Origin of the sequence: Ureaplasma parvum serovar 3 str. ATCC 27815 (assembly GCF_000019345.1) — a bacterium.
Classification (GTDB): Bacteria; Bacillota_I; Bacilli_A; order Mycoplasmatales; family Mycoplasmoidaceae; genus Ureaplasma; species Ureaplasma parvum.
In genome coordinates this window covers 1-57,671 of the sequence record NC_010503.1, presented here as the reverse complement: position 1 = coordinate 57,671, position 57,671 = coordinate 1, and the positions used below count along the sequence as shown (strand labels likewise).

General features: G+C 26.1%; 47 protein-coding genes (1 of these 47 running past the window's edge). 24 read left to right on the top strand and 23 right to left on the bottom strand.

Going from position 1 to position 57,671, the window contains the following annotated elements; genetic code table 4:
- From mip (UPA3_RS00245) to UPA3_RS00200, 10 genes are all read right to left on the bottom strand, one after another.
- Positions 1-2,483, bottom strand: the 5' portion of a protein-coding gene (gene mip / locus UPA3_RS00245; RefSeq protein WP_006688541.1) for an Ig-specific serine endopeptidase MIP. The gene continues 121 nt to the left of window position 1, outside the view; the window shows 2,483 of its 2,604 coding nt (coding positions 1-2,483); the start codon lies at positions 2,481-2,483; its stop codon lies beyond the left edge, outside the window.
- A 14-nt stretch (positions 2,484-2,497) separates the two neighbouring features.
- Complete coding sequence (locus tag UPA3_RS00240) at positions 2,498-4,873, bottom strand: putative immunoglobulin-blocking virulence protein (protein WP_006688654.1); 2,376 nt, start codon at positions 4,871-4,873, stop codon at positions 2,498-2,500.
- Positions 4,874-4,909: 36 nt separating this feature from the next.
- A complete protein-coding gene (gene mip, locus UPA3_RS00235; protein ID WP_006688743.1) occupies positions 4,910-7,414 on the bottom strand; it encodes an Ig-specific serine endopeptidase MIP in 2,505 nt (834 codons plus the stop codon).
- 30 nt (positions 7,415-7,444) lie between these two features.
- Positions 7,445-9,793 carry a putative immunoglobulin-blocking virulence protein gene (locus tag UPA3_RS00230; RefSeq protein WP_006688509.1) on the bottom strand — a complete coding sequence of 783 codons (2,349 nt, stop codon included), beginning with the start codon at positions 9,791-9,793 and terminating at the stop codon, positions 7,445-7,447.
- 22 nt (positions 9,794-9,815) lie between these two features.
- Complete coding sequence (gene mip / locus UPA3_RS00225) at positions 9,816-12,332, bottom strand: Ig-specific serine endopeptidase MIP (RefSeq protein WP_010891665.1); 2,517 nt, start codon at positions 12,330-12,332, stop codon at positions 9,816-9,818.
- 166 nt (positions 12,333-12,498) lie between these two features.
- The gene (locus UPA3_RS00220; protein ID WP_010891664.1) at positions 12,499-12,915 is read right to left on the bottom strand and encodes a SemiSWEET family sugar transporter; all 417 of its coding nucleotides are present in this window, start codon (positions 12,913-12,915) and stop codon (positions 12,499-12,501) included.
- Complete coding sequence (locus UPA3_RS00215; protein ID WP_004025823.1) at positions 12,915-13,277, bottom strand: SemiSWEET family sugar transporter; 363 nt, start codon at positions 13,275-13,277, stop codon at positions 12,915-12,917. Before UPA3_RS00215 ends, UPA3_RS00220 begins: the two co-directional genes overlap by 1 nt.
- 22 nt (positions 13,278-13,299) lie before the next feature.
- Positions 13,300-14,010: a 16S rRNA (guanine(527)-N(7))-methyltransferase RsmG gene (rsmG, locus tag UPA3_RS00210; protein ID WP_006689024.1), complete on the bottom strand. Its 711-nt coding sequence runs from the start codon at positions 14,008-14,010 to the stop codon at positions 13,300-13,302.
- Positions 14,003-15,847, bottom strand: coding sequence for a tRNA uridine-5-carboxymethylaminomethyl(34) synthesis enzyme MnmG (mnmG, locus tag UPA3_RS00205; RefSeq protein WP_010891662.1), 1,845 nt, complete (start codon positions 15,845-15,847; stop codon positions 14,003-14,005). The genes rsmG and mnmG overlap by 8 nt, the downstream gene beginning before the upstream one ends.
- Positions 15,848-15,922: 75 nt before the next feature.
- Positions 15,923-17,311 carry an AlbA family DNA-binding domain-containing protein gene (locus UPA3_RS00200; RefSeq protein ID WP_012316999.1) on the bottom strand — a complete coding sequence of 463 codons (1,389 nt, stop codon included), beginning with the start codon at positions 17,309-17,311 and terminating at the stop codon, positions 15,923-15,925.
- A gap of 426 nt (positions 17,312-17,737) precedes the next feature.
- Between UPA3_RS00200 and UPA3_RS00195 the strand changes: the two genes are divergently transcribed.
- The 6 genes from UPA3_RS00195 (at position 17,738) to UPA3_RS00170 (ending at position 22,154) form a co-directional block, all read left to right on the top strand.
- Positions 17,738-18,004, top strand: coding sequence for a hypothetical protein (locus tag UPA3_RS00195; protein ID WP_010891660.1), 267 nt, complete (start codon positions 17,738-17,740; stop codon positions 18,002-18,004).
- Entirely contained in the window at positions 17,970-18,932 is a 963-nt protein-coding gene (locus tag UPA3_RS00190) for an Eco57I restriction-modification methylase domain-containing protein (RefSeq protein WP_334198791.1), read from the top strand. The genes UPA3_RS00195 and UPA3_RS00190 overlap by 35 nt, the downstream gene beginning before the upstream one ends.
- Positions 18,933-19,184: 252 nt before the next feature.
- Entirely contained in the window at positions 19,185-19,925 is a 741-nt protein-coding gene (locus tag UPA3_RS00185; RefSeq protein ID WP_012316989.1) for a hypothetical protein, read from the top strand.
- 103 nt (positions 19,926-20,028) lie between these two features.
- Entirely contained in the window at positions 20,029-21,096 is a 1,068-nt protein-coding gene (locus UPA3_RS00180) for an ATP-binding protein (protein WP_010891657.1), read from the top strand.
- Between the two features lie 49 nt (positions 21,097-21,145).
- Positions 21,146-21,619: a Panacea domain-containing protein gene (locus UPA3_RS00175; protein ID WP_010891656.1), complete on the top strand. Its 474-nt coding sequence runs from the start codon at positions 21,146-21,148 to the stop codon at positions 21,617-21,619.
- A gap of 7 nt (positions 21,620-21,626) precedes the next feature.
- On the top strand, positions 21,627-22,154 hold the full coding sequence (locus UPA3_RS00170; RefSeq protein ID WP_010891655.1) for a hypothetical protein: 528 nt from the start codon (positions 21,627-21,629) through the stop codon (positions 22,152-22,154).
- A gap of 91 nt (positions 22,155-22,245) precedes the next feature.
- Here UPA3_RS00170 and UPA3_RS00165 read toward each other — a convergent pair whose 3' ends face one another.
- Entirely contained in the window at positions 22,246-23,010 is a 765-nt protein-coding gene (locus tag UPA3_RS00165; RefSeq protein WP_010891654.1) for a hypothetical protein, read from the bottom strand.
- Positions 23,011-23,404: 394 nt separating this feature from the next.
- Positions 23,405-25,648 carry an MAG2960 family serine endopeptidase lipoprotein gene (locus UPA3_RS00160; RefSeq protein WP_010891653.1) on the bottom strand — a complete coding sequence of 748 codons (2,244 nt, stop codon included), beginning with the start codon at positions 25,646-25,648 and terminating at the stop codon, positions 23,405-23,407.
- Positions 25,649-25,757: 109 nt separating this feature from the next.
- Between UPA3_RS00160 and UPA3_RS00155 the strand changes: the two genes are divergently transcribed.
- The 18 genes from UPA3_RS00155 (at position 25,758) to UPA3_RS00070 (ending at position 48,577) form a co-directional block, all read left to right on the top strand.
- Positions 25,758-27,878: a Tex-like N-terminal domain-containing protein gene (locus UPA3_RS00155; RefSeq protein ID WP_010891652.1), complete on the top strand. Its 2,121-nt coding sequence runs from the start codon at positions 25,758-25,760 to the stop codon at positions 27,876-27,878.
- A 5-nt stretch (positions 27,879-27,883) separates the two neighbouring features.
- Positions 27,884-28,630, top strand: coding sequence for a hypothetical protein (locus tag UPA3_RS00150; RefSeq protein ID WP_006688534.1), 747 nt, complete (start codon positions 27,884-27,886; stop codon positions 28,628-28,630).
- A 14-nt stretch (positions 28,631-28,644) separates the two neighbouring features.
- Entirely contained in the window at positions 28,645-29,616 is a 972-nt protein-coding gene (locus UPA3_RS00145) for a hypothetical protein (RefSeq protein ID WP_006688581.1), read from the top strand.
- Between the two features lie 99 nt (positions 29,617-29,715).
- Complete coding sequence (gene rpsB, locus UPA3_RS00140) at positions 29,716-30,765, top strand: 30S ribosomal protein S2 (protein ID WP_010891651.1); 1,050 nt, start codon at positions 29,716-29,718, stop codon at positions 30,763-30,765.
- Positions 30,766-30,931: 166 nt separating this feature from the next.
- The gene (locus tag UPA3_RS00135; protein WP_006688689.1) at positions 30,932-32,035 is read left to right on the top strand and encodes an iron chelate uptake ABC transporter family permease subunit; all 1,104 of its coding nucleotides are present in this window, start codon (positions 30,932-30,934) and stop codon (positions 32,033-32,035) included.
- 35 nt (positions 32,036-32,070) lie between these two features.
- Complete coding sequence (locus tag UPA3_RS00130; protein WP_006688611.1) at positions 32,071-33,471, top strand: hypothetical protein; 1,401 nt, start codon at positions 32,071-32,073, stop codon at positions 33,469-33,471.
- Between the two features lie 100 nt (positions 33,472-33,571).
- On the top strand, positions 33,572-34,513 hold the full coding sequence (locus UPA3_RS00125; protein WP_038105939.1) for an iron ABC transporter permease: 942 nt from the start codon (positions 33,572-33,574) through the stop codon (positions 34,511-34,513).
- Positions 34,514-35,536 (top strand): iron ABC transporter permease, encoded by a 1,023-nt coding sequence (locus UPA3_RS00120; RefSeq protein WP_006688783.1) that lies wholly within the window; start codon positions 34,514-34,516, stop codon positions 35,534-35,536.
- Positions 35,537-35,641: 105 nt separating this feature from the next.
- Positions 35,642-36,505: an alpha/beta fold hydrolase gene (locus UPA3_RS00115; protein WP_006689027.1), complete on the top strand. Its 864-nt coding sequence runs from the start codon at positions 35,642-35,644 to the stop codon at positions 36,503-36,505.
- Positions 36,486-37,178, top strand: coding sequence for a dTMP kinase (tmk, locus tag UPA3_RS00110; RefSeq protein WP_006688582.1), 693 nt, complete (start codon positions 36,486-36,488; stop codon positions 37,176-37,178). Before UPA3_RS00115 ends, tmk begins: the two co-directional genes overlap by 20 nt.
- On the top strand, positions 37,179-37,973 hold the full coding sequence (locus tag UPA3_RS00105) for a DNA polymerase III subunit delta (protein WP_006688710.1): 795 nt from the start codon (positions 37,179-37,181) through the stop codon (positions 37,971-37,973). It abuts the gene before it with no gap.
- Positions 37,974-37,975: 2 nt separating this feature from the next.
- Positions 37,976-39,292, top strand: coding sequence for a tRNA uridine-5-carboxymethylaminomethyl(34) synthesis GTPase MnmE (mnmE, locus tag UPA3_RS00100; RefSeq protein WP_006688774.1), 1,317 nt, complete (start codon positions 37,976-37,978; stop codon positions 39,290-39,292).
- Position 39,293: 1 nt separating this feature from the next.
- A complete protein-coding gene (locus UPA3_RS00095; protein WP_006688502.1) occupies positions 39,294-40,091 on the top strand; it encodes a TatD family hydrolase in 798 nt (265 codons plus the stop codon).
- A gap of 170 nt (positions 40,092-40,261) precedes the next feature.
- Positions 40,262-41,836 (top strand): BMP family ABC transporter substrate-binding protein, encoded by a 1,575-nt coding sequence (locus tag UPA3_RS00090; RefSeq protein WP_006688556.1) that lies wholly within the window; start codon positions 40,262-40,264, stop codon positions 41,834-41,836.
- Between the two features lie 55 nt (positions 41,837-41,891).
- Complete coding sequence (locus UPA3_RS00085) at positions 41,892-43,499, top strand: ABC transporter ATP-binding protein (protein ID WP_006688670.1); 1,608 nt, start codon at positions 41,892-41,894, stop codon at positions 43,497-43,499.
- Positions 43,500-43,501: 2 nt separating this feature from the next.
- The gene (locus tag UPA3_RS00080) at positions 43,502-45,712 is read left to right on the top strand and encodes an ABC transporter permease subunit (protein ID WP_006688451.1); all 2,211 of its coding nucleotides are present in this window, start codon (positions 43,502-43,504) and stop codon (positions 45,710-45,712) included.
- Positions 45,712-46,641, top strand: coding sequence for an ABC transporter permease (locus UPA3_RS00075; protein ID WP_006688491.1), 930 nt, complete (start codon positions 45,712-45,714; stop codon positions 46,639-46,641). The genes UPA3_RS00080 and UPA3_RS00075 overlap by 1 nt, the downstream gene beginning before the upstream one ends.
- 385 nt (positions 46,642-47,026) lie before the next feature.
- Positions 47,027-48,577, top strand: a complete 1,551-nt coding sequence (locus UPA3_RS00070) for a BMP family ABC transporter substrate-binding protein (RefSeq protein WP_006688622.1) — start codon at positions 47,027-47,029, stop codon at positions 48,575-48,577.
- A gap of 224 nt (positions 48,578-48,801) precedes the next feature.
- Here the strand turns inward: UPA3_RS00070 and rplL are convergent, their stop codons facing one another.
- From rplL to dnaA, 11 genes are all read right to left on the bottom strand, one after another.
- Positions 48,802-49,167 (bottom strand): 50S ribosomal protein L7/L12, encoded by a 366-nt coding sequence (gene rplL, locus UPA3_RS00065; protein WP_006688489.1) that lies wholly within the window; start codon positions 49,165-49,167, stop codon positions 48,802-48,804.
- A gap of 24 nt (positions 49,168-49,191) precedes the next feature.
- The gene (rplJ, locus tag UPA3_RS00060; protein ID WP_006688636.1) at positions 49,192-49,692 is read right to left on the bottom strand and encodes a 50S ribosomal protein L10; all 501 of its coding nucleotides are present in this window, start codon (positions 49,690-49,692) and stop codon (positions 49,192-49,194) included.
- Between the two features lie 156 nt (positions 49,693-49,848).
- A complete protein-coding gene (mgtE, locus tag UPA3_RS00055) occupies positions 49,849-51,471 on the bottom strand; it encodes a magnesium transporter (protein ID WP_006688603.1) in 1,623 nt (540 codons plus the stop codon).
- A gap of 144 nt (positions 51,472-51,615) precedes the next feature.
- Positions 51,616-52,092 (bottom strand): hypothetical protein, encoded by a 477-nt coding sequence (locus tag UPA3_RS00050; RefSeq protein WP_006688510.1) that lies wholly within the window; start codon positions 52,090-52,092, stop codon positions 51,616-51,618.
- Positions 52,093-52,094: 2 nt separating this feature from the next.
- Positions 52,095-52,655: a PQ-loop domain-containing transporter gene (locus UPA3_RS00045; RefSeq protein WP_006688754.1), complete on the bottom strand. Its 561-nt coding sequence runs from the start codon at positions 52,653-52,655 to the stop codon at positions 52,095-52,097.
- A gap of 95 nt (positions 52,656-52,750) precedes the next feature.
- Positions 52,751-53,215, bottom strand: coding sequence for an RpiB/LacA/LacB family sugar-phosphate isomerase (locus tag UPA3_RS00040; protein ID WP_006688688.1), 465 nt, complete (start codon positions 53,213-53,215; stop codon positions 52,751-52,753).
- A 3-nt stretch (positions 53,216-53,218) separates the two neighbouring features.
- Positions 53,219-53,773 carry an L-threonylcarbamoyladenylate synthase gene (locus UPA3_RS00035; RefSeq protein ID WP_006688596.1) on the bottom strand — a complete coding sequence of 185 codons (555 nt, stop codon included), beginning with the start codon at positions 53,771-53,773 and terminating at the stop codon, positions 53,219-53,221.
- Positions 53,760-54,632, bottom strand: coding sequence for a HemK/PrmC family methyltransferase (locus UPA3_RS00030; RefSeq protein WP_006688499.1), 873 nt, complete (start codon positions 54,630-54,632; stop codon positions 53,760-53,762). The genes UPA3_RS00035 and UPA3_RS00030 overlap by 14 nt, the downstream gene beginning before the upstream one ends.
- A complete protein-coding gene (prfA, locus tag UPA3_RS00025; RefSeq protein ID WP_006688457.1) occupies positions 54,632-55,711 on the bottom strand; it encodes a peptide chain release factor 1 in 1,080 nt (359 codons plus the stop codon). The genes UPA3_RS00030 and prfA overlap by 1 nt, the downstream gene beginning before the upstream one ends.
- A 132-nt stretch (positions 55,712-55,843) precedes the next feature.
- A complete protein-coding gene (gene rpmE, locus UPA3_RS00020; protein ID WP_006688758.1) occupies positions 55,844-56,131 on the bottom strand; it encodes a 50S ribosomal protein L31 in 288 nt (95 codons plus the stop codon).
- A 140-nt stretch (positions 56,132-56,271) separates the two neighbouring features.
- Positions 56,272-57,645: a chromosomal replication initiator protein DnaA gene (gene dnaA, locus UPA3_RS00015; RefSeq protein WP_006688755.1), complete on the bottom strand. Its 1,374-nt coding sequence runs from the start codon at positions 57,643-57,645 to the stop codon at positions 56,272-56,274.
- Positions 57,646-57,671 lie beyond the last annotated feature (26 nt).

Below are 57,671 nucleotides of genomic sequence, written 5' to 3'. Positions count from 1 at the left end.
TGATCTTTTCCACCACCATAAATCAAATCATATTGTGGTAAGTTATAACTACCATATAATCCATGATAATCATAGCCTTCAGATCGAAAAGCAGCAGCCAAACCTGTTTGGGCAAAACCATTACCAACATGCCAAATTCCCACTAATTCATTTTTTTGATTACGTAGACTTGTCCCTGATGAACCCCCAATTGGAGAATAATGCATCGGTAAATAATTTAAACCAAACCCAATATAATTTTGATTATCAGTTGATTTATGTACAGTTTTACCAGTAATAGGACTAGCAATAAAAGCATCAAGCAATCCAGGTTTATTAGTAAAACTACGATAACCAATATTATATGACAAGAAATCACCACGATTTATTTGTGTAAGAGGAAACAAAGGAGGATTATGATTTAATTTATTATAAAATTGATAATTAGAATTAATTCATAAACTATAACTTTCACGTCTTGATTCAAATTGTTTCTGATCTTTAATTGGGTCTAAGAAATAATCAGAAGCAGAGCTTGGCCAACCTACAGCATATAATTCATCATATTTATTTGTGTCAAAAGCCTGATTGTATTTTGAATCCAAAGGTACATTAATACGTGCATAATCATTTAAATAAGATTTTGATAAAAATTTTATTTGTTCATTTGGTTTTTGTGCATAATCGTTTGTGATTAATTTAGCTAATTCACTTGGATCTAAATTATTATATTTATCAACACTTCAATCTGATCCACTATAAAAATTTTTCGTTATAGAGCCGAGTTTTATTTTTTCAAAATCAATTTCAAAAACAGCAAAATCAACAAATTCTTGTAGGTTATGGTATTTATTTTTTAATTTTGATGTTAATAAGTCACTAGGATTTAATTTTAAGAAGTCACGACCATCATAGATTGTTTTAATACCATTACTAATAGGTTTATCCATATTTGGTTGATTATCTTTACTAACTAAACTAAAACGATAAATATTATCATCAGCGTTCGCTAAACCCAAAGTAGTTTTAGTCTTAACTGTTGGCATTATCTTATTAATACCAAAAACTGTTGTTGTTGACTTTAATGCTTCTGCAACATGTAAATTTGTGCCAAAATACCATTTAGTAGGATATTTATTATCATTTCTTTTTTGATAATCCATAATTCACATTGTTCCAGCTACTACATCAGATTCGCGTGGTTTACCATTTGGCGTTTGAATTTGAATGCCAAATGTTTGTAAAGCAATTTGCTTATACATATCATTAGGCAAAGTTCTAGCCAAACCATTTATTTTCCATTGATCTTTTCCAATTGCATCAACTCACGAAACACTTTTTCCAATTTCAGTTTCGTTAAATGATAAACCTTGGTATTTACCATCTTCATCATATACTGGTAAAGTAAAACCTTTACGAGCAGCAGATTCATAACTATCTTGAAAAACTTGTGGTGCTTTTTGATCAAATTCATTAATTTTTTGTTTATTATTAATTAAATCTTGGCGTATTTGGTATCAATTTACATTTCTTTGATATGCTTTTAATGATTTTAAATAATTTTCATTATCATATAAATAACGTGTTTGTTGATCAGCATTATTGTATTGATTAATTTGAGCTAAGCTAGTTGGTGCAAATCCGTTATTAACTTGCGTTGGCAATAAATCATATTCATCAGCACCATAAGGATTAGTTTTAAATTTATCAACAGGAATAAGAATTTGGTAAGTTTTTTTACTTTTAAGATCTAAAACCTCTAATAATAAAGAAAAAGCCCCCAACTTATTAGCGTTAATTTGCCCACCCTCGTTAATGAATAAAACATCAAGTACACTTAGTTTAATTTTGTCTGTATACTCTTTTTGAATAACTTTTAAACCCATTAATAATTGATTTTTAATTTGTGAAGGTAAAACATTTTCATAATTTAATACTTGTTGATTATTAATTACGAGATCAAAAGTTTTTTTGAATTGAATAGTATCAATAATTTTTTTTAGCTCAGGCGTTAATTGATTTGAAAAAATGGTGTTATCTGGTTTTTTAAAACCATTTAATTCAAAATAATAACCTTTAATCTCCTTTGTTTTTTGGTTAGTTAACTTATAATAAATAATTAAATCCTGCAAGGAATTTTGTTTAGGATATAAACCTATAATTTCTAGTTTAAAATCTTGATTTTGAATAGGTGAATGTTTTAATTGATTAATAAGTATATTTTTTAAATAAGTATTAGCTTTATTTTCATAAGTAAAATTAATTAATTTGGCTATATTATCTAATTGGGAAGTACTTATTAAATTTGATTTAAATTCGTGGGTTGTTAAATTTTGATTTAAATCATTAGTAAAATTATTTTTTTTATTATTACCATGGTCACTACTATTATGCACAATATTTTTATCTTCATGTTTATTATTAACACAAGACGCTGCTAAAGCTGAAACAAACACAATTGGTGTGATTATACTAACGCTTGCAATAAGTTTTTTAATTTTCATAATAATTCCTTCTATTAAATATCAATATAGTTAGCGTCAGAAGCATCACTTACTTTATATCCTAAACCTTCTAATTGTGACTTTAATTCTGAATTATTAGAATCAACAACAACAGATTTAGAATCTAAACTTTCTGCTAGATTAAATAATGTAGCTAAATTTTGAATACCACTTGCAGTTAGACTACCATTGCCTTTAATGTAAATACGTTTTGTAGCATTACCATTACTAAAAGTAATTTTACTTTTAGGAGGCATTGGTTCATTAGTCACAATATGTTCACTAAAACCAGCTTCATTTAAATCATTAATTGACATTTCATAATTTTCTTTATCATTAAAGAAATTAACTCTTCTTAATTTACGTTCACGATTGTTTGAAGCTTTTTGTTCGTCTTTAAATATTAAACCCCGTAATGAGCGAATTTGAGGGACACGACTAAAGTCTAAACCTTGGGGATAACTATTTCCCACCTCTTTATGATCAGGATCTAATCCTGGACCAAATCCACCTTGAAAGAATGGTTCATTATTTCTTGTTCAATAAACCATTCGTAATCCATCATTAATACGTTTTAATTTTGTTCGAAGATCATTTGCATTATCATTGAAATCATTTTTATCAAAAGAAAGAGTATCAAAAGTAATTCGTGTAGCAATATCTGATCCTTGTTTATATTCTGACGAAACATTATAATCATTAGAATTAATTCATTCTACTTTTCGAAGCGCATTTGGATTAATTGATCATTCATCTAATAATGAATTACCTAATGTATACAACCCAAGTTCTTTAATATGTTTAGTTTCAAGAGCAGAAAGTGCTGACGTATTATGTGAACCAGCAGAAAAGAACAATTCAAGCAATGGCAATTCATTTGGTAAGGCTTTTAGAATATCAGAGAACTTTTGTCCTGAATCTGATTTCCCCATGTTACGAATTCGATATCCTGTAATTTTTTTGTTTTGATTATTTAATTTTTGAATTAATTCTTTTGTTTTTTGGTATCCATCAGGATTATCAGCATCAATATCAACAATATATCCAGTATTTAATTTACCTTCTTGTGGTTTTTGGCGCTCTAGTTTATAAACTTTAATACCATCACCATCTTTAATGCCATACTGTTTGAACTCAGCTGTTGCATCTGATTTATTTCAACCAGGATAATCACCATTAGCTAAACCATTTGGACTACGATTGTATCATTCGTTATACCCAAACACCCTTCGGTTAGCATTATCATTTGCTAAACGGCTTGTTACTGTATTATATTCTTTAGCAGGTGAATAAGCATATGAGTCTAATTCGCCGTTTTCATTAACATATGAATTATCTGGATCAGGCGTTAAACCTTCTTGTAAATACTTTTCAGAATTGGCTGAAAGTTTAGTGAATTTTGAAAAATCTAAATGAGCATATAATCAAGCATACTTGTGCGCATCAGAAACAAATTTTGTTTTCATATTAGGATATTCTTTTTTACCTTGTTCATTCAGAAAATTAACAACATTGTCTGTATCAAATAGTTTTTTAAATTTACTTCATAATTTAGCGTGATATCCACTTTTATCAACCATTGCGATATAACTATCAATTTCCTCTGGTTTTATATTTGGATCTAATAAATCTTTAACTAAACTTTGATAATCGCCACGCTTTAAATTCCCGCGCACTAAATCTGCTGATTTGTGCCGCAACTCATCTGTTACAAAAACTTTTTTAATTTTCCCAACACTTATATTTGTATAGGGATTAAGATTTGATAATCCATTATCCTGATCATATTTAAAAGTTTGACGAGGGGGTGGAACTTCAACTTCAGCGTCCACTAAAACACCATTCAATTCAATTTTTCTAACAGTACTTTGGTTAGGAATTTGTTGTGGTTGTGGTTGTGGATCTGGTTCTGGTTTTGGTTCTTCTTTTGGAGGTGGTGGGCTTGGTGGTAATAATTCTTCTTTTGGTTTAGTTTCAACAGGAGGTGTTGGTTGAGGAATAGGCTGAGGTTTTGGTTTAGGAATTGGTTCTGGTTTAATTTCAGGCTTTTTAGGCTCTTCTGGTTTAATCTCTGGTTTTTTTAACTCTTCTTTTTTTGGAGGTGTTGGGATGGGATCTGGAAATGGTGTTGGTTGTGGTTCTGGTTTTGGCTGAGGTTTTGGTTTGGGAATTTCTTTTAAGTTATTATCTTTAATTGATGGTCTTGCTTTTTGGTAATCTAAATTGTCTTTATTAATAAAATTTTCTTTTTGATCAATAGAAGCAATACCAAAACTTGAAGGACTTTTTTGACTTGTACCATAAAAAATTCCTCCTAATAAAATTGAACTCACAGCAACTGCACCAATTGTAATCGTTAATAATTTTGTTTTACGTTTAATAAATTTCATATACCAACAATCCTTTCAATTAAAGATAATTTATTTTTAATTATTATTAAATTTGAATTCATCAGGAATCTTATCGAATCCATCAGGAAATAATGCTGTTTTAATATTGTTATTTTGATATATATCCTTCATCGCTTCTCGGTATGATTTCTTTTCGGTTTGATCTTTTCCACCGCCATAAATTAAATCATATTGTGGTAAATTATAATTTCCATATAATCCTTGATAATCATAACCTTCAGATCGAAAAGCAGCAGCTAGACCTGTTTTTGATGAATCATATTTAGCATGATAGATAGCAACCAATTCATTTTTTTGATTGCGTACACTTGTTCCAGAAGCACCACCTGCTGGTGCAAAATGTTTGGGTAAATACTCTAGTCCCATATTAATATATTTTTTATTATCACTGGATGTGTATAAATTATTCCCAATTTGGGGAACTGCAATAAATGCGTCAACTATTCCAGGTTTTTGAATAAAACTACGGAATCCAATTGCATAAGATAAATAATTACCTCGTTCAGTACGTTCTGGCGGAAAAGCAGGCTGACCACCTTCTTGTTGAGTTAAATTATTAAAAAATCGGTAATCAGAATTTGTTCATAAACTAAAATTATCGCGAGTACGGTATTTTAATTGGTCATCATCAACATAAGCTTTAAAGAAGAAATCTTCTGTTGAATTAGGTCAACCTAATGCAAATAATTCATCGTATTTTTTAAATCATGTTTTAGCGTCTTCTTGTCTATATTTTAAAGGAACATCAATTTTAGAATAATCACTTAAATATGATTTAGATAAGAATTTAATCTGGTTATTTTTATTATTAGCATAATTACTTGTAATGACTTTAGCCAACTCTTGAGGATTGTAATTATTATATTTTGTTACTAACCCATTATTTTCACCTAAAAAATTTTTTCAAACATTAACTAATTCTAATTTTTCAAAATCTAATTCAAAAACAGCAAAATCTGTAAAATTACCAACATCTTTATATTTTTCTTTTTGTGAATTAATCAAATATTCAGCCGGTTTTGTTTTTAAAAAATCACGGCCATCAAAAATTTTTTTAAGTCCATGGTTTAAAAGATTTTTGCCATGTTCTTTACTTCGAAAACCAAAATTATAAATATTCTCATCTAAATTACTTAATCTAAAAGTAGTTTTAATTTGTGCAGAATCCATTAATCGCATTAAATTAATCGATAAAGTATTTTCATTTATCGCATCTGCAACATGTAAATTTGTAGCAAAATATCATTTTGTAGGATATTTATTATCACTTGTTTTTTGATAATCTAAAATTCATGTTGTACCTGCAGTTTTATTATAAGTATTGTTCTTGTGCGAATCGTTATTTAAAATTCCTAAACTAAATGTTTGCATTGCTTCTTGTCGATATTTTTCATTTGGCAATGTTCGTGGTAAACCACCAATTTGTCATTGGTTACGTCCAATTGCGTCAACTCATGACGGCCCTTTTGGTGTATCTTTACCTGCTAATGCTAAACCACTGATTTTGCCATCACTTTCATAAACAGGTAATGTAAAACCTTTATAAGCAGCAGATTCATAAGAATCTTGACCCACGTTTTTTGCTTTTTCATCAAAATGTTTAATATCACTAACAGTTGCATTTAAATCAGGGCGCAACTCTTTTCAATTTTTATCATTATTTTGGCGTTTTAAAATTTGAAGATATCCTTCATTATCAATTTCATAACGTTGCAATTGAGTTTTTGAAAAATAATCGTCTTGATTTTTAGGTTTTAAACGTTCTGTACCAATTCCAGGAATTGTTCCATTTTCATCAACACCATAGGGATTAGATTTAAAGCCAGAAACCTCTAAAAGTTTATAGTAAACTTGATTATTTTTTTTATCAGTTAACATTAATGATAATTTTAAAGTACCATTTTTATTTGCCGAACCAAAATCACCATCAGGATATAAAAAATTAATAATTTTAATATCTAATTCATTTTGATATTTGTGTTGTTGAATTTCAATACCTTGATAATAATTTTTATAAATTTGTGATGGTAATAATTGGTCATAATTTTGATTAGGAAAAGCTGCTAGTTTAAAATCAAATGTATCTTTTAACCTGATATTATTAACAATTTTTTTAAAATCTTCGTTTGCTTGACTTAAATCATTAACGATTTTATCTTTTTCATAAACAGATTTAAAACCTTTAATTTCATAAGTATACTCTTGAATTTCATTCCCTTTTTTTAAAGTGTATTTGACAATTAATACACTTTGATCTTTGTGACTAACAAAAACGTCTTTAACACTAAAAACAACATCATTTGGTAAATTTAGTGGTTTTTTAATTTCATCTTTTTGCACACTTGATGCTTTAGTATTAGCTTTGTTATTAAAATACTCTAATTTTAAATTTGAAGCAATCTTATCTAAAGATGATGATTTTTTAACTTTAGTTTTATTTGTACATGAGGCAATAACAATAGGAGTTAAAATTGTAATTGGTAATATTAAAGCGAGAGTAGTTAACTTATTTTTTTTCATACATTTTTGTCCAAAATTTTTAAATAAAGATTAAATATCTATTAGTCCAGCGTTAGTTGTTGATTCAACACTATATCCCGCATTTCTTAGTTGATTTGCAAGTGGTGAGTTGGTATTATTTACAACAATTGTCCGTTGTAAACTTTCAGCAAAATTAAACATTGCTGATAAGTTACTAATTCCATTTGCTGACAATTCTTGATCACCATCAATTTGGATTTTAGTTGTACCAGAACCATTGCTAAAAGTAATTTTACTTTTTTCACCAGGTTCACCACTTACAATATGTTCGTTAAATCCGGCTTCATTTAAGTCCTCAATAGACATTTTATAAGTTGTGCTGTTATTGTAAAAATTAATTCTTCGTAATTTACGATCTTTATTATTTGATGTTTTTTGTTCATCTTTAAATATTAAACCCCGTAATGAGCGAATTTGAGGGACACGACTAAAATCTAATCCTTGTGGATAACTGTTGCCTGATTCTTTGTGGTCAGGATCTAAACCAGGTCCAAAACTACCCTGAAAAATTGGTTCATTATTTCTTGTTCAATAAACCATTCGTAAACCATCATTAATTTGTTTTAATTTTGATTTAATGTCAGATGCATTGTCATTATAATCACTTTCATCAAAAGCTAAAGTATCAAAAGTAATACGAGTAGCGATATCTGCACCTTGTTTATAATTAAATGAAACATTATAATCGTTTGAATTAATTCATTCAACATTTCGTAAGGCATTAGGATTAATTGATCATTCATCTAATAATGAATTTCCTAGTGTGAACAAACCTAATTCTTTAATTTTTTTATCCTTCAGTGCGATTAATGAAGAGGTATTATGCGAACCAGCGGAGAAAAACAATTCTAATAAAGGCAATTGATTTGGTAATGTTTTTAGAATATCAACAAATTTTTGACTTGAATCTGATTTCCCCATATTATGAATTCTATACCCTGTGATATTGATATTTTTTTCTTTTAAAGTTTGAATTAATTTTTTTGTTTTTTCATAACCTTGTGGATTATCAGCATCAATATCAATAACATATCCTTCATTTAAACGACCATCTTCAGTTTTTTCACGAGTTAATTTATTAACTGTAATTCCATCACCATCGCTAACGCCATATTGATGGAATTCTTGGGTTACATTTGTTTTCTTTCAACCAGGATAATTACCTTCAACTAAATTTCCAGGAGTACGTCCATACCAACTTTTATAACCGAAAACACGCCGATTTCAATTATCATTTTCCATTCGACTTGTTACCGAATTATAACCTTTGGCAGGTGAATATGCGTGAGAACTAATTTTTCCATTTTCATCAACATATGCATTATCAGGATCAGGTGTATAGCCTTCTTTTAAATAAGATTCTGATTCATTTGATAATTGTGTAAACTTTGTTAAGTCTAAATGTTGATAAAGCCATGCATATTTATGGTCTTTTGAAACAAATTTAGACTTCATTTCAGGATATTCTTTTTTACCTTGTTCAGTTAAAAAATTAACAACATTTTCAGATTCAAATAATCTTGAAAAACGATATCAAACTTTTGCATAATAACCGCTTTTATCGTTTTTTACATATTTTTCTATTTCCTCTGGTTTAAGAGTTAATAAATCATTAATTAAATGTTTGTAATCTCAACGTCCTAAATTTCCTTGGACCAATTTACCTGTTGCTTTTCGCAATTCATCGGTAACCTTTACGTTTTTAATTTTACCAACACTATCATTAATGTATGGATTAGGGTTAACCAGATTATTTTGTTTATCATATTCAGCAATATCACGAGGGGGAGGGACTTCAACTTCAGCTTCCACTCTTACACCATTAATTTCTATAATTCGTGAATTACTATTGTTTGGAACCTGTTGTGGCTGTGGTTGCGGATTTGGTTCTGGTTTTGGTTCTTCTTTTGGAGGCGGAGGGTTGGGTGGTAATAATTCTTCTTTTGGTTTTGTTTCAATAGGAGGGGCTGGTTGAGGAATAGGCTCAGGTTTTGGTTCTGGTTTAATTTCAGGTTTTTTAGGTTCTTCTGGTTTAATATCTGGTTTTTTTAGCTCTTCTTTTTTTGGAGGTGTTGGGATGGGATCTGGAAATGGAGTTGGTTGAGGCTTAGGTTTTGGTTGAGGTTTAGGTTTGGGAATTTCTTTTAAGTTACTATCTTTAATTGATGGTCTTGCTTTTTGGTAATCTAAATTGTCTTTATTAATAAAATTTTCTTTTTGATCAATAGAAGCAATACCAAAACTTGAGGGACTTTTTTGACTTGTACCATAAAAAATTCCTCCTAATAAGATTGAACTAACAGCAACTGCACCAATTGTAATCGTTAATAATTTTGTTTTACGTTTAATAAATTTCATTTTTATTATTTAAACCTAACCTTTATTTACTTTGATTGTTATTAAATTTAAACTTTTCATCATATTGGTCAAAACCATTTGGAAATAATGCTGTTTTAATATTGTTATTATTTTTATATATTTCTTTCATTTTTTCACGATATGATTGACCTGTAGCTTGATCTTTTCCACCGCCATAAATTAAGTCATATTGTGGTAATTCTTTGTATTTATCACCATATAAGCCTTTATAATCATATCCTTCAGAACGAAAAGCAGTTGCTAAGCCGGTGCTAGCAAATTCATTACTTACATGATAAATTCCTACAATTTCATTGTTTTGATTTCGCACACTTGAACCAGATGCACCTCCTGCTGGAGCATAATGTCTAGGCATATATTCCAAACCCATATTAATATATTTTTTACCATCAAGAGATTTATATAAATCATTGCCAGTATGAGGAGCAGAAATAAAGGCATCTAGAACACCAGGTTTATCGATAAAACTACGGTAACCAATCGCATAAGACAAGTAATTACCACGTTCAGTTCGTTCTGTTGGGAAAGCGGGTTGCCCACCTTCTTGCTCTGTTAGTTTGCCAAAAAAACGATAATCAGAATTTGTTCATAAACTAAAATTATCTGTTGTACGATATTTAGTTTGATCATCATCCACATAACGTTCAAAAAAACCATCTCTAGTTGAATTAGGTCATCCAAGAGCAAATAATTCATCTTTTCCTTCGAATTTATATGATGTAGATCTTAGAGGAACATCAATTTTAGAATAATCATTTAAATATGATTTGGATAAGAATTTAATTTGTTTATCACTATGGTTTGCATAATCACTTGTAATAATTTTTGCAAGATCTTGTGCAGAAGAATGATCATATTTAGTAATTACACCGCCATTTGAGTTAAGTTGATTGTTTCAAACATTAAGTAATTTTAATTGTTCGAAATCTAATTCAAAAACTGCAAAATCAACAAAACTACCTGCATCTTTGTATTTTTCTTTTTGTTGTTCTGTTAAGTATTCTGTAGGTTTAGTTTTTAAGAAATTTCGACCATCATATATTTTTTTAAGACCATGATTTAATAAAAATTTGTTATTTTTACTTGCAAAACCAAAACGATAAATATTTTCATCTAAATTACTTAAACGTAAAGTTGTTTTAGTTTTAACACTATCCATTAATTTCATTAAATCAATAGAAGTTGTTTTATCTGTAATAGTATCTGCAACATGTAAATTAGTTGCAAAATATCATTTTGTAGGATATTTATTATCATTTGTTTTTTGATAATCTAAGATTCATGTTGTTCCTGAAGATTTATCTCAAGTATCTTTTTTTCCATCTTTTAAAGTTAAAGAACTAATCCCTAATGTTTGTAAAGCTTCATCACGATATTTTTCGTTTGGTAAAGTTCGTGGTAAACCAGTGGTTTTTCATTCGTCACGACCTCTTGTATCAACTCATGAACGAGCTTGGCCGTAACTACTTTCATTAATTGATAAACCTTTAAAATCACCATTTTTATCATACACTGGGAGTGTAAAACCTTTATAAGCAGCAGACGCATAAGCATCTTGACTTACACCTTTAGCTTTTTGATCAAATTCATTAATTTTTTGTTCATTATCACCAAGTTCAGGACGCACTTGTTGTCAAGTTTTACCCATATGTTGGCCTTTTAAACCATTTAAATAAGCTTGATTATCAATTTCATATCTTTCTAATTGAGTTTTATTAAAATAATTATTTTCATCAACTTTAGGTTTAACAAGATCAGCACCACCACCTGGAATTGAGCCATTCTCATCTAAACCCATTGCATTAGTTTTAAAACCATACGCAATTATTGATTTAATGAAAACTTGTTTTGTTTTTTTATCAGTTACTAATAGTGACATTTTTAAATTACCTTCACGATTAGCAGAACCAAAATTTTTATTTGGATAACTAACATCTATAACTTCAATACCTAAACGATCTTGGTTAGTATTAATTCTAGTTTCTACACCTTGTGCAAAATTGTTAATAATTTGTGATGGTAATAATTTATCGTATTCACCAAAATTTGAGTTAAAAAGACCTTTTAGTTTAAAATCGAACGTATCTTTTAATTTAATGTTATTAAAAATTGTTTTAAAATCATCATGCATGTCTTTTAGATTAGCGATATTTTGATCTTTACGAATTTTTTTAAATCCATTAATTTCTTTTTTAAATTCTTTAGTTATGTTTCCCTTTTTAAGGGTGTATTTAACTATTAATGTACTTTCATCATTTGCTTTAGGACTAATTTCTTTAATGCTAAAAACAACACCAGACGGCAAATTTAAAGGCTTTATTTCTTCCTTTATTGCTGCTGATGTTTCTATATCTTTGTTTTGTGGATATTCTAATTGTAAATTATTATTTATAGTAGTTAATTCATCTTGTTTATGATCTACTTCTTTTTCTTTTTTTGTTGTACTACATGCTGTAGCCATGATCGCGACGATAGGAATAGGCGATAAACTTAAAGTGATTAATTTTAACTTTTTCATAAATTTTTCCTAACTAATAATGCTTTTGCATCATTGAATATGAAGTGTAAATACTCAAATTTATAGTCAACTTGAATGTTTTTTAATTATAAAGCAAAAAAAAAAAAAAAAAAGAACAATTTTTTAAAAAAATAAAATAAATATTTATGTAAATTTATTGTGTAAATTATTTATTTTTTATCGATACTTTTTCCTTTAATTTTTGAGCATAAGCAAAAATAATATATTCATTCTCATTCATTTTATGGATTTTGGCTTTATAAACATTATTGATTTTTATAAAAGCAATAATTAAATTTAATAACATATTAATACCATGACATATTAAAACAGGAAGTGTAAGCGCATATAAAGATAAACCATAATTCTGATTATGAATATAGACGATAATTGTTAGAATAGCACTTAAACTAAAACATAAACGTGCAATAAAACAAATAATAAACATACTAATTGTTAATGCAGCAGTATTTTTAGTTTTAATAGTTAAAAGTGTTTGTGGTAAGAAAGCAAACAATAAAATTAGGCTAGCACTTAATCCAATACTTATTTGAATTATTAATTCAATACTAATTGGAGACATTATAAATTATTTAAGACATATTTTTCATAATATGTCTTTTCATCCATTAAATATAATTTAGCTTTTTTAATGTTTTTAACTTTATAAATTAAAATAACTAGACCTAAAATTCCTACTATGGTGTTTGCAAGACATAATGGTAAAGCAGTAGGAATACCATTATGTTTGTTAAAAATCATTACTAATATACTATATATTACAAATAGAAAACAAGCGATGTTTAAAGAAATTAAAAATGTTAATGAAATTCCATCTGTTCGTTTTGTTTTGATAACTTTAATTACTTGGGGAATATATCCTATTACTAGAAAAATAGACCCAAAAATGCCAATTACTAAAATAATAACTGGTAATGAACTCATAATATAACTCCTTTATAAATAATTAGAGTGGTTTTTTAAGAATTAGATTTCAAGGACGAGGAAATTGTAGTGGAGTGATTTGTTTTTTTAAATAAACACCAACTAAATGATGATAATCATTTTCTCAAAAATCTTTTAAAGCGATTCTTTCTAAATACAAAGTTTTTATAATATTTTTTGCTTTTAGTTCTTCTTCATAAAATTTTATTGATTTTGGTTGAATTAAATAACCATTAACTTTAACAAATGCGGCTGAAATTTCTAAAATTTTATCTAATGATGCAACAGCTCTTGAAGTTGCAATATCAAAAGATTCACGCATCGATTGTGTTAAATCTTCAGCACGCATATTTCAAATTAAGACATCATTTAAACCTAATTCTTGAGTTAATATTTTAAGAAATTCACATCGTTTTTGATTAGCTTCTAATAATGTTAAATTTAAATTTTTAAAAATAATCTTTAAAACAACCCCTGGAATTCCAGAACCAGAACCAATATCAATTAATTTAAGATTAGTATTTTGTGTAAAAAAATCTAGTTCTTTATAAGGTGCAAGTGAATCTAAAAAGAAATTTTGGTAAATCTTATCATCACTATCAAGTCTTGTCAAATTAAAAATTTGATTATATTTTTGAATAATTGTTTTATACTTTTCAAAACTCATAAAAGTTTGTTCATCAACTCAAGGAAAATATCTAGTTAAAACATTAAAAAAATCTTTTCTAGTCATTTTTAATTCTTTCTAAATAATATTTAATCATTGCAATGTCTGTTAAATTAACCCCACTAATCCGACTTGCTTGTTCAAGATCAAGAGGTTTAATCTTATTTAATTTATCAATTGTTTCTAAAGAAATATTTGGCACTTCTTTATAATCAACAATTGCATGAAGTTTAATATTATTTAAACGCTTTAATTGTTTTAAGTTTTCTTCTTGATTTTTAATATAACCTTCAAATTTAACTTGAATTTGTACCTTATTGATAATTTGTTCATCTTCAATTTTTATAGGACAATAAATTAATAAATCATTTAATTTAATTTCAGGACGTTTTAAATAATCGATTAAATAACTATTTGTTTTTAGAGTTGTAAATTTTAAGTCATCAATTTGGCCAACAGTTGTTGTTTTTAATCAGTTTAAGATTTCTTTAATTTGTTTTAAATTATTTAAGTATTGGTCATATACTTCTGGTTTTAATAAACCAATTTCAAAACCAATTTTCATTAATCGATCATCAGCATTATCATTTCTTAATGCTAATCGGTGTTCCGCACGGCTTGTTAGTAAACGATATGGTTCAACAACGCCTTTGGTAACAATATCATCAATCATAACGCCAATATATGCTTGATCACGACCTAAAATGACAGGTTCTTTATTTTGATATTTTTGATTAACATTAATTGCAGCCATTAATCCTTGGGCCGCTGCTTCTTCATAGCCACTAGTTCCATTGATTTGACCAGCAAAAAATAAATTATTAACTAATTTTGATTCTAAACTAGGATATAGTTGGGTTGGATCAATAGCATCATATTCAATAGCGTAAGCATATTTTAGTATTTCACAGTTTTCTAATCCTGGTAAACTACGAATCATTTTTTCTTGAACATCGATTGGCATTGAAGTAGAAAAACCACCTAAGTACATTGAATCTAATTCATAAGATTCTGGTTCAACAAAAATTTGGTGACGCGGTTTTTCACTAAATTTAACAATTTTATCTTCAATTGAAGGGCAATAACGTGGCCCAATTCCAGAAATCATACCCCCATACATTGCTGATTTATTTAAATTTTCTCGAATAATTTGGTGAGTTTGTTCGTTTGTATAAATAATATGACAAGGAAGTTGTTCGTCATAAGGTTTATAAACAGGGTGATAGTGACTAAAAGCAATTTTTTGATTTGTACCAGGTTCAAGAATCATATTTGTAAAATCAATCGAATCTTTTTTAATTCTTGCAGGAGTCCCTGTTTTTAAACGAATTAACTCAAATCCTAATTTCACTAATGCATCACTTAAAAATTTAGCATTTTTTGTACCATCTGCTCCTTCATCAACACAAACCGAACCACGATGAGTAATTGATTTTAAATAAGTTCCTGTTGTAATAATTACATAATCAGCTTGGATGATTTTTTGATCACTTAAAACAACACCTTTAACAATGTTATTTTCTACTAATAGATCACTAACCTCAGCAATGATTAAATCTAAATTTTTTTGTTGTTTAATTTGTTGCTTAAATCATCGTTGGTAAGCAATTTTATCAATTTGTGCACGAATCGCTCAAACACCTGGTCCTTTTGATGAATTTAAGATTTTCATTTGCATTGTTGTAGCATCAGCTGCCTTACCTTGAATACCACCAAGGGCATCAATTTCACGTGTAACAATTCCTTTAGCCGGCCCTCCTATTGAAGGATTGCATGGCATCATCCCAATCCCTTTTTCATCCAATGTAATTAATGCTGTTTGTAAATTAAGATTAGAAGTTGCAAAAGCTGCTTCTAATCCTGCGTGTCCAGCACCAATGACAATTACATCATATTTTTTCACGTTTAACCACCTAAACTATTACTAACTAAGAATTATAACAAGATTAAAGAAGAGAAAATTTTTTAACAACGTGATTTATTGATTAGTTTTAATTTTTCATTCACCATTTTTTGATGATCCCACAAATTCAACATATCCATCATGTACTAATTTAGCTAGATCGCGTTCAATGGTATTAATTGAAACAAAAAATATTTTTGTTAATTCATAAGCTGTTGTTTTTGGATTTTGTCCGATAAATTCTATGATTTTTTTACGTCTTTGGCTAGGGGATATTTTTTGATTTTCATTTTTTGATATATTTTGCTCTTGATAATTTAAATTTTTTAAAACAACAAAGAAAGCAGATTCAGTTGAACGAAACTCCGGTTTTAAATCTTCTCGATAATTTTCTTTAGATGCATAAATTTCTAAAATATTTTTTAAACCAGAACCTCTTCTTTCCATTAAATTCATTCGTGCAAATAAATCAGCTAAAATAGGATTACGGCGAATTGATCATACATTATAAAGGTCGATATTTTGGACAAAATTCCCATCAAACATACCACCAGGAGAATATACTTCTAATCTATCATCATACATGTCAATATGTACTTCACTACCAATAATTGAATAATCTCGATGAATCAAAGCATTAACTATTACTTCTTGCACTGCTTTTATAGGATATTCAGGATATTGAATACGATATAAAACTCCTTTTCTTCACATGTTTTTACTATTTCTTTTAATAAAGTTTATACTTGAATTTAAAAGAAATAGTAAATTCCCTTCAAATTCTGCATCATCTAATGCTTCAATTAAACCATTTGTTTTAGTCTTTCCATTTCAACGAGTACAAAAAACTCCTGATTGATAAACTTGATATCCATCAGCAAATAAAGCTCCAGCATTTGTTAAGTAATTATTGTTATCAATTAATTCAAAGGATTTTAAAAATTTATCCTCTCATAAATTTTCTGTATGTTTTTGATATTCATTTTTTAACATTAAAAAACTAACATCTTTTAGTAATTTATTAGAAACTAATGAATCATAGGTGCGATTTTGACTTCTTAAACATCAATTTAATAAATCATTAATTGAAGCAATTACACTTTGATTACCAACTCTTTTATATGGAGTTTTTGAACCATTATCAACTAGAAAATATGGTGGATTTCTTCCTGGAAAAATTGTTAGTATTAGAATAATTTTATTTTCGTATTCATTAATTTCAATATCAAATTCTGGAATATTATCAATTTTTGTTTTAATAGTTTCACTAATAAATTCAGAATCATTTAAATAATTTTCTAATCCTAAAACATTATTGTTTTCATTTACACCAAATATTAATTTGCCACCTTGACCATTAGCAAATGTACAAACACTTTTTAGTCATGATTTTATTTTTTTCTTTTCTAATTTTTCTTTCTTATCATAAAAATTAGTTTCACCTAAATATTGTTTTAAATTCAACACCAAAATCTCCTTGTATTATTTACAAGTCATTATACTACTAATATTGTTATTAAAATTTTGGATAAATACTAAATTATTGTGATTAATAAAGTTTAAACTATTAGTTTTTTAGTAATAATTGTTTTAAAAGCAATTGTTTAATTTTAACCCCATTTTGACTCCCATTTTGGATTTTGATAAAATTAATTATATTAGTATATTTATTTGATATTAAAAGAGAAAAGTGATTAATTTAGTAAATATATAATAAAAAAGCAAAACCCTTATATTGTCATTTCATCAAATATAAAAAATAATGAAATATTTAACTATATTAATTAAATTGTTGAAATTATTTTATGGTATCGATAACTCTTATCAATAAAATAAAAACGTTTTTATTAATTTTAATATAATGTCTAAAAGAGGTTTTTAAATTTAAAAATGAAAGAATTATTGAGATTGACTAAGGTTAAACGCTATGGAAAAGTTTATACACCTGATTATTTAGTAAATATAATACTTGATAAAGGGCATTATATTAATGGAAATATAAATAAAAAACATGTAATTGATAATAGTTGTGGAGATGGGCAATTTTTAACTTATATAGTTGATAGATATTGCAAAGATTATCTTATAAATAATAATGATTTAATTGAGTTAAAAAAAACAATTAGAAACATTTATACATGGTATAGAAATTGATAATGATGAATTAGAAATTTGTAGACATAGGTGTGATGATATTGTTAAAAAGTATGGTTTAAATAAAGTTTTATGAAACTTTGTAAATGATGATAGTATGAAAATAAATATATATGATTCTAAAATGGATTTTGTTATTGGAAATCCTCCATATGTTAGAATTCATAATTTGATTAAAGAACCCAATTTAATTAAAAATTATTTATTTAGTAATAAAGGAATGACTGATTTGTATATTATATTTTATGAAATTGGTATAAAAATGTTAAATAAAAATGGAATTTTATGCTACATCACACCATCTTCTTTTTTTACAAGTTTAGCAGGATTAAATATGCGCTTGTTTTTGAGTGAATATAAATTAATCGAAAGTGTTTGTGATTTAAAACATTTTCAAGCTTTTAATGCTACTGTTTATACAACTATTATTTGTTTAAATAAGAGTAAAAAAAATGAATGTGTTGAATATTATGAATTTGATGAGAAAAAATTAAAACCTTGTTTTATTGAAAAAATATCCCACAACGATTATTTTATAAAAAATAATTATTATTTTGGACCTAAACAAAAACTTATTTTTTTAAAAAAAGTTTTACTTTCAAATAAAACCACAAACATATTAGTAAAGAATGGTTATGCAACATTGTCAGATAAAATATTTATTAATGATTTTGACTTTGAATCAAAATTCATTATTCCTGTCATTAAAGCTTCGAAAGGAGAACTAAAAAAAATATTTTATCCATACGATAAAGAAAATTTTTTAATTGATGAATTAGTGTTAAAAAAAGATTTAAAAATGTACAATTATTTAAAATTTAATAAAAATAATTTACTAAAAAAAATCATGATATTAGTTCAAAAAATTGTTGATATGCATTTGGTAGAAGTCAAGGAATTAAAGATACTTATAAGGATAAAATTGCAATAAATTCTTTAATAAAAACTACGTCAGATTTAAAAATTGTTAATGCTCCAATTGGAACCGGTGTTTATAGTGGATTATATGTTGTAAGTGACAAAAAACATTTTCCCAAAATTAAGAAAGCATTGAATGACAACGAATTTGGCCTTTATATTTCTTTATTAGGAAAATATAAAAATGGTGGTTATTATACTTTTTCATCGAAAGATGTAAAAAAATACTTGGATTACAAATTAAAAAATGAGGAAATTTAATAAAATGTTGAGTAACAAAAAATTTTTAGATTTAGATATTATAAAGGAATCTTTTGATAATTATTTGAGTGTTGGAACGTCTAGAAGTACTAAAAAATTAAAAACATTACATGGGAGTATAGCAAAAGATTTAGAAGAATTGTTAGGCAAAGAATACAATATTAAATCCCAAGGTTATAGAGATGATAAAGAAGAATGTATTGATGGTAGATATTACAACAAAAAAGTTGATATAACAATTAAAAATAATGGAAAATCAATTGCTGGACTAGCAATTAAATTTGTTATGAGTAATTATTCTCAAAATAGTAATAATTATTTTGAGAATATGTTAGGCGAAACAGCTAATTTACGATCTAATTCAGTTCCTTATTTTCAAATTTTTATAATTTTTGATAAAGTTCCATACTATAAAAGTGATGGTGTATTACAAAAATATGATAATATTTCAAACCACAATTTGGAAAAATATTTAAAATTATCAGATGATGACCCTAAAGTTTATTTTCATACACCAGATAAAACGCTCTTCATTTTACTTAGTTTGAAAGAAATTAGTGAGGAAATTAAAAATAAAAAAGATTACATAAGATGTTATAAAGAAATTATGAATGATGAAGACTTACTAAGTTATTCAAACAAAATCGATGATTTATTTGGTAATTCTATAATATTAAATAATTATGAAGATTTTATCAAAAGAATGTGCGCTCTTATTATAGGCTATCAAAAAATAAAAACATAATCAATATAAATTCATACTTTTTTAAAACCTTAATGCAAAATTATATAAGTATTATAAAATAACATATTATTTTAAATTTTAATGGAGGTTAAAGTAAATTAAGATGCTTATATCAAAACATGAAGAAAGAGTAAAGAGTATATTATCTGCTCGTATGGAAAATGGAAATTTGCGTAGTAGGGAAAATACTCAAGTTGAATTTAAACAATCATTTAATAAAGGCAACATTGCAATATATGCTAAAACTATGGCAGCATTTTCTAATAACAGTGGTGGATATATTATTTTTGGTATTAAAGATTCACCTCGTTCCATAATTGGGTTACAAAATAGTAATTTTGAAAATATTCAACAAGAAGATTTGACAGATTCTATTAATAATCTATTTTCCCCTTCTATAAATTGAGAATTAGGCTCATTTATTTTAAAAGAAAAAGAAATTAATTCTAATGGGGATGTTATCATTGTTCAAAAAATTATTGGGTGAATTTATACCGAAGAATCAAATATAAAACCAGTGATAGCACAAAAGAATAATAGTTCAGAAAAAATTGTTAATGGTGATATATTTTATCGTTATAGAGCGAGAACTGAAAAAATAAAATATGCAGAAATGGAACAAATTATTAATTGTAGAATGAAGCAAGAACGAGATAGCTTATTTAAGGTTTTTGAATTTATTAGAAATAATGGTGCTACTAATTTAGGAATAGTTGATTATAATAACGGAAAATTGTCCACTCCTTATGGAGTTGATGTTGTTTTAGAAAAAAATCTTATAGCAAAATTACTAAAAAAAGCAAAATTTATAAAAGAAGGTAGTTTTAGTGAAAATGAAGGAATACCAGTAATCAAAGTTACTGGAAATATAAATTTGGCAGAAGAAGTTCCAGTTCCATTAGAAAATTTAGATGAAACTTATCCCTATATTCAAAAACAATTAGCCGAAAAACTTAATATAACACCTCAAAAATTATATGCACTTATTTGATATTTTAAAATGAAGGAATCGAAAAAATATCATTTAGAAATTACAACATCAAAAACCAATAAAACACATAAGTTTTCCAAGTTTGCACTTTTATTTTTAAAAGAAAAAATAATCGAATTAGATGAAAATAAAAATGAACTAAACAATATAATATCAAAATTTAATAATAGAAAAAAGTAAAACTATTAACTTTTTAAATATAATATTTATAAGGAAAGATGTGCATGAAATGAAAGAAATAACACCATTAATTGTTGCTAATTGATTTTTAACAAAAGAATCAATGACTCCCAAAAAAGTTCAAAAATTAGTGTATTATGCATATTCATGATACCTAACTTTAATGAATGAAAAAGTTGATGATTTAAAAAATAAATTATTTGATGAAAAAATCAAAGCTTGAGTTCATGAACCAGCTATTCCTATGCTTTATAATGAATTCAAAGAACATAAATATAATAGTATTCCTAAAATAAATGATTTTAATGAACTAGAATATTTTAATTTAGATACTATTGATATATTGAATCAAGTTTGAGATGAATATGGTCATTATAGTGCTAATCAATTAGAAAGTATTACACATCAAGAAGACCCATGAATTAAAGCTCGCAAAGGGTTTGGACCGCTAGATAGTTGTAATGCAGTAATAAGCGATAAAGAAATATTTAGTTATTATATAAAACAAATGAAGAATAATTAAATTATTAATGTCTAAGAAAATAAATAACAATAAAACTCCTCGCAATAAAGTTAAAAATAACAATGTTTCAAAAGATAATGATGACATTGTTATTTCTTTGCGTTATGAAAATTGAGTTAAAGAGGAACGAGTAAATAGTTTAACGACTTATACTAAGGATGAAAACCAATTTTTAAAAAATATTATTTATATTCTTAATACATTGTTTCCCTATGTTTATAAAAATTGAAAAAATAAAGGAATTAACGATCATTGCCATCCTATTAAACAAAATAATGTATTTAGTAAATATATTAAATTAATTAAAAAACTCCATCCTAATTTATTGAAAAATGATAATGAAGAATTAGAACTTTATCAACTAGGCCTTGGAAGATCAGTTAGAGTAATATGCTCAAAAATCGATAATATTTTATTTCCTTTACTTATTGATCATCATCATTTAGGATATGAAAGTCAATCTTATAATGATAAAGATACTAAAAAATATGATTATTGTCCTTTAAGAAAATATAATAAAAATCAAGATAACTAATTATTAATCTACTTTGTTTTGTAAAGTAGATTTTTAAATATTATCACTACTTTTAACTTAACTTAAAAAGATACTTAGACTCAAAATGATTTTAATAACTATTTGAACTAATAGTAATTGATTTTCAACTAACTTTTTTAATTAAGATTATTAAAACGATAAATGAGCAAAAATAAGGTAAATAAGCAATAAAGTTATTTTCATAAATAGTATTTTTTAGATTGTAATTAAAACTACTTATTCACTGAAAATTATCATTAATAATTTCTGGATATAATAATCCACAACTAAAAGTTGTTCAATAAGTTAACATACCATTATAAAAGTTTGTATGTTCTAAAAAAGTAAATGAAGTTCCAATAATCATTAATATAAAATTAACGAATAAATATAATGATAAAACCTTTATCATACTTCTTTTATCATGAATAAATTTTGCTATAAATACTGTTAATAAAATATAAAATCCACAACGTAATAAATAAATGTAACTATATTCTAAAATTTTAATTTCATCAATTCTTATTGGTATAAGTAAATTATGAATACGTTTAATGTAATAGTAATTTTGATTAATAAAAACAATCATTAAATTAATAAATAGTGTTAATGAAAGTATTGCAACAACACTAAAAATTACAGTAAGAATCGCATTATTTTTAATTGATTTTATTTCATTAAAATTTTCATATTGTACTAATTTTTTACGAAAACGATAAATGCTTACGCAAAAAATACAAGATAGTATAATTGCAAAAATTTTATTAATTAATGAAAACCGTAAGAAGAAAGCTAAAGCGATTGGTGCGTGATATCATTCTGATGCATTTCCGTTTATTTTAGCAACAATGGCCATGATAATCAAATATAAACAAAACAAGTTATTAAAATAAAAGCAAACAAAAAAGTTTTAATTAATTGTCATAAAACATTATTATGGGTAAATGTTTCCCTTTTGTAATGAATTGTAGATTTCTGTCATTTCATTTCCATCGTAGTATTGTCCTTTATAATTAAAAACTTTTTTAAATTTGGTTTAATATTTTAGTTCGGTTTTAAGGTATAAAATAATTTTAATATAAAGAAGATTAGGTAATACTATGTATTCGCATAAACCTACTACTTCAGAACCACTATCTGCGTAACTCACTTTTATAATTATTTCTAGAAGCTCAACATATGATTCTTTTAATAAATTACTAATATTTGGTATAGATGAAAGAACATTCTCTTTTACAAATTATTTTAAATTAAGAACTAACTTTAGGGTTTAGTTTATAAGTGTAAATATTTTCAGCTTTTAGTTTTTTTATCACCGCAGCTCTTACATCAATATCACCACTTAAGTCTTGGGATTGAGCAACAAATAAATTACCAATCATTGAATCATTTGGCGCACCATAAGCACGCGAATTTAAAGAAGCAAAATGAATACCTACTAAATTAAAGTTAGAATCAATAATCATTGAACCAGATGAACCAGAACCCAAATCACCTATTTCATCAGAGGTAATAACTCGTGTTCCAACATTAAATAATTTATTTAAATAACCTTCGCCAACCTTTTGATAACCATCAATATTATTAATTTGCTTTGGACCATAATAATCTAAAATTGATTCATTTTTAATTTCACGATCAAATGCTTGAATTAGTGAACCATAAGATTTAGAACCGCGCCATGAAACAATCGCTGAACTATTAGGATTAACATCACCAGGATATCCTCCACTAAATAGTTGTAATTGTGGCAAGTATTTTTTTGAATTGCCTAATCCAATATATCAATTTGCTTCATCTTTTGTATTTAATACTTTATAATAATTTGGTAATTTTTCTTTAATATCTTCAATATCAAAAACCATTGGGACCAAAACAAAGTCTAAAGTTCCATTTTTAATTGATTTAATATCTTCTTGATTAATTTGATATCATGTTCTTAAATTTTCATTGATTTTTATACCATTAGCACTTAATTGTGGTATATATCATGCTCGATTAATGAAATTTTGATTTGTAATATTATAAACCTTTGCTAAATTTGAAAAACTAATACCACTTAATGAATTATATTTATTACTTACTGGAGATTTTAGAGGCGCAGTCCCCCATAGTAAATATTGATAACGGTCTTTATCTTCATAAATGTTTGAGGATATGAAACCAGCGTTATTTTCTAAATAATTTATATATTCTTGTTTATTAAACCAGCGTGATTTCATTCTGTTATCTTTTGAGATTGCTAAATTCGATCAGCCCATAACATGATTATTAGTTGCAATAAGTAATTTAATTTTATTTTTAGGTAAGCTATCGTCAATAATACGATCAACAATTCAACCAGTTCCAGAATTTAATTCAACATTTTTTCCATCTTTTGTTGTTAGTAAATCAAGTGAGATGGTACGATCAAAAATATATTGAAAATAATCTTCATTTTTTAATAATCCTGAATTCTTTTGATTAAAATTAGCACTTAAATATACGGTTTGTTTTGTTTTTTTGTTATAAATTTCTAAAATAAATTCTAATTTTGCATAACGATCAATAATCCGATAATAAATATCTTTAACAACAATATTGTCAACAGATTCGTTTTTAGTAATTGTCAAGAATTTAGGATATTCTTCTTTTTTAATTAAATTAATTAGTTGAGCGAAATTTTTGGGGAGTTTACCAAAAGGATTAATTTGGATTAATTTTTTGATTAATTCTATATTAATACTATAATTGTTGTTTGTTTTTTTATCAATATAAGATGTAAGCGTTTTTGTTTCTTTAGCTAAAATTTGCGGAGAATTAATTTGATAAATATTTTGCTCATCATAACGAATTTTAAAGGCGTTTTCTAATCTTTTTTGGACATCACTACCAAATTCAGAATAACCGATTTTGTTCATATAAAGTTTAGAATCATCAACATTAGCTTCATTTTGATTAAAATAAATTTTTGCACGCAATAATTGTTCTCTATAGTATGGATTATTGTGAATTAAATTATAAGGGTTGTTTGAGAATTTTAAGATTTCATCAATACTATAAACAGCAGGTGTTTTATATTTTAATTCTTGTAGATAATTGTTTTGTTTATCTGTTAAAAAAACAGGCTTAGTATTAATTAAATAACTTTGTTTAGTGGTTTTAATGTAAATGTTAATACCTAACGTTCCATCATTATCATTAGCAGCTCAATTAAGAATTTCATAATCATTTTTATCTAAAATTTTTTCTTCAATTTTTTGATTTGTTTTAATTAAATTAAAAATAAAAATAAAATAAGAATTAATTTGTTCTTTGTTGATATTTGATGCTAACATTTGTTTTGTTTTATAAGGATTAATATTAACAACTTCAACACTTCCTTTCAAGTTTGTTTTAGCATTATCAAGTTCATTAGAATTTATATGTGCACAATTAGCTAAAATAGTTGGAATTATAACAATTGGAGCAATAACACTTATAACTTTTAAAAAAAATTTTGTTTTTAGATTCATAAAATTTCTCCAATTATCTTTTACTTAGTAATTATAAAGCATTTAAATTAACATAACTAATTTTGACTATCAAAAGTTTATAATTTATTAATTCTAAAAGGGGTGCAAAATGATTGATTTAATTATTAAAACACTAGTTCAAAAATTAAAAATTGAGGCAAAATATATAACAAATGTTTTGAATTTATTAGCTGATAATAATACTATTGCATTCATTGCTAGATATCGTAAACATTTGACTAACAATATGGATGAATTTCAAATTCAAGCAATTGCACATGAATATGAATATCTTACAAAATTAAATAAACGTAAAGAAGTAATTATTAAAAATTTAGAACAAAAAGGTTTATTAACTAATGACTTATTAGAATTAATTAATAATTGTCAACGGCTTGTTGATCTTGAAAATCTTTATGAACCTTATGCCTCAAATAAAAAAACAAAAGCATCAATCGCCATTGAAAAAGGGTTAGAACCATTAGCATTATTAATATTAAAAAATAATCCTAATTCTAATATTAAAGAAGTTGCAAAACAATATTTAAATGAACAAGTTTTAAGTGTTGATGAAGCTATTGCTGGAGCTTGTGATATTATTGCCCAAAAAGTTGCTAACGATACAACTTTAAGAGAAATGCTTTATGAAACAATTAACAAACATGCTAAATTAATCACAAGAATTAATAAAATAACAAATGACCCAACTAAAAACTTTGCTTTATATTATGAGTTTAGTTGCCCAATTAAATATTTAAAAGCATATCAATTAATGGCTATTGATCGAGCTAATGAATTAAAAATCATTGCATTTAAACTTGATTTTAAAAAAGAATTTCTTATTGATTTTGCTGTCAATAAATATACTAGAAAAATCAAAAGTAACAGCTATGACTACATTAAATCAGCTGTTAATGATGGTTTTGATCGTTTATTAATTCCTTCAGTTTCAAATGCTGTTTACAAAGAAAAATTAGAGGAAGCTCACCAACAATCAGCACAAATTTTTAGTAATAATTTACAACAATTATTATTACAAAAACCTTTAAAAAGCCATGTTGTTTTAGGATTTGATCCAGGATATGTGCATGGTTGCAAATTAGCAATTGTTAATAAAAACAATCAATTATTACATACTGATATTATTTACCCTCACAAACCACAGATATTAATTACACAAGCTAAAAATACGTTAATATCCTTAATTAATAAATACGAAGTTAATACAATAGCAATTGGCAATGGAACAGCATCAAATGAAAGTGTAATTTTTATTAGTGATTTAATTAAGGAATTCAAATTAAATCTTAATTATTGTGTAATTAGTGAAGATGGTGCTTCAATTTATTCAGCATCATCAATTGCAAGTGAAGAATTTCCTAACTTAAGTGTTGAAAAACGTTCGGCAATTAGTATTGCACGAAGAATCATTGATCCTTTAAGTGAATTAATAAAAATCGATCCAAAAAGTATTGGTGTAGGTCAATATCAACACGATATTAATAAAAACATTCTTCAACAAAAAGTTGATTTTTGTATTGATTATTGTGTTAATCAAGTTGGTGTTGATGTTAATACTGCTTCAATTCCTTTGTTGTCTAAAGTATCAGGTTTAAATAAGCGAAGTGCAAAAAAAATTTTTGAATATGTTAAAAAACATCAATTTATTGAAAATCGTGAACAATTAAAAACCATTCCTTACATTACCGATAAAGTTTTTGAGCAAGCCGCTGGTTTTTTACGAATTAATAATGCTAATAATTTTTTAGATAGAACAAGTATTCATCCAGAAGCATATCTAGTTGTTAATGAATTATGTAAATATTTACAATTACCAATTAATAAATTAATAAATAATTATCAAGTTTTAAATCAATTAAATCCTAATGAATTAACTACTATTCTAAAAACAGATATTTATACTATTGAAAACATTATTAATAACTTAAAAAATCCTTTACAAGATGTTCGTGATGATTATGATATTCCTATTTTACGTTCACAAATGGTTGATATTAATAACTTGAAAATAGGGATGTTAGTACAAGGAACAATTCGTAACCAAACAGAGTTTGGTAGTTTTATTGATATTGGTTTAAAAAATGATGCATTGTTACATATTTCAAACTATTGTGAAGAAGATAATTTGCATGTTAATAAAAATATTAATGTTTATATTGATAAAATAGATACAATTACTCAAAAAATTTCATTAAAGTTAAAATTATAGAAATTATGAAAATAAAATTAAAAAAAATAATCATGTCTTTTTTGGGATTGCCAATTTTGGCAATTCCCCTTATCGTTAGCGCTTGTTCGCAATTTAAAATTAACCAGGATGTTATTTTAACTTATCGTCCAACAGTTTCATTAGCAAAAGAATTTGCTAATGATAACAATACTATTGATGATGTTTTAAAAAAAGTAAAAATCAATAAAGACGGATCAAATAACCTACTAGTTTATGATTTATCAAGAAATCCAAAGAATGTCCAGTATAAAATTGTTGATATTAAAAAGGATTCAGAACAAATTCTTAAAGTTACGATTAATGCTAAAATTCAAAAATATAAAGAATCAATTAATTATGATTTTTATTTTCAACCATTTTTAACTCCTAAACAAAAAGAAGATAAAACAATCCTTCAACAAAATTTAAATATTATTAAAAGTGCTTGGGATTATGATCAAAAACAAAAAATAGGTTTTTTTAATCTTAGAATAAAACCAGAATATCAAAAAAGAAGTTTGGTTGAAATTAAAACATTAGGTGAAAAAGCTTTTAATTTTGGTGAGGATTTAATTCCTCAATTAAAAGTAGACTCAAAATTTAAAGATATTAATATTAAAATAATAGACATTAACTATTTTGAACCATTAGATGAAAGACAACGTGAATTAGTTGTGGAAATAATGATTAGTAAAGGTAAAAATGAACAACAGGCTCAATTATTTAAAAAAATTAAAATTAATTTAGACTAAAGGGTAAAGAAACAGTGAATAAAAAAATTAAAACAGTTTTCATTAGTAGTTTAATTGTTGGACTATTAGGTTTGATAACAACAAGTGGTGTTGCGTGCAGCTCATCAATAAAATCAAAACAAGAGAATGAAATTTATCCAACCATTAAAGGTTATGATCAACATGATTTTTCAAAGATTTTAGCTTCAGAATTTATTAAGATTATTAAAACTAATATTCAATTTTTGGCACCAAATAAAGATATTAAATATGAATTATATGATGCACGATTGAATGAGTTAGATGAAGATGTAATTGATCTAATAATTCGTTATCATTTTAAAGGTCAAACGCACACTTACAAAAAAATCTTAAAAGGTTTTAAGAATGCTAAACAATATCGTTTATTTTTAGAAAATAAAAAATATTTAGAAGATGAAAAAAACCATAATACTCTTTATTTAATGCCCATAGTTAATTCAAGTATTAACATTAGTAAAACAACAGTAGATGAAGCATTAAAATGACAAAATAGTTATTTAAATATTAACAATAGTAATAATGATTTAAAATATGAAATTCTAAAAATTACTAAAAGTAAAACTGCTAATTCTATTGATATCGAAATTAAAATCAGTAAAGGTAATGGAGAAAATTTAGCAAGCATTACTTATAACAAAACACTTAATGGTTTTATTTCTGAAGCTGATAAAAAGATTTATTTAGCTAATTTAGAAGCGATTAAACAAGATAAAAATCAACTTGAACCACAATTAATTGATGAAAAAACAAAACAAAAAACAATAAAAGAAGTTATTGAAAATTATAAAACATTATTTAAATTACCATTCCAAACAGGTTTTATTTATGAAATTCAAAGTGTTGAACCTGATGTTAATAACAAAACAGCGGTGGTTTTTAAGATTTTGATTAAAAAAGGCAATGGAAGTCAAGAAGCAGTTTTAGAATATTTAAAAACGATTAAAGGATTTAATCAAAATAAATAATTTATTTAAAATAATATATTTTTGTTAAAATTTATAAGTTATTTTATTTTTTTGATTTAAATAACAAACAAATATTTAAAATTACGAAAGGTGGATTCCATGTCTCAAATGGAAAATTCGACGAAAAAAGTTGAATCGGTAGCTAACGTTGAAGTAGTTACTACTGAAAATGCAAAAGTAGAACAAAAACCTACATCACCGGCTGATGCAATTCAGCTTAAAGTCAATGCAAATTCAACTATAAAAAATCTTAAAACTTTAGTTTCAATTGTAAAATTAACTGAATCAGGTGCTCATATTGGGTTAAATCCTAAGAAATGAAATCCTAAAATGGCTAGTTACATCCATGCTAAACGTTCAAATAACCATGTAATTGATATTTTAAAAACAATTCTATTTTTAGATCGTGCATACAAATTCTTACAAGAGGTTTCTCAAAACGGGGGCACTGTGATGTTTGTGGGTACAAGAGGTCGTGTTGTTAAAGAATTAATTAAAGCAGAAGCAGAACGTACTAATTCATTTTATGTAACTCAAAGATGATTAGGTGGAACTTTAACAAACTTTACTAACATCTCACGTTCATTAAAAAAATTTAATAGTAATTTAGCTTTATTAGAAAGTGAAGAGATTAATAAATATTCTAAAAAAGAACAAATTGCAATTAATAAAGAAACTGCTAAATTAGAAAAATTCTATGGCGGGATTAAAAATATGAAACAACGTCCAGATGTTTTAATTCTAGTAGATCCTGTTAATGATGTTAATGCTATTAAAGAAGCACGTAAATTAAACATTCCAGTAATTGCTTTAGCAAATACGAATGCTGATCCACAATTGATTGATTACATTATTCCAGTAAATAATTATTCAGTTAAATCAATTACTTTGATTTTAGGTGTGCTAGCAGATTCAATTGCTGAATTGCACGGTGAACCAACAAAAATTGTTGGACGACCAGATAGCGAAATTGTTTTACCTGAAACAAAATCAAATTGAAAACAAAATAATTATGACCCAAGCAAACGTGGTTATAATCCAAAATATGTAAATCATAAATCTACATTCAATAAATTTAATAACAAAAAACCAGTTGATTCAACAACCAATGAAATAAAAACAAACGTTATTAAAGCAGAAACAAAATAATTTAATGTTTTAAGAGGAAAAACACAACCGATGCGGTTGTGTTTTTATTCCTATTATTTTAAAAATAAGATAATTTATATACAAAATATAATGGGAGTCGCTTAAAAAAATATCTAATTTGATATATTTAATAGATATTAAAAATTAAAAATAAAATATTCAATTAATGCAAAATTATACCTTTCGTTTTAAACTATTTAAACAAATTAAAAATCAACAAGTTAAAAAATTAAAGCCACTCATTTTAATAGGAGCAACAGTTTTTTTAATTATTGCTATTTTTAGTATTTGAGTATGAAATATTTCATATGCTAATTTTTATGATCAACAATTAAATAAATATGTTTACTTTCCCTTACACGAGTCCCTTAAATTAATTTTTAATGGACATTTTTTAGATCCAACAAATATTAAATATTTAAATTTACAAGCTACATTTTGAGCAAGCATTTCTTCAATTTTATCAGGTATTAGTTTGGCAATTGCTGGATGCGTGACACAAGCACTAACTAAAAATCCATTAGCTGATTCAAGTACATTAGGTATTGTACAATCAAGTGTATTTATGATTGTAATTGCATTCTCATATAACATGATTTCTTTTGGAGAACTTTTTGGTTTTGCCATTATTGGTGGAATAATTGCTAGCATTATTTTATTGATTCTAGTTTTTGCAACAAGAAGCAGATTATCATATATTAAAATTACTTTAGCAGGATTAGCTATAGGAGTTTTTTTTAATACAATTTCTTATTTTATTCGTATTCAAAGTGCTAAAGGTTCAAGTATTAATTTTAAATATGTTTTAGGGGGTAGTGAAAATATTTATACAACTCATATTGATCCTTTTTTAACATTATGAGTTAGTGCAATTTTAATTCTAATTGGTGTAATATTAGCTTGTTTTCTAGCTTACAAATTAACCTTATTAGAAATTGGTGATGAAAAAGCTAAAAACTTAGGATCGTCAATTATTATTATTAAAATTTTAGCTATTATTTCAACTATTTTTTTAGTTTCACCAACTATTTTATTAGTTGGTAATATTGCATTTGTTGGATTATTTGGTCCCCATATCGTGCGTAAAATTTTTTCAATTAGAGATTATCGTTATGTTATGCCCTTATCAGGATTATTAGGTGCAATGATAACATCTTTAGGTTTAATACTATATCGTGAGACAATTTATATTAATTCATCGATTTGAATGAGTTTTATAGGAGCACCTGTTTTAGCTTATTTGGGTTGAAAACATTGAAATAGAGCTTAATTTTTATTAAAATAAATAATAAAATGGTTTTAATAATGAAAATTAGTTTTAAATTTAGATTAATTAATGTAATTTCAATGCTTGGATTAAGTATTATTTTTACAACATTAAGTTCATGTAAAAATCTTCAACAACAAAAACCGTATGATACTAATTGATTATTCAAAAATAAAAATTGGAGATTGAATAATTTTTTTCGTGATCCTTATAAAATTCATTTAGAATTTGCTCGCCAATTAGATAATGTTTTAAATTTTAATGAATTAAAAAAACGTCTACCAAAACCAATGCAAAATGTACATTCATTTACTGAATGAAGTCTAAAGATCGCACGTTTATTAAAAAATGATATTAATAATGTAGCAATGCTCGATAGCATCCAAAAAATGCGCAATCATAAAGCAACTGTTTTAGTTATAGAAAATCGTAATGAATTAGTTAATAATAAAGAAAATTATAATAAATTTTCTATTCTAACACCTTCAGATTTTCCACTAATCTATTCTAATCCTTATACAGAAGTTCCAGGATTGGGATTGAATTTTCCAAAACCAATTAATAATGATATTAGTGATATTATTGATCGTTATCAATCAATTGGTTATAATGCATTAAGAACAAACCCGCTCGAATCAGTCTTAAAACAAACATCTTCATTTTATAAAACAGCTGATTATGTTTTTTATATGTATGATTCTAATTTATTTACTAATAATAAATACAAAACAGATGGTCAAAAACGTGAAGATTTATTTAAAGAAATTTTATCAAACAAAAATTTTTATGCTCATAAATTCTTACGCAATTCTCGTTCAAAAATTATTTTTATTGATCGTTCATTGTTTTGATGAGGTTCTTTTACAATGGTTGGGCAATCACTAATTATTAAAGAATTATTAAAAATTTTCACAAATAAAAAAACAATAAAAAAACAATGAAGTTATCTCCCATTTAATAAAGAAGAATTAATAAATTTATTTGATCACAAACCAACTATTAAAGAGCGTAATTTAATAATTAAACCTCATTATATAAATAAAAATTTTAAGCTAACTTATGGTTATAAAATTGTTGGGACATGAGCAGATAGTATTGATCATTTAATTTCATTCGGTTTAAAACCTGATGCAATAGTTGATTATGAAAGTTTTAATAATATTAATTTAAAAACCCAAGGTGTTGGTAATTATTTAAAAGAGTTGATTAATTATGATAAATTAGAAAAAATTAATAAGGCTCCTAATGATAGTGAAAAAGCGGAATTTGTTGATAAAAATTTTGCAATTTATATGGGCCCATCCCATTTATTAAACTCAATGAATAAATTAATTATGATTAAAAATACAGGATCTTGAATAATTAGTAGTACACAAGGAATTAATGATCCCAAAACCCAATTTAAAACAAGAATCAACACGGCTAAATCAGATTTTTAATTTATAATAATATATTATGAAAATAAAATTGAAATTTGAAAATAAACTTAATTTTAAAAAATATTTAATATATAAATGAAGTGTTTTTGTTGTTTTGGTTTTGTTAACTTCTTTTATTTTTATATTTAACATTATTTATACTAACAAAACATTTATTTGAGAATCGTTTTACTTTCAAAATGCTTCATTTGAAGAGGTTTTTTTATTGTTTTTTTATTCTCCAATTGTTTTATTAGTTTGTGGTGCAGGATTGGTTTGCAGTGGATTTAGTTTGCAATCTACAACGCGTAATGGTTTGGCAGGTCCATCAACATTAGGAATTTTTCCATTAGCAGCCTTAGGTAATATTTTGAGTCAGTTAATTACCAAAAGTTTTTCTAATATTTTTATTGGCTATGTTTTTGGAATTATTTTTAGCTTATTTGCTTTAGGAATCAATTTTTTATTTATTAGAATTTCACCACATAAGAAAACTTTTAAACCTATTATTTTTGGTTTTTCATTAGGTGCCATTATCACAGCTGTTAATATTTTAATTGCTAATTTTAATTCATCAATTGTCGCTTCCCCCATTCAATTATTAGGTAGTATTGGTGTTTACAATTCTATTGAGCGCTTTTATATTGGCACTCCAATAGTGTTTATAAGTACGATTATTTTGTTATGTTATGCTAAAAAAATCCAAATTTTAGATACGGATCATTATTTAGCTAAATCACTAGGAATCGATGTTAATAAAGTGTTTTGAATCACTTCAACTTGTTCAATTTTTATTGCCATTTCAACTACGTTTTTAATTGGCGGTCTTTCATTAATTGCAATTGTTATGCCCCATTTAGTTCGTTTACTTTTTAAAAGAACTAATTATTTATTTCAAATGATTATCGCCATTTTTCTAACTACTTTTTTATTAGAATTACTTGGAATAATTGTAGAATTTTTTTCAAAATTTAATATTGTTTTTTTAGTAGCAACAGTTTTTGCGATTCCAATGATTGTTTTGCTAAAATGAGAATTAGGATGGAAAGTGAATAAAAATTAAATGAGTATAAAAATTAAGCATGATCAAAATTTAAAACACCAATTTGAACAAAAATTATTTTTTCGTTTTAAAAAGAACAAATTTTTTCTTTCATTAAGTTTATTAATAATAACAATTATTTTAACGCTGATTGCTGTAGCTGGAGCCTCGCGTTTTATAAATGTTTTTAGTTATTTGAGCGATTGAAAAATTATCACACAATTATTGTTTTCTGGAATTGCATTAGGAATTAGTGGTTATATTCTTCAAAGATTAACAAAAAATCGTTTAGCAGATAGTTCTTTATTAGGAATGGGCAATATTAACTTAGTGATTTTAACAATACTTTTTTTAATATTTGATTTTGGGCAATTGCAAATCCAAAAACGAATGGAATATGTTCTACCATTTATTTATTTAATTGGGTCAACAATGATTTGTTTTTTTATTCATTTTTTATGCAATTCTTCTACTGGATACATTTTTAAAAGAATTATTGTTTCAGGTATTATTATTAATTTGATTACAATTGTTATTGCTCAGTCATTAAGAATTTTAATGAGTAAAGAATCAAGTATGTATTTAAAAACAATTTTATTAGGTAATATTGAATCACGCAGCGATTTTTGTTTTTATTTTTGTTTTGGAATGCTTACTATTAGTGTTATTTGGTTAATGTTAAATGCAACTAAATTTAAGATTATGGTAACAAATCAACAAATATCTGGACAGTTAGGCATTAATAATAAGTCCTTGACAATTCAAACTTTTATTTGCATTAGCTTATTAGTATCGGTAAGTTATAGTTTAAGTGGTAATGTTATTTTTGTTGGGATTGTTGCAGCTAATTTTTCTTTCAATTATGTAAAAAACAATATTTCTAATGGCATTATTAATGCTGGATTAATAGGCGGCATTGTATTATTGATTAGTTATATTTTTGTTGTTTTAATTTTAAATTTATCAACTGACCAGACTATTTTATTAGTGCCAATTATTTCAGGACCATATTTTTTATATCAAGTTATTTTATTGAAAAATTAAATTTATACTTTATCTCATTAAAGATTGGTTTTTTATAATAAAATATTAACTATTAAATAAGTTGATTATTTTTTTATTTAAAATTAAAAAAAGAAAGTAATGATTATGGAATTAATTAAGACTAACACACTTAATTTTTATTTTGAGCCATCTAAAAGCGAACTAAAAAAAGGTTCGATTGTTTTTATACACGGCCTTGATGCATCTCCACATTATTTTTTTTTAATTAATAAAGATTTATCTGATTATGATTGTTATTTTGTTGGATTACCTGCACATGGTTTAACACCTATTAATAACAAAAAAGATTTAAATATTAAAGTTTTTGCTGAGTTATTTATTAATTGAATTAATGAAATTGATTTAAAAGAATTTCATTTGTTAGGTCATTCATTAGGAGCGGGGATTGCTAGTTTGGTTAGTTTTATTATCCCCCAACGCATTGAAAAATTAATTCTTGTTTGTCCATATCATTATCAATATTTAAATCCGTTTTTAAATAAAAAATTATTTAATGCTTGGGTTTTATTTCCCAATCCATTTTTAAAATTTAAAACAGATGTCGTTTTAAAAAAATTATATATTGATTATCGTAATAATTATAAAACCTTAATAGAAACTCGTTGGGAGTCAATTTCAAGAGAATATCCACGAATTGCACGCGATGTCTTATTTTTATGTTTATCGTTATTAAATATTAAAATCAATCATGAATTAAAAATGGCACAGCGTAATTTAATAATGCCAACATTAATTATGGTTTCAAGACATGATCAATTAATTGATTTTAATTTAGCTATTAAAGTGTTTAAAAACAACAATAAAGTAAATCAATATATTTTTAATAATTCTGGTCATATTCCTTTTATTGAAGAACCAAAATTATTTACTAATATATTACTAAGTTTTTTAGAGGATAGATTTGTAGAACAAGAGGAAAATGATAACAATGATATTAACGAAAAATAGTAATGAAAAAAAACCGCTTAAAAAAGGATTATTTATTGTTTTTGAAGGAATTGATGGTGCAGGGAAAACTTCAATCTTAAAACAACTTTTAGAGGTTTTAAAAGAACCTAAACTAGTTAATAAAATTTTTTTAACGCGTGAACCTGGTGGAAAAAACAATAATGCAGCAGAGATGATACGTGAGTTTTTTTTAAAAAATTTAGAAGTTTTTGATCCGTTAACACTAGCTTATTTATATGCAAGCAGTCGTGCTGAACACGTAAAAAAAACAATCAATCCTCATTTAGAAAAAGATCATATTGTAATTTCAGATCGTTTTGTTCATTCTTCATATATTTATCAAGGTATTGTTCAAAATCAAAGTTTAGATGTTATTTACCAAATTAATCAACAAGCAATTGGTGAATTAGAAATAGATTATGTTTTTTATTTTGATGTTAATGTTAATAATGCATTAAATCGAATGAAAAATCGTTTTGACAATACAAATGCATTCGATTCACAAAATAAACAATTTTATGAAAAGTTATTAAAACAATACCCTAGTGTTTTTAAAGTTTATAATCAACCTAAAAAAATTATTTTTATTGATGCCAATAAAAATGAAAATGAAGTATTATGTGAGGTTAAAGAACAATTATTAAAAATTTTTAAAGAACATAAATATATATAAATGAAATACAGTTTTGCTAATTTATTAATTCAATCACCTAAAACCTCACTAGAATCAGGTATTGAAGAAATTATGTTAGCTTTTATTTATGAGAAAAATCATAAAGAACAATCATTTTATGTTACTAAAGTTAAAAATAAACAATACTTTGATTTAAAAATTTATGATGGACTATCAATGAAAAAAAGCGATGTAATTGATTTACAAAACACTTTTTTATGTGATGGAGTAGAAGATATTAATTTAAAATTTTATCTTATTAAAAATATTGACTTAGCATCAAAATATGTTTTAAATGCATTATTAAAATTTATTGAAGAACCGCCAAAAAATACAATTGCAATTTTTAGCACTAAAAATTTAAATCAAGTTTTAAAAACTATTAAAAGTCGTTGTCAGCTTTTTTATTTACCTACTAATCATGATTTATATAAAAAATTAATTAACCAAATTAATCAACCAATTGATCTCGTGGAATGCGACTTAATGTTTGATGATTTGGATGAGCTAAAAATTTTATTAGAAAACAAGGAAATCAATGATGTTTTAACTTATTATGGAAAATTAAGTGATTTAAGAAGTTTTGAAATATTAAATGATTTAAAAGAAATATTTAAAAATTTATCTACCTTACAAATTCATTATCTATTAAAATTAATCTTCATTAGAATTAATAATGTAAATAGCAAAGAAATTATTTTGGATTTAATGCGTGCGAATTTAAAAATTAATATTAATAAAAATAATTTGTTTACTATTATTTATACAATTATTAATAAAAATAAAGGTGATTAACAATGTCAACAATTGTTGCTTTAGCAACCGCGCCTATGAATTGTGCCATTCACATTATTCGGGTTAGTGGTCCAAAAGCTTTTGAAATAATTAATAAAATTTCAACAATAAAAATAAAAAAAGAAACTTTTAAAATTTGGTATACAATTCTAAAAGATGATAATCAAATTTTAGATGAAGTTTTAATAAATACATTTGTAGCTCCAAAAACATTTACTGGAGAAGATTTAGTAGAAATTAATTGCCACGGAGGAATAGTGGTTGCTAATTTAATTATTAAAACATTAATTAAATATGGTTGTCAACCAGCACAACGTGGAGAATTTTCTCGCCGTGCTTTATTAAATAAAAAAATGGATTTATCAAAAATTGAAGCAATTAACAATTTGGTTAATGCTAAAAATGAATTAAGCGTTAAAGGTGTAATTGGCGCTCTATTAGGACGTGTTTCGCAATCAATTGCTGAATTTAGGCATGAGTTATTTATGATAATTGGGCAAATTGAAGTTAATATTGATTATCCTGAATACGATGATGTTGAACAAGTTGATGCTATTATTTTAAAACAACGTTTATTATCTTTAGATAAAAAAATTACAAAAATTATTGATCAATCAAAAAAATTTTTACCAATCAATAAAGGCATTAGGGTGTTAATAATTGGAAAACCAAATGTAGGTAAATCAACTCTATTAAACGCTTTATGCAATGAACAAAAAGCGATTGTTACAGATATTCCTGGGACAACACGTGATGTTATTGAATCCTCAATTAATATTGATAATATTACTTTAAATATCTTAGATACTGCAGGAATTCATTTAACAAATGATTTTGTTGAAAATTTAGGAATTAATAAAGCCAAAGCATTAATTGATAAAGTTGATTTAATTTTATATTTAATACCTGCAAACGAACAACAAGATTTGGAGTTATATGATTTAATTAAAAAACAAAAACATTTATTAGTTTATACAAAAAAAGATTTAGTTGATCAATACGATGATAAACAAATATATATTAATGCAAAAAATAATGATATTCAGTCATTGATTGATGAAATTAAAAAACTTTTTTATGTTCAAGAGTTTGACAATGCTAACATTGATGTTTTACAATCCCAACGTCAAATTGGTATTTTAGAAAATGTTCATTATTTAATTAATAACGCAATTCTTAATTTAGAAAAAGGGGATACACTTGATTTAATTGTCGCTGATTTAGAATTTTGCAATTTACGTTTAAATGAACTCTTAGGCATAAGTAGCGAATATGATTTTTTAGATGATTTATTTAAAAATTTTTGTATAGGTAAATAATATGTTAGAAAAAATAAAAATTATTGATACTCATACTCATCCTAATATTGAACCATTAATTGAAGAATTTGATGACATTATCTTTAAATGTTATGAACAAGGTATTGGATTAAATATTGTTGGAGTAGATTTAAAAACTTCACAGACAGCCATTCAACAAGCTAAAAAATTTAAATTTTTGACTTGTAGTGTTGCAATCCATCCTAATGATTTACATAATATAGAAAATGATTTTGTTGCATTAGAAAAATTGATAGCAGAAAATATTGATTACATAAGTTGTATTGGTGAGTGTGGTTTAGACTATTATCATGAACAAAATTATGATCATGATTTTCAAAAACATTGGTTTAAAAAACATATTGAATTGGCTAAAAAGTATCATAAACCATTAATGTTACACATCCGTAATGCACACGATGACGCAATTGCCATCTTAAAAGAATTAGCTGTTCAAGATGTAATAATCCATTGTTTTACAGATAAAAAAGAGTATGCACAACAATATATTGAAATGGGTTATTATATTTCATATCCTGGTGTAATTACTTTTAAACCAACAAAAAATAATCAATTACATGAACTGTATGAGGCGATTAAAATAACCCCACTTGATAAGATTCTAGTAGAAACAGACGCCCCATATTTAACACCAGTTCCTAAACGAGGGCAAACTAACTATCCTTATTATGTATTATATACATCAGCATTTATTGCCAACTTATTAGGCATTACACATGAAAAAATGCAAAAAATCTTATTAGAAAATTCATTAAGAATTCTAAATTTTAAAAAATAAAAAAGTGTTTTAATTAAAAAAACGCTTTTTTTTATACAAAAAACAAAAATTAAGTGTTTAACTTATATATACAAGTTTATTTTTTGTATAATGATACTACACAATCTTAAAAATTGTGTTGTTTAGTTATTTTAGATTTTTCATGTCAAAAAGGATAAAAAATAAATTTTATGAAAAAAAGCAAAATCAATAAAAAAATCTTGTTTGCATCACTTGCTGGAGTGGTTACATTAACTTCAGTTGCAGCTATTGCTGCATCATGTAATGATAGTAATAAAGATGATGGGAAAACAAATAAAGATGGAAATTATATTTCTAAATTGTCTTTAGAAGATTTTTATGCAAAACCAGCTGGAGATGATAGTTTAGGATATCACAGAACATATAATTCATTATACGATGATGGTGCTCGTATGTTAGGCTTGATTTCATTTAGTCACTCAATTCCAATTAAAGAATATTTTGGTTCAAGCAGCGATAAAAAAGATTTAAGTGCAGTTTTAATTGATGATAAATTTAGTGGAACAGTGGGTAAAGACCGTATTGCGTCTGTCTCATATCGTGTAGATCAAGCAGCATTTTTAACAGGTATTGCTGCGGCGTACTATTTAAATGCTAACCAAAAAACTTTTGCAGCAGATGGAAAACTAACTTGAGGTGGATATGTTGGATTACATTTTACATCAACTTCAACTTTTATCCAAGGTTTTAAATTAGGTGTTCAATGAGCAAATGAAAAGTTAAAAGATAAAGAAATTAATCAAGAAGATGCTAATGGAAGCAAGAAAAAATGAATGAATGTTGAACAAGTATTTGCTAGCAAATACGTTGCTGGTTCATTTAAACCAGATGAAGAAGGTGCAACAAACATTATCAATGATTTAATTACAAAAAAAGCTGATGTTATTTTACCTGTAGCTGGTCCACAAACAAACCTTGCAACTTCAATTGTTTCAAATGCAACAGATCCAAGTGTAATTATTGGTGTTGATACTGCACAAGAATTAGATGATGTAACAAACCGTAAAAGAATTACAAACAAAACTGTTAATGATGGAAAAACAATTTTATTCTCAATTGTTAAACGTGTTGATTTAGCAATGAAGGGAGCAATTGAAAATGCTTCAAAAGGTGCACAACTAACTAATGATATTAATAAAGATGCTTATAAATTAGGAACACATACTGAAGCAAGTTTAGATAAGAGCACATATGTAGATGATACTCCGCTTGTTGAATTATCAAATGCAGGTCGTGTTTATTTAGAACAAGCGGCTAAACTAGCTGGTTTAAAAGCAATTACATATGCTCAAATTGTTAATGTTATTCAAAATGAAGAATTATTTAAACTTCTTTCAACAAAAGGAACTACAAAATTAGAAGATCTTGCTACAAAAACAAGCGATGGATGAGTTTTAAAAGATAGTGAAAAAAATAAATCATTTAGTGAATTACAAAAATTACTTGGTGGTGAAGTTTATATAAATGAATCAGATAAAAAATTATATCCATATTCATTAACAGGTTCTTCATATTTAGAAGAGGATCCAAAGAAACGAAGTGCATCACAAGAATTTAAAAAATATTGAGATGCTGCCACAACACCAGAAGCTAAAGAAAAATTAGCAAAAGTTGTTTTAGGTCAAAATAATGCTGTTCTAAAAGATAAATCTTTTTCAGAATCTGCATATAATGGATTAGCAGCATTCTACAAATCTAAAAAAATCATCATTCCAAAAATTTAATACTTTAAAAGTATCTAATTTGAAATAAATATAAAAAATTATAGAAAGTGATCATATGGAAATTAAGACAAATCAATGTCCTTACGCCATAGAAATGCACGAGATTACAAAAACTTTCCTGAACGGGACTGTTATTGCTAATAAAGATGTTAATCTTTTTGTTAAAAAAAATGAAATTCATGCAATTATTGGTGAAAATGGAGCAGGTAAATCAACCTTAATGTCAATTTTATTTGGGATCTATAAACAAGATTCTGGATCAATTAAAATTAATGGTCGAATTGTCAATTTTAGTTCAGCTAAAGATGCTTCAAAAACCGGAATTGGAATGGTACATCAACATTTTAAATTAATTGACACCTTAAGTGTTTTAGATAATGTTATTTTAGGTTCTGAAGGTGCAACGCAACTAGGTATCATTAACCGTAAAAAAATTACTAAAGAACTTAAAAAAATCATTCAAGAATATGGATTAAATATCAATTTAAAAAGTAAAATTTCAAAAATTACAGTTGGTCAACAACAAAAAACGGAAATTTTAAAATTATTATATCGTGATATTGATATTTTAATTTTTGATGAACCAACTGCTGTTTTGAGTGAAGATGAAATTCAAGCATTTTTACAAATGCTAAAAGATTTTAAAGCAGCAGGCAAGACAATCATTATTATTACGCATAAACTAAATGAAATTAAAGAAGTTGCTGATTCTGCAACAGTTATTCGTCGCGGACATTATATTGATAGTTTTGATGTTAAACAAAAAACAATAGCTGAAATGGCTGAATTAATGGTTGGTCGAAAATTGGTTGAAGTTAAAAATATCGATCCAATCACAAGTAATGAAAAAGTTTTCGAAGTTCAAAATTTAGATATTCAATCAATTGTTAAAAAACAAAAAGATATTGTGAAAGTTAAATCATCACCAAAAGGTGATGATGTTTCATTGTTAAGTACTAAAAATAATAATTTTATTAATTTTAGTATCCGCAAGGGTGAAATTTTTGCTATTGCCGGTGTTGAAGGTAATGGTCAAAGTGAATTAGCGCAAATAATCTCTGGCTTATTAAAAGGAAATAAGGAAGCAAAAATTATGCTTGATAATCAAGAAATTGAACATGCAAGCATTAGAAAACGTTATCAGTTAGGATTATCACATGTACCAGAAGATCGTCATAAACATGGATTAGTTTTAGATGACACGATTGCTATGAATGCGATCTTACAACAAGTTGATGATAAACCATATAGTAATTTAGGATTTTTTAATAATAATGAAATTTCAAAACATGCAATTAATATTATTAAAAAATATGATGTTCGTGGTACAACACGTGGTACATCAGATGCACGAGGATTATCTGGTGGAAACCAACAAAAACTAATTATTGGTCGTGAATTTGAACGATCTCATAAATTAATTTTATTGGTTCAACCAACAAGAGGTTTAGATTTAGGTGCGATTGAATTTATTCATGAACAAACATTAGAAGAGAAACGAAAAGGTAATGCTATTTTATTAATTTCTTACGAATTAGACGAAATTTTATCACTTGCTGATACAATTGCTGTAATTCATAATGGATATTTCATTAGTGTTGGTGATCGTTTTTCAATGACAAGACAAAAAATTGGTGAATTAATGGCAGGTGAAAAAATATAAGTATGTTGAAATTTAAAACTCTTTTAAGTTACGATAGCTTTCTTAAAGGTCAAGAGCGAAAAACAATCACTAAAAAATTCTTATCGACAGTTTTTGCCATTTTTGTAGCGATAGTAGTTTCAGCTATTTTGGTTGGAATATTAGGCTATAACATACGTGATTTCTTTATAAGATTATTTACTAAATGAATTGGTTCGCCAGATATTTATTTAACAAAAGTAGCAATTTTAGGAATTGCCGCATTATCATTTATTTTCGCTTTTAAAGCGGGATTATTTAATATTGGTATTTCTGGACAAATGTTAGGTTCAGGTTTGATTATGTTATTAGTCGTAAAAAACATGCAAATTGCCAATATTAATATGCCTAATGTTTTAGGTCAATTTTTCTTATTAATCATTGCAATGTTAGCAGGAGCAATGTTTGCAGTTTTTATAGGAATTTTAAAAGTATTTTTAAAGATTAATGAAGTTGTTAGTTCAATTTTATTGAATTGAATAATGTTCTATATTACGCGTTATGTTGTTTTTACTGCACAAAGTAAAATGTATAATCCAACACCAGATCAAGTTGGATCACGATCAATTCCTTTTGCTGATAATTATTCTTTATTTCATTTAGCATCTGGATATGGTTATTTATTTGCTTTATTGATCTTTATTTCTTTATCTATTATTATTTGAGTAATCTTAAAATACACAGTTTTTGGTCACAAAGTCTTATCTGTTGGTAAATCATTTGATGCAGCAAAATATGCTGGATACCGAACAAAAATTATTTCATTAGCAACTTTTGCGATCTCTGGTGCATTAGCTGGGGCTTTAGCAATGGTTAATTATACTTCAACAACAACAAATGCGATTGTTATTAGTCAAGCTGCTGATGCCTTACCAACCCAAGGATATGATGGAATTGCGATGGGATTAATTTCTCTAGCACATCCTTTAGCAACAATTCCTGTCTCATTCTTAATGGGATTATTACAACAATCTGCTGATAATTTAGGAGGAAGTTTTCCACAAGATTTATCTGGAATTATTATTTCATTTGTAATGTTAGGGGCAGCAATGTTTATTTTATTTGAACGAATAAGTCCCGTTTATTGAATTTATCATTTAATCTATACTTATAAAGGTAAGGATTATTATCGAGATTATGAAAATAAAAACAATAACATTATTTCTGAATATAAAGCAATCTATAGTGAAATTAATAAAAAACGTAATCAATATTTACAAGAGTTAAAGAAATTACGTAAAGAATTAGATCAATTTAAAAATCATGAACAATATAACAAAGTTAACCAACAATATGAATATACTATTAGTTACATTAAAACAACATATAATGCTTGATTAAAAGTTGAATATGATAAATATTTGAAACAATTGAAAAATAATGCAATGCAACTTAAAAAACATTTAATTATTGAAAGAGCAACACTTGTTTATTATCCAGAAATTAACACAACAAGAAAAATTAAAAATAAACTAAAACATTTTGAAAACATAAGCGCTAAAAAACTAAGTCGTATTAAAGACAAAATTCATAATGAAGATTTTTTAATTAAAAATTTAGTGGCTAAAGAAATTAGTAAATATGCTCAATCAAAATCGTTTGATTATAATAAGCTAAAATATTTATTACAAGAATATGAAAATAACAATTCAGTGTTAACAACCGAGTTAGTTAATGAGTTATCTTTAGTTCTAAAAGATGAACAAGCACAATTAATGTTTAGTGAATTTAAACAGGCAAGTTTTGAGAATAATTTAGATCACATGATTGATTTAAAAAATCAAATTATGACATACATTAATTCTTTATTAGATTCTCGATTAGAACAATTGTCAATAACTTTAAAATCAAAGAATTTAGTTCATGATGAACAAATGGATAAGATTATTTTATTACTAAATCCAAATGATAAAATTCTTAATAAAATTATTATTTCGCGTAATAAACATTTAGAAAATTACACGAAAGAAATTACAAAATTAGAATTAAGAAATATTTCGCAAGATGATGAAATTAAAAAGAATACAAAACAACGCTCATCATCATACTTGACAAAACATTATGAAAAAACTAAACAACATATTAATAAAATTAATCTAGATCAAGAACAAAAATTATTATTAGAAGATTGATTAACAACTGCTTATCAAAAAGCAATTATTAATCAACAAAACATGAAAGAGGTGATTAGTTAATGCCTTCATTATCATTAATTAACGATGCCTCTATTTACGCTGCTATTTTAATTCTAGGTGCGTTAAGTGGTTTCTTTTGTGAACGTGTTGGGATTGCTAATATTTCAATTAATGGTCAAATGATTATTGGTGCCTTAGTCTTTACATTATTTTCAACAATTATTTATAAATATATGGGAACAAAAACGGAAACAGAATATACATTTATTGTATGTTTAATTATTGCTGGAATATTGACTATTCCAACTTCATTATTATTTGGTTTTTTAACTATAAAATTAAAAACCAATCAAATTATTGCTGGAACAGCTATTAATTTATTAGCTTCAGGAGTAGCAACCTTTGTAACTTATCCTTTGGGCGATAAAATTGCTGACAAAACAAGTCTATCTTCTGATTATTTAGGATTAATGAAAATTGGTGATGGAATCAACACTATTTATATTGGAAGTATTTTAATTTTAATTGCTGTTGTTTTAATTACCATTGGTTTAATGATAATGATGAAAAAAACTCCATTTGGTTTAAGATTATATGCAATTGGTGAAAACCCAAATGCAGCAGATGCACAAGGCATTAATGTTTATAAATACCAATGAATTGCTGTTTCGATTTCTGGTTTTATTGCTGGAATTGGTGGTGGATTATATATGTATGCATCACGTTCTCCATTTGCAGGCGAGGTTGGTGGGATCGGGTTCTTAGCTTTAGCCATTTTGATTGCTGGAGCTTGAAGAATTCCACTAATTGCAGTTGTTTCAATTGCTTTTGCAGTTATTACAAAAACCTTTTCACAAATTGATAAAATACCTCAAGAAATTGGTAAATTAATCCCCTATGTAATCACTTTAATTGCTTTAATTTCATTTAGTAAATATAGTGTGGCACCAAAGAATGTGGGAATCCCATTTGATAAAACAAAAAGATAAATTAAAATGTGCTTATTTGCACATTTTTTTATTATAGACTAACCATTAATTTCATATTTTTTTAAAGAAATGATAAATTATTTTTTATGATGAAGTAAGGGTTTTAATTTGATTACTTTTTTAATTATTTATTTTTTATCATTCAATTAAATCTAATTAAAATAAAGGCTTTTAGTAAAATTATCAATTTCATTAAACAAATTTTATAAAAATTAGTTTTATGACAAGATAAGAAAAAAAGGATTTTTTCCTTTATTTTTTTTAAAAAAATGATTTTAAAATTTAACTTTTTTAGGTTAATATTATTAACAATAAATAAACGATTTTAAATTGTTTGTTTAGTTATTCAAGATAAATTGTGAATAATAAAATATAAAGGAGTAAAATGAAAAAGTTAAATAAAAAAGTTCTATTTTTAGCAATTGGTAGCGTTTTTGCTTTAGGTACAATTATTACTGTAGCAACATCATGTACACAAAAATCTACATTAAACTATAGTCAATTTTATTGGACTTCACCAACAAGTGATGATGATGAAGGTTTTCAAACAAAATATAAAAGTATGGCTAGTGATGGTAAACGAGCTTTATTAATGCCTGGTTATCAACATCCTGAAAGATTACAAAATGCTTTAGTAAATGATAAATTTGATCCTAATTTAATCGCTTTAATTTTAGATGGAGTTTATAATAATGACAATAAAGCTGAGTTTTATAAGGGAGCAGATCGTGTTGCTGATGTTTATTTTAAAGTTGATGAAGCCGCTTTTTTAGGAGGTATTGCTGCAGCTTATATGTTAAACTCAAATCAAGCAGTTTTTGGTGCAGATAATAAATTAACTTGAGGTGGGTATGTAGGTATAAATGCTAAAAATACAACCAATTACTTAGCAGGTTTTGATTTAGGTGTTAAATGAGCTAATGAAAAATTAAAAGATAAAAACATTAAACAAGAAGGAACACAAGAAACAAAAAAATGGATTAATGTTGAACAAGTTTATGCTTCAGAAAGTAGTGCTGGAGGTTTCCAATCTGATAGTGCTAATGCTAAAAAAATTATTCAGGAATTAATTACTAAAGGTGCTGATTTAATTTTACCAGTAGCTATTCCTCAAGTTGGAATAGCTGTTACTGAAGCAATTGCAACAACTTCACACAATGTAGGAGTTATTGGTGTTGACGTAGAAATTGAAAACGATCAAGCAATCAATAAAAAAACAGATAAATTTATTAACACACATCTAAGCGGAAATAAAAACGGTGTTATTCGTTTTTCAATTACAAAACGTTTAGACACAGCAACGATAAAATTATTAGAAAATGCAATTAAGGGAGAATCATTATCTAAAAAATCTGACCAGATTGTTATTGGTAGCGAAATTGATCCAAAAGATAAATATAAATTAGGAGTTAATACTGTTGGTAATTTATCAGATGGTGTAGTTGGTATTTCACCATCAGCTTATCATTATGTAATTGATGCATTTAATTTAGCACAAACAAATCAAAGTGATAAAGTAAGCACATATGATGAATTAGTTAATAAAATCACTAATGATGATTTATTTAAAACACTTGATAAAAAACCAGTTGTTGATGGTTATTTAGATGTTAAAAAAGAAACAGATAATGAAGCATCTTTATTAAATAATAAAACGATTGATCCAAGAGTAAATGGCGGAACTTTTTATAAATCAGCTAAAGGTACATATTATTTCTATCCTGTTGCCAAATCTACATATATTTCTAACACATCTTCAAAGAAATTTAAAGAAATATGGGATAATACTAAATCAAATGATGAAAAACAAGCATTAATTGGGTTGCTTTTATCTTATGCAGGAGCAAAAGTAAAAGATGGTGGATATTCTGAAAATACGTACAACGGTCTAAAAGAATTCTATGCAAAACATGGAATTAAGATTCCACAATTATAATTAAAAATAAAACATTAAGTATGTGTCTATTCAAGATAAAAAATGAATTAGTATAACGCTTAATGTTTTTTTATCATCATTTATAACTATAATAACTTTATAATTTAACTTAATAAAATATCTAATTAAATTTGATTAGAACAAAAACAAATAGAATTAAAAACCGGTATCCTTTATAAAAGATGCCGGTTTTTAATTAATAACAATTTATAAAAAAGAGAAAATTAAACAAGTTGTACTTTTGCACCAAGTTCATCAAATTTCTTTTTGATTTCGTTAGCTTCTTCTGTTTTAACATCTTCTTTAATTACACTGCCTGCAGTTTCAGCAGCAGTTTTAGCTTCCATTAATCCTAATCCTGTAATCTCACGAATTAATTTAATTACACCAACTTTATTAGTACCAGCTTCAACTAATTTAATAGTTACTTCAGTTGGAGCTTCAGCGGCAACAGGAGCAGCAGCAGCGGCAACAGGAGCAGCAGCAGACACACCAAATTCAGTTTCGATAGCTTTAACCAAATCGTTTAATTCTAGCATTGACATTTCTTTAATCGCAGCAATAAATTGTTCAATTGTTAATTTTGACATATTAAATTCTCCAATAATATTATTTTATTCACCTTTTTGCTCAGCTACAGCTTTTAAACCATACATCACATTACGTAATGGTGCTGTGAAGCAAGAAAGTAGCATTGAGTATAGACCTTCACGGCCAGGAATTGCAGCAAGTTGATCGATTTTGTGAGTATCTGCAAATTTGTTTTCAAGATATGCACCTTTAATTTTGACAAAATCAAATTCTTTAGCTACATCATTTACTGCTTTAATCGCAGCAATTTCATCGTCCATTGCAACAGCAACTGCGTTAGGTCCTGTTAATTGATTTTCAAATCCACTAACACCAGCTTTTTCAAAAGCACGTGCTGTAATATTATTTTTTAAAACATATAATTTAGAATTTGATGAATGTAAAACATTTCTTAACGCTAAAATGTTAGCAGCAGTTAATCCATGATATTCAAAAACAATAAAAGATTTTGAATTTTTTAGTATATCTGCCATATGGTTGACTTCTTGTTGTTTAAAAACAACACTTGGTCTAACATTTGCCATATTTATACCTCTTATTTAGAATATGTGTTTGCAACATGCATTTTTGTTTAATATAAACCTCGGTAACAAATTAAGTTTAATTAATAAACAGTTACTTTCTTAGGCATATTGCTTTTAAATTATAACATTTTATAAATAATTATTTCTATAAAAAAATTAAGCAAAATGTTTTGAATAATTCAAATTATTTAATAAAAAATTTTGATTAGGTAATCATGAATTAACATTTTTAATAGCATGAATATGCTCGCGGATATTATTTAGTTGTTCGACTTTAACTTTATCAACAATAATTAATAAAAATATAATACCAAAACCAAATAGGATAATAGTTGTAACCATATCAAGTAATGTCGATAAAATTGGTGTTGACATAATTGTAGGATCAATTTTTAATTTTGTTGCTAAAAGTGGCAGTGTTCCACCAAGCAATTTAGAAATTACAATAGCAAAAAACAAAGCGACTGATGATCCAGCTGAAACAATTGCTCCTACAATCATTTTAGTATGTGGATTATTAGTAATATTTTCGTATAAAACATTGTATTGTTGTAAATCAGGTTTAATAATAGCAAAATATATAATCAAACGAGCAAAATTAATAATTGCTAAAACTAAACCAATTAAAGCACCAACCAAAAATTCTTTGGCAAGGACTTTATTATATTCTTTTAAAGTAATTTCACCAACTGATAAAGCACGAATCACAGAGGCGGCAGCTTGTGATCCAGCATTTCCACTTGTTCCCGTCATTGCTGGAATGATTGGTACGATAACTAATGTTGATAAACCTGCTGTGACTAATTGTCCTACATCTTGAAATTTATCAATTAAAAAACCAGTACATGTAGCTGAAATCATTAATACAGCCAATCATAATAGACGTGATTTAAATAAAACAAAAACACTTGATTTAATGTAAGGAAAATCTAATTCGCTAATCCCATACATTTTATAAATATCAGTAGTTGTTTCAGCATTAATTACGGGTAAAATATCATTATCACTAATATAACCAATTAATTGGTTATCTTTATCAACAACTGCTAATTGTTCAATTTGATACTTTCTGAAAATATCTAAAACAGCATCAATATCTTCATCACTACGAACATAGAAAACATCTTCTTGAATAACATTAGAAATTTTCAATTCAAAAGAATCTGCAAAAAGTAATGAATGAATTGTTACATATCCTTTTAAACGATTATAATTATCTACTACATATATAATATTACTTTGTTCAAAGTCATTATACATTCTTTTTATTTCAATTAGTGCTTCTTTGATAGAAAGATTTTGATTGATTGTAAAAAAGTCAGAATTGATGATTGAACCAGCTTCATCTTCATCAAATTCAGATAATTGCTTAATAGCTGCTCTTTGTTGGCTGTCTAATGAAAGTAAGATTTTTTTAGTATACATAGGAAAATCATTTTTTAAAATAATCACATCATCATTATAAAGTTCAAATAAAATGATTCTTAATTGCTGTAAACTTGCGTCATTTATGATTTTTGATTTTAATTCAGTATTTAAATATTTAAAAATATCACCACAAATTCCATCTTTTGTGGCAACTAATACAAATAAAATAATTTGTGTATCATTAATAGTTTCAAGACTTTCAACAATTTTATCAATCCGTTTTGATTTTAGTAATTTTTTAAGTCCTGTAATATCTTTATGTTCGTAAGTTTTTAAAATATTTTGTGTTAGAAAATTTTGATTAATATTTGTGTTGTTATTTAAATTTAATGTACTTTGTTTATTTTCCACAATAAACCACCTCCACAAATAAAATTTATAATTTATATTATAATAGACATTAACTTAGTTTTATAGATAATAAACAATAAAAAAAGAAAAAAGAGTTTTAACTCTTCTCTCTTTCTTCTTCTTTTTTTAAAAAAAGTATTAAATTTATCTTTTAGGTAATTTTTTAACAATTGGATAGTGTAAGTTGCAGTATTCTAATTCAGTCATACCAGCGGCTTTAGCTTTAGCTTTATTTGCAATTTTTAAAGCAAACACAATTATACTTGCAATGCAAGATAGTGTTTCACTTAGAGCTACAAGAATAAATCCTCCAGGGTTTACAGAAACACCTAATCAAGCAAATATCGCTAATAATCCTAAACCAGCAATTGAAATAATTCACATACCAATAGCCAAATTTTCAGTTCTTTTTGAAATTAGTACTTTAATAACAGCAGGTAAATAAGCACCAAAAACTAAAATAGCTCCAACAACTTGAAAGAAAATACCTCAAGGGTGTGTTGGGAAACCATATGCACCCTGATAATCAGGTGTAATTCCTAAATATGGTGATTGGTCAGTAACGATTGCACCATTACCAACTTCATATATACCATCTTGCAATAATGAAGTGAAATTCATAATTAGTTAGCTCCTTTCACTTTTAGGAATGGTTTAATTTGTTTTTCATAATATTCTTCTTCGCTCATTCCCATTTTTTTAGCTTTAATCATGTTATTAACTTTGCAGAATAGAACAATAAATGAAGTTACTGAACATAATGCTTCACCCATAATTAAGAAGATACCGCAGATTAAGTATCCAGCAACTCACTCTTCTCTATTATAAATGAACATTCCGTTTTTAATATCCACTAAGAATGAAAATGAATTTGGATGAACTGTAACAAGTCCAATACCGTATAGAGTTAAAAAGGCTGTAGCAATACCATTAAGCAAGAATAGTAATAAACTTAATGAAGCTGTATCTTTTTCACGTAAAGTTTTAATTGTTTGTGGCAATACACTCAAAGCAATAACGATCGTACCTATAACACTAAAAACAGAAATAGCGATACTAATTCCTGAAGCGGTTAATGTTTCTGGAACTAGATCATTGATCAAATTTGAACCAGTTTGCGCAGTAGCATTTGAAGCGGCTGAATATAGTGAAGAATTAGATACATTATTTAAAATATTTAACATAATATAATCTTTCTTTAATATTAATATTTTATTGCACTTTTATATTACTACAAAATGAACACAAAATGTTAAAAAAATTAAAAAAACTTTTAAAATTAACTATTTTGCTCTTTTTCATATTTTGCAATTATATCTAAACGTTTTTGGTGACGCTCGCCTAAAAATTTACTTGTTAAAAAATCATCAATCATTTTAAGAATTTGGTTTAAACTATTTTCACGTGCTCCTATAGTAATTATGTTAGCATTATTATGCTCCTTGGCTAGTTTTGCACTGCTTTCGTTATACACTAACGCAACCCGCGTTCCATGCACTTTGCTTGCTGCTATATTCATACCTATTCCCGTGCCACATAATAAAATACCTATGCTATCATTTTTAGTATCATTAACAACGTCATTAGCAACTTTTAATGCATATGTACTATAATCAACAGAACCTAATGCGGCTTGTGCACCTTCATCAATAATTTGATAACCTTTTTGTTTTAAATGAGTGATAATTTGATCTTTAATTTCATAAGCAGCATGATCATTACCAAAATAAATTTTTTTTATCATTGATTATTTCCCTGTTTTATTATCTTTTAGTTCTTTAATAAACATATCTACCATCTCAACATTAGCACCACGACGAATGTATTCTCATTTATCGATGTCAACAATAGTTGATGGAACACCAATTTGTTGTTGTGCTTCAACATAAATTAGTTTACTATTTGCTCCAAATTTAAAAATTGCTTCATTATGATTTTTAATTGGTTCTTCACCTGAAATATTAGCACTACTACAATATAACGGACCTAACTTTTGAATTAATTTTAGTATATAAGGGCTATTTGGCATACGATAAGAAATACCATTTTTAATGATAGTGACAGAACCTGGTCAAAAAAGATCTAAAAATTGCTTTTGTTCTACAGTTAAATCACCAAGTAATTTGTAATCGGCTACAAAGCGGATGATTTTCTTATTTCGATCACGTTGCTTAATTTCATAAATTACATCTTGATTTTTTGCTAATAAACCAATGATAGTATCAGTAGGGATTAGAACACATTTATTGGCCATTAAAGCATCATAAATCACATTTAAATTAGTTATTCTATAAATTTTCATATTTAATATTACTTATTATTAAAATTCTACATAGATTATTATAATCATTTATAAAGTAGTAAAAAAGAGGAAATTCATTTTTTTTAATAACTTTTTCTAAAATTTCTTTTTGATCAAAACCAATTTCAAAAATAATAGTGAATTTCTCATTAGCAATTGATTTAATGTTATTTATTATAAATAAATAAAAACTAATTCCATCTTTGTGATCGAAATCAATAAGTGCATTAATGGGGTCATAATCTAAGACTTCACGATTTAATTCATAATTACTTTTGATATATGGGGGATTACAGATAATTAAATCAAACCGTTTTTTTGTGTTTAAAAAGTATTCTTGCATACTTTTATGAATAAAATTTACATCTGTTAAGTTATGATATTTAGCATTTTTTTTGCAATTATTAATTGCATCAATAGAAATATCTAATAATGAAACATTCAATTGATTAAAATTCATTTTTGTACTTAACCCTAAAACACCACTACCACAACAAACATCAATAACATTTTTAATTTTATAAGTGGATTGTTGAATTACTTTATTAACAACATCTATTAATAATTCAGTTTCAACACGAAAAGCAAAAACATTTTTATCAACATAAAAGCGCTTTGCACAAAAATAGCCATATCCTAAAATTCTCACTAATGGTTTTCCATTAATAAATTCATCTAATAGTTTAAAATATGTATATTCTAAATTAGAATTTACAATTGTTAAGCGGTTATTTGAAAAACTATAAGAATCGTTAATTTTATTATCTAATCCGTACAGCAACTGAAATGCTACTTGTGGATTACGTAATTTTTTTTCAAGTAGTGAGTATGCTTGAAAAATTAATTGATGGTAGGTCATTAAATATCTAAATTAGCCATTAAACCAGTTTGTTCGTCAGCAATTAATGCATCAATAATCTCATCTAACTCACCCATCATGATTTGGTCTAATTTATTTAATGTTAGGTTAATACGATGGTCAGTAACGCGGTTCTGTGGATAATTGTAAGTACGGATTTTTTCAGAACGATCCCCTGTACCAACTTGATTTTTTCTTAAATTAGCAAATTCTGCATTTTGCTGTTCTTGAGCTGCTTCTCATAATTTAGCTCTTAACATTTTCATAGCTGTTTCTCGGTTTTCAATTTGTGATTTTCCCTCTTGACATGCAGCAACAACCCCTGTTGGAATATGCGTAATTCTTACAGCTGATTCTGTTCTATTAACATGCTGTCCTCCAGCCCCACTTGCACGGTAAGTATCAATTCTTAATTCTGTTGGATTAATTACAACATCAACTTCATCTTGTTCTGGAAGAACAGCAACTGTAATTGTTGACGTATGTACTCTTCCTTTAGATTCAGTAGCAGGTACACGTTGTACTCGATGAACTCCTGACTCAAATTTCATTCGTGAATAAACTTCTTCTCCAGAAATCATAAAAGAAATAAAACTAAAACCAACAGCATTCGGAGTCATTTCTATAATTTTCATTTTTCAATTATTATTTTCAGCATAAGCACGATATGTATCAAACAAATTGCCGACAAAAATTGATGATTCATCCCCTCCAGCAGCAGGGCGCATTTCAACAATAACATTTTTATCATCATTAGGATCAGTTGGCAACAGCATAATTTTTAAATCATTTTCAATTATTGGAATATTAATTTTAGCTTCATCTAAATCCATCTGTGCTAATTCGATTAATTCTAAATCTTTTTCTGTATTTAATATTTTTTCAGCAGCTATACCAGTATCCAATTTTTGTTTATATTTTGCAAAGGCTTCAGCAATTTTAGTAGTTTTTTTTAACTGTATATTAATCTCTTTAATTTTTTTAAAGTCTGTTACAACCGTTTCTAATTCTTTTTTTAAAGCGTCATTTTTAATAGCGACTCGTTCAATTGCTTCATAAAGTTTTTTGTTGTATTCCATAAGTCCCTCAGTTTTAAATATTTTAGTAAAAATAAAATAACAGGTAATCTAATTGCCTGTTATTTAATCTACTAATTTTTAATTATACAAAAAGAATTAAACAATCTTGGCAATTAATGACAAGATGATTAATTATAATTCGTTTAAACTTTTTCTTGGTTCAGATTTACCTTGTATTTTTTTCTTTTCTGGTTTTTTATTAATGTTATTTAAACCAGCTTCAAAACGATTATTTAGTTTTTCAGCACGACCACGTAATGTTGTAGTTGCGTTTTGTTTACCAATAAAAAATGTATGGCAATTTGAACAAACTTCAATTGCAACTTCTGTATTTTTTGCTGCAGAATCAATTATAAATTCTTTTTTACATGTTACACAATTATAAACGCATGGTTTGCTTACTGGATGAATATCTCTCATAATTCTCTTCCTTTATTACAATATATAAGTTAAATAATAAAAAATTAGTAATTTTATGTTTTGAGTTCAAAAACACGAAAATACACTATATATAAATATATAATATTTTAATAAGTTTTGATTACTTTTCTTTAATAAAATTAAAATTTATTGATAATTAGATTAATTTGTAGTGCTTCTTGACTATTTTCATCATCAAGAATTTTTTGAACTTTACTAATACTATGACTAATTGTAGTGTGTTCTCGTCCGTTTAGTAATTTACCAATATCTGTTAAAGTTAAATTTAGTTTATTTTTTAGAATATAACAAACAATATCACGCGCTCAAACTATATTATTTTTTCTAATAGAAGATTTAATTAAATCTGTTTTTATATTTAATTCTTTTGCAACAATTTCAATTATTTGTTCAGGTTTAAATTGTTTTTTAACAACAATATTTAGTGGAATTTCGTTTTCAACTGAACACTCAATTACATAATCTTTTGTGATTATTAAATCTTTATTAGTATCATTGTCCGCTCAAAAACAAATTTGTTTTAGATTACCAATCATCTGTCTAATATCAGTGTGAAAACCTTCAGCAATATATTCTTTAGCTTCGTCAGTAATTTGATATTTTTTTTTGAATTCAAACCAATTATTAATAATTTTAATAGCTTCATTTTTGTCGGGTTGAGAAATTTTACACTGCAAACCTGACGCTAATCTCGAAATAATTCGATTATGAAAACCATTAAGTTCGTTTGGTGTACGGTCAGATGTTAAGATAATTTTTCCACCATTTAATTTTATATCATTAAAGATATTAAAAAACAATTCAGCCGTTGAATCACGTGATTGGATATTTTGAATATCTTCAAAAATTAATAAATCTGCTGAAGCAATTTCTTTTTTAAACTCTTCAACATAACTAGTCCCTTTTAACGAAGCAGAACAAAACTTTCGAAAAAAATCTTGCCCTTCATAATAATAAATTTTTAAATTAGGATTACTATTAGCAAAACGATTACCAGCAGCAGCCACGATATGCGTTTTACCAACACCAACTTTACCAAATAAAAATAAAGGGTTACACATTGAACTATTATCATAGTTATTTGAAAATAAATTTTCAATCGCCTTAATCGCTTTTTGATTAAAATTACTAATTACTAAATTGTTAAAATTGTAACGTAAAAGTTCATCACTAAAATTAAAACGATTTTTAATATTAGTTTCTTTAATTAAAAAATTGCTATTAATTAATAATTTTTCATTGTCTATAATAAATTCAAAATTAACAATATTTTCCTTTTTGAATTCTTCGCTTAGATATTTAGAAATAATGTTAATAAAATTACCGTTAATAATACTTTTTTCAAAGGCATTGGCTACAATTATATATAAAACACCATCGCAAACTTTATGAGTTTTAGCATTTTGTAGAATTGCATAAGCTTGATCAGAAATAAGATCGTATGGAATCCTTTTTATTGCTGAATCATATAAAGTTTGATAATTATTAGCCATTAGTAACCTCTATTTTTTATAAATAA